The following is a 56,878-nucleotide window of genomic DNA, read 5'->3' as shown; positions in this document are numbered from 1 at the left end:
AAGCCGTTGTACATGCCCCACAGGCCCGAGAGCGTCGTCGCCAGTGCGGCGCGGATCAGGTGGCCGGCCCGGCCGCTGGTCTGCAGGAAGACCGGGTTGATGTCCGGCGTGTTGACGAAGAAGTGCGGCCGGTAGAAGTCGCGCGGCGCGCCCTGCGGCAGGTCCCGCGACGCCGTCAGCTCCTCCAGGTACTCGCGCATCTCGGCCTTGGTGTTGCGCCAGGTGAAGTAGGTGTAGCTCTGGCCGTAGCCCACCTTGCCCAGCCGGTACATCATCTTCGGCTTGGTGAAGGCCTCGGCCAGGAAGATCGAATCCGGGTAGGCGGCCCGCACCTCGCCGATCATCCACTCCCAGAAGGGCAGCGGCTTGGTGTGGGGATTGTCCACCCTGAAGCAGCGCACGCCCTGCCCGGCCCAGAACAGCACCACGTCGCGCAGCGCCTCCCACAGCGAGGGCACGGCGCCCTTCGCGTAGAAATCGACGTTGACGATGTCCTGGTACTTCTTGGGCGGGTTCTCGGCGTACTTGATGGTGCCGTCCGGGCGCCAGTCGAACCAGTCCGGGTGTTCCCTCAGCCAGGGATGCTCCGGCGAGCACTGGATGGCGAAGTCGATCGCCAGTTCCATCCCGTGCGCCGCCGCCGCGTCGCGCAGCGCCAGGAAATCCTCCAGCGTGCCGAGCTCGGGGTGCAGCGCATCGTGCCCACCATCGGCCGAGCCGATCGCGTAGGGGCTGCCGGGATCGGTCTCGCTCGGCGTCAGCGAGTTGTTGCGCCCCTTGCGGTTCTTCTTCCCGATCGGGTGGATCGGCGGGAAGTAGAGCACGTCGAAGCCCATCGCCTGGATGCGCGGCAGGTGGGCGATCACGTCGCGGAAGGTGCCGTGCCGGTTCGGGTCGCCGCTCATCGAGCGCGGGAACAGCTCGTACCAGCTCGCGAATTCCGCGGCCGTCCGCTCCGCCTCCACCGGCATCTCCGGCGAGCGGTCGCGGAAGGGCCGGTCGTCCGCGGCCGCCATGATCGCCATGGTCTCCGGCGCCAGCAGCAGGGAGAGCTTCTCCGCCTCCTCCGCCCGGTCGAGCCGCGCCGAGAGCGCCGCCGCCTCGCCGCCCGCGCGCTTCCCGGCCGCCTCCACCAGGCGGCGGCCCTCCTCGATCTCCAGCGTCAGGTTCAGCCCGGCCGCGTGCTTGACCTCGATCTCGTGGTGGTAGGAGGCGAAGGCGTCGCGCCACGCCTCCACGGCGAAGACGTAGCGGCCCATCCGCTCCAGCGGGAAGCTCGCCGTCCAGCGGTCGTTGGCGACCAGCGTCATGCGCGCCTCGCGCCATTCCGCCTCGTCCGCCGCGCGCCAGAGCAGCGCGGCGCCCAGCACGTCGTGCCCGTCGCAGATCAGGTCCGCCTCGACCGTCACGGTCTGGCCGAGCCGCCGCTTCACCGGGAAGCGGCCGTTCTCGATCGCCGGCGTCACCGCCTCGATGGCGACGCGCGGCCAGGTCGCGGCCTCGGCGGCGCTCGCCACGGCGGCGGGGCGCACCGCCGGCGCGGGCTCGGCGCGTAGCACGCGCACCTCGCCCGGGGCGAGGTCCAGGCTGTCGCCCGCCCCGAACGCCTCGCCGGAGGCCGGCAGCAGCGGCCGGAAGGCGGTGAAGTGCCCGCCCGTCCCCGGCAGCAGCGCGGCGGCGCTCACCGTCGCCGGCCGCGTCAGGTCGGCATTGGCCAGCACCAGCGTCGCCGCCCGCGCCCGGCGCAGGTCGCCGCCATCGGCGCGCAGCACCGCCGAGACCGGCGCGCCCGGCCCGCTCAGCGGCCGCTCCTCGCCCGCCGCCCCCTTGCGCGCCACCAGGGCGGCGTTGGCGAGCCGGATCTCCTCGCCGATGTCGTAGGCGCGGTTCTCCTCCAGCCAGGCCCAGTCGCCGGGACGGCTGCGCGCGGGGTCGAGCGGCACGCGCGCGCCGTACTCGAAGCCCATCGGCACCAGAAGGCCGGCGCCCCGCCCGGCCGCGTAGCGCAGCCGGCGCACCGCGTCGCGCGCGGCGAGGCGCGGATCGTCCTGCCCGGCGGCGATGCGCGGCCCGAAGGGCGCCTCCACCACGGCGAGCGGCGGCGCCACCGCGGCGAGGCGCAGCGCCTCCTCGGCCAGCCAGCCCTGGCGGAAATCCCACCAGGCGAGGGAGTCGCAGCTCGCGGCGAAGCCGGCCCCGGCCAGCGCCCGCAACGCCTCGGGCGCCAGCCCCGGCGTCCAGGCGACGAAGCCGCATTCCGGCGCGGCGCCGATCAGGCGCCGCCAGATCGCCGCCGGCACGCGCTCCGGGTCGAGGCAGCGGAAGCCCGCGACGCCCGCCGCCGCCCAGTCGCGCAGCCGCCGCTCCCACCAGTCGGCCAGCGCGTCGGCGATGCCGGGATCGTCCAGGCGCGCGGCCGTGGTGCCGTGCTCCAGCGGCGGCCGACGCGGGTCGGGCAGCGCCGCCCCGGCGTCGCGGAACCAGTCGCCGTGCATCGCCGCCAGCGCGCCGTCCGCCGCCACCCGGTCCGGCGTCAGGTCGAGCATCAGCGACAGGCCGCGCGAGCGCGCCTTGCCGGCCAGCCCGGACAGCACCGACGCGGCGTCCCCCGGAGCCTCCAGGATCGGGTGCGGCCGGTCGTGATCAGCGACGTGGTAGAGGTTGCCGCTGCGCCCGGTCGCGAAGACCGGCGGCAGCAGGACCGAATCGAATCCGAGCGCCGCGGTGCGGTCCAGCACCGCGTCCCACGCCGGCAGCGCGCCGATCAGCAGCGGGTGCAGGAAGCGGATGCGCGGCCCGGGCGGCACGTCCGGTCCGGCCTCGATCAGCGTTCCGCCGCCGATGCCGGCGGCCCCCATCGGGCCGGCGGCCGGCAGGCTCGTCGTCTCGTCCATCATGCTGTCGGTCGCCATCCGTCTCGCCGTGCTGGCGCGCGCCGGCCGCGCCACGCGCCGCGCCATCTCGCCCTCGCCATCCCCGGCCGCCGCGCGCCGGGCCGACCCGTCGGCCGTCACGCCGTCCGCCTCGGCGGCCGCTGCCGCGCTCCCCGTCCCCGATGCCGTCCCGGCGCGAGGACGTGCGTCGTCCCGGCCCGGCATGCTCGCGCGTCGTGCCATACAAGAACCCCCGGTTGGGCCACGTTCGGCGGCCTGCTCCCGTTTCGCAACGCAGGATGCGGAAGAGGGTCGGCCCAGGTCCACTTCACCAATCCGAGAGCCGGGCCCGTGGGCCGGGCCGTCCTGCCGGCGCCCCGTCCCGCCGGCCGGAGCCGCGAATCCGGCGCCCGGCACCGGCCCGTGCATCGGCCGCCCCCCGCCCCGACGCAAGGGTTGCCCCGCCGCCGCGTCTGCCCGACAACCGTCGCGGGGCGCGGGGAGCGGGCATGGAGACGGGGCGGATCGGCGGCAAGTACGAGGTGCGACGCACGCTCGGACAGGGCGCCTCCGGCATCGTCTACGAGGCGTTCGACACGGTGATCGAGCGCCCGGTCGCGATCAAGGTCGTGAACCTGCCGGCCCCCGGCGACGCGGAGGGCGAGGAGGCCGCGGCGCGCTTCCGGCGCGAGGCGCGCGCCGCCGGCCGCCTCTCGCACCCCAACATCGTCGCCGTGTACGACTACGGCGAGGACGGCAAGGCCGCCTGGATCGTGATGGAGCTGGTGGCGGGCGGCTCGCTGAAGGCGCCGATCGACCGCGGCGAGCGCTTCCCGCTGGCCGAGGTGGTGCGTCTGATGACGCAGGTGCTCGCCGGCCTCGCCTACTCGCATGCGCGCGGCATCGTCCACCGCGACATCAAGCCGGCCAACATCATGCTGGCGCAGGAGACGCTGCCGGACGGCCGTCCGGCCGGACCGGCGCAGGTCAAGATCGCCGACTTCGGCATCGCCCGCATCGAGAGTTCCTCGCTCACCCAGCTCGGCCAGGTGATGGGCACGCCGGCCTACATGTCGCCCGAGCAGTTCCGCGGCGAGACCGTGGACCTGCGCGCCGACATCTGGGCCGCCGGCGTGATGCTCTACCAGCTCCTCACCGGCGAGCGGCCCTTCGAGGGCGGCTACAATTCGGTGATGCACAAGGCGCTGCACACCGAGCCGACGGCGCCCTCCGTGCTCTCCGTCACCACGCCGCGCGGCTTCGACGCGGTGCTGGCGCGGGCCCTCGCCAAGCGGCCCGAGGACCGCTTCCCGGACGCCAACGCCTTCGCCGCCGCGATCCAGGAAGCCGCGGCGGCACGGTCGCCGGCACCGCTGCCGGGGCTCGGCGGGGCGGAGGACGGCGACGCCACCCAGGTCCGGCGCCCCCGCGACCCGCCCGGCGGGCAGCGCCCTGCCGACGACCGGACCGGTGGCGACCGGATCGGTGGCACGGGACGCGATCGGACCGGCCCGCCCCTGCCGGCGCTGCTGCTCGGCGGATTGCTGCTGCTCGCGGGTCTCGGCGGCGGCGCGTGGTGGTGGTTCCGCCCCGGCCCCGCCGTCGAAGGCCCCGTCGGACCGGCCGACCCGGCGCGGGAAGCCGCCGCGCGGGAGGCCGCCGCACGAGAGGCAGCCGCGCGGGAGGCAGCCGCACGAGAGGCAGCCGCGCGCGAGGCCGCCGCGCGGGAGGAAGCGGCACGCGACGCGGCGGCACGCGATGCGGCGGCACGCGATGCGGCGGCACGGGAAGCCGCCGAACGCGACGCGGCGGCACGCGACGCGGCGGCACGGGAGGCCGCGGCGCGCGACGCGGCGGCGGCGCGGGAAGCCGCCGCGCGTGACGAGCTGGTCCGCCGGCAGGCCGCCGAGGAGGATGCCCGCCGGCTCGCCGAGGCACAGCAGCGCGCCGCCGACGAGGCGGCCCGGCAGCGCGCCGCCCAGGCGGAGGCGGAGCAGCAGGCCCGGGAGGCGGCCCGGCGCAACGCCCTGCCCGACGCCGCCGCCGCGATGACCGCCGCGGCCCGCTGCGGCGTGCTCACCTCGCGCATCGGGAACGACACGCTGACCGTCGCGGGCGTCGTCCAGCGCAGCGAGGAGGCGGCGGTGCGCGGTGCCCTGGCCGCCCGCCAATTGCCGCCCGGCACGGCGCAGCTGCGCCTGGAAAGCTTCGTCGGCCCCTACTGCGACCTGCTCGACGCGATCCGGCCGCAGGTGCCGGCGCCCGATACCGGCCTGCGCTTCGCCCTGATCGGCAAGTCGCCCATCGCCGACGAGCAGGAATTCGGCTTCGGCATCACCATGCCGGACTGGCCGGCGCAACTCACCGTCGCCTATGTCGCCAGCGACGGCTCGGTGACCCATCTCTTCGCGCCGAGGGCCTACGGCGCCGGGGCGCAGGAACGCCTCACCGGCTTCAAGGGCGGGCCGCCCTTCGGCACCGACCTCGTGCTCGCCATCGCCGCCGAGCAGCCCCTGTTCACCCAGCCGCGCCCGCAGACCGAAACCCTGGCCGGCTTCACCGCGGCCCTGCAGAACGCGCTGCGCGCGGCGGCGCAGCGGCGGCAGCGCGTCGCCATCCGGCCGATCGTGGTGGAGTCGGTGCCGCGCCGCTGAGCGGCGGCGGGCAGGGCGGCACGCCACGCCGCCCCGTCACGCGGCATGGCCCCCTCGGGCGCGTTCCGCCACGCCCGGAACGACCCCGGCTCAGCGCGGCGTCGTGCCCTCCAGCATCAGGCGGCGCAGCCGCTCGACCCGCTCCGCCCCCACGCCGAGCGCCTCGGCCGAGAACATGCGCGGGTCCGGGGTGTGCAGCAGGTAGGCCTGCGCCTCGTTCAGCATCAGCTCCTCGTCGTCGGGATCGTAGCCCTCGCCCGCGAGGAAGCGACGGAACAGCGCGCGGTCGTCGGCGGTGAAGCGCTCGTGCCAGACCCGGCGCACGCGCCCGGCATAGTCGGGATCGGTGAAGAAGCGGCCGTGGCTCATCTCGTGGCGCAGGATCGACTCGCGGGCCGGCGCGTCCACCGCCGGGCCGGTCTGCGGCACCGAGATCAGCGCCACCTCCCCGTCCGGCACCTCCCGCCGCGCCGCGGCCAGCGCCTCGCGCACCCACAGCTCCGGCGGGTGCAGCGCCACGCCGTCGCGCGCCGCCAGGGCGAAGAAGCGCTCCAGGTCGGTGCCCCGGTAGTCGTGGCCGAAATAGTAGGTGGCGGGCGTGCTGCCGCTGCGCGCGATCGCCTCGGCCAGCTCCGCGTCGGTCAGCACCCGGTCGCGCGGCAGGCCCAGCTTCTCCACCAGCGCCGCCACCCGGTTCAGCGCGGCACCCTGGCTTTCCAGGTCGGGGAAGTCGAGCACGAAGACGCGCGGCTCGGCCTCGGCGCGCAGCAGGGTCGGGCGCGCCGCCCGGTGCAGCCGCAGCGCCGCCTCGCCCAGCAGCGGCACGGCCCCGGCCGGGCGCGGCGGCCGGGCGATGGCGGCCGGCCGTGCCGCCGGCCGGTCCAGACCGCCGGGCGGCCCGGGGTTCAGCCCGGCGAAGGGATCGCCGACCGCGCCGGGCGGCGGCAGGGCGCCGGGCGCGGGCGGCGCGGCAACGGCCGCGGCCTCCGTCGGACCCGGCGCGGAAAGTCCCGGCTTGGCGACCGGCGCCGCCGGCACCGGACCCGGCTCCCCGGCAGGCCGCCCCTCGTTCCGCGCGATGCCGCCGACAGGCGCGGCGACCGGCGGCGCGACCCGGGGCGGCGCGACCCGGGGCGGCGCGGCGTCGGCCCGGGTGTCGGGCACGGCGGGGACGGACGGCGCCGCGCCCAACGGCGCTCCGACCGGCGGCGCTCCGACCGGCGGCGATCCGACCGGCGGCGACACGGCGGCGGGCGGCCCGGCGGCCGGGGCCGGCGCGTCCGCCACGGCGACGCGCTGCGTCGCCCGGTCCGCCCCCGGGCCTGCGCCCGCACCCGGATCGGGGCCGCTCCACAGCCAGCCCGCCAGCGCCACCGCCCCGAGGCCGAGCCCGATCGTGGCACCGCCCATGGCGAGCCGCTGCCGCCGGTGCGACGCGACCGCCCGCGCCAGCGCCGACGAGTCCGTGCCGCCCGCCGCCGGCCCGGCCGCCGCCCGGCGCGCGCCGGCAGGCGCCGCCCCGGCCGGCGCACCGATGGGCGCACCGGTGGGCGCACTGGTGGGCGCACTGGCAGGCGCACTGGCGGTCGACGCGACGCCCGGCGGCGCCCCCGCCATGCCGGCAGGGGCGCCCGTGAGGCGCACCGTCTCGTCATCCGCCGGCGGCGTGCCGCCCGATGGCGGGCCGGCCCGGCCGTCCCGCGGGTCCCGGCGGCTCAACTGCCGAGGTTCAGGATCTGCACGCGGCGGTTCCGCACCTCGGGCCACTGGTCGGGCGTCGGCACGGCGAGCTGGCTGGAGCCCATGCCCACCGGCACCATCCGCGCCGGGCTGATGCCGTAGCGCCAGACGAGGTAGTCGCGCACCGCCATGGCGCGCCGTTCGGAGAGGAGCTGGTTCTGGTCGGGCCAGCCCACCGTGTCCGTGTGGCCCTCGATCCGGAAGCGGAAGGGCGCCAGCTGCGGCGAGGTGAGCGCCATGCCGAGCGGCGCCAGCATCTTCTCCGCCGCCGGGGTGATCAGCCAGGAGCCGGTCGGGAAGACGATGGTGAGCGAGATCGCCGGCACCGCCCGCGGCTGCATGCCGCCGGGGTCGACCACCGGCTGCACCTGCGGCTGCCCGAAGGGCTGCCCCGGCGCCTGCTGGGGCGCGCCGCCGCCGACCCGCACGCCGCGGGTCTGCGGCCCCTCGCCGTCCTCGCCGTCCGCCTCGTCCCCCGCCGCATCGGCCGAGGAGGCCGGCGGCGCGTTGGCGATCGGCGCCCCGGAGGGCGGCAGCGGGGCGCCAGAGGGCGTGCCAGAAGGCGTGCCGGACCCGGCCGGCGCGTTGCCCGTCGGTACGCCGCGGGTCAGGGCGCGGATGTATTCCTGCGCGATGTCGGCATCGGAGGCGAGGGCCGTGCCGCCGAACCCGAGCGGGCGCGCGAGCGGCCCCGTCAGCGAGCCGGCCAGGACCAGCGCGGACGCCCCGAGGGCGGCACGGCCGAGGACACGACGGGAAGGCATGGTGGCAGATCCTCCTGCAGATCCGGCGATCCCCTCGATCATAGCAGAGCCGGCGCGGACGATGGACGGTCCCGCCCCGGCCCGGCTCAGAGGATGCCGAGGTTGCGATAGACCGGCAGCTTCTCCGCCAGCAGCCGGGCCATGGTCGCCTCCGCCGCCTCGCGGTCGTTCGCCTCGGCGTCGGGCGGCAGGATGCTGTCGGTCAGGGCGGCGGGGCTGGGCGGGAGGCCGGCCAGCAGGCGCGCCACCACCTCCATCTCCAGCGCGGCGCAGGGCAGCGCGGCGCCGGTGGCCGGGGCGGCCAGCGCGAAGCGGGAGGCGGAGAGCCCGCCCTGGGCGTAGCGGCGCGCCGCCACGGCGTTGAAGGCGCTCGCAGTCGGCACCGGGCCGCGCGGCGCGCCCGGCCAGAGCGGCACGGCGACGCCGCTGTCGACCAGGATCATCAGCAGCTCGGCGATGTTGGTGCGGCGCGCCTCGGGCAGCGCCAGAAGCTCGGCCACCGAGTGCGGCCGCTCCTGCAGGGCGCGCAGCACCGCGTCGGCGAGGTCGCGCGGCAGCTCCACCTCGCCCGCCGGCACCACCAGCTTGGGGCGGTTGTCGTCGCGGTGGACGGTGAGGGCGAGGCCGACCCGGCCCAGCGCCTGCTCGCGGCTGCCCGGCACGGCGCCGCGCACGAACACGTCCTTGCGGAAGCCGCGCTGGAGGCAGAGATCCTTCACCAGCTCCCGCCCCGGCCCGGGCGGCAGCCGCTCCTGCACCGCGCGCTGCTCGGGCGTCAGCATCAGCTCGTTGAAGTTCTCGACCAGCGAGGCGCTGCCGACGAAGTCGAGCTTGGCCTCGCCCATGGCGGCGGCGAGGTCGGCGAAGAAGGCCGGGCGCCAGTGGTCGGTGAGGAATTCATGGGTGATGTAGGCCGGGTTCTGCCCCTGGCCGAAATCGTCCATGCGCGTCGCCCAGGGGTTGCCGGCGAGGTAGTGCGCCTCCGCCTTCGTCAGGTCGCGCACCACGTCGATCGCGGCCAGCGCCCGCTGGTGGCTGCCGCCCATCGCGGTCGCCGCCGCCGCCTGCACCAGCCGCTGCACGCCGAAGCCGGTGGCGAAGCCCGGCAGCGAGTTGTAGCTGACCATGGCGATGCCGCCCGGCTTCAGGCGCCGGCGCAGCAGCCGCACCACGCCCTCGCGCACCGGGTCGGCGACCCAGGTCCAGAGGCCGTGCAGCGTCACGCAGTCGAATTCCGGCAGCCGGTCCAGCTCGGCCGCGTCCATCTCGGCGAGGTCGGCCTCCAGGAAGCGGGCATTGGTCAGGCCGCACTCGGCGGCGACCGAGCGCGCCTCGGCGATGTGGGCGGGGTTGTAGTCGAGCCCGATCACGGTGCAGCGCGGGTTGGCGGCGGCGATGGCGAGCGCGGTGTAGCCGCGGCCGCAGCCCAGCTCGCCGATCACCATGTCCCCGGGCGGCTCCCAGGCCACGCCCATCAGCCCGCACACCAGGGCGAGATGCGAGGGCGCCTGCACCGGCTGATAGCCCACGATGTAGGGCGCATCCGCCACGTAGCCGCGCGACCAACCCATGACCTCGACCCCCATCCGCCGGGCCCCGTCCACCGGGACCGTTCTGGCGGCAGAATGCCGGATGGCGCGCCGGGCGGCTGTGAAATCCTTCACCGCGGAACGCCGCCACGGGGTCCGGCCGCGCGGGATCCCCGGGCGCCGGCGCGGCGGGCCGGTCGCGGCGGCGGGCCGCGCCCCGTCCGGTCCTGCGGCCCGCCCTCCTCCCGACGCCCCCTGCCACCGCCCCCTGCCACCGCCCCCTGCCACCGCCCCCTGCCACCCCCCGCCCCGTGGCGGGGCGCCGGCCAGCCCGGCCGCGGCGGTCAGCCCGCCCGCGCCATCGCCTCGGCGTCCGGCGCCTCGACCACGAAGGACGGGTCGGGCGCGAAGGCCTCGCTGTGGCGGCGCGCGGCCGGCACGCCCAGCGTGTCGAGCGCCTGCTCGATCGCCGCCATGAAGCCGACCGGGCCGCAGTAGTAGAACTCCGCCTCGCCGGCCGGCAGGTGCTGGCGGATCAGCTCGGCGTCGAGCCGGCCGAGGGCGTCGCAATACCCGTCCAGCCGGTCCGACGCGTCCGCCACCTCGTACCAGGTGACGCTGCGCACCCCCGTCCGCAGCCCCGCCAGCGCGCGCACGCGGTCGGCGAAGGCGTGCTGGTCGCGGCCGCGCAGGGCGCGCAGCAGCACCACCTCGCGCGTGGAGGCGGTGGCCAGGCGCTCCAGCATCGGCAGCAGCGCCGTGATGCCGGCGCCGCCGCCGATCAGCACCACCGGCCGCCCGCTCGCCTCGTCCAGCACGAAGTCGCCGACCGGGGCGTGCACCGGCAGGATGTCACCCTCCGCCACGTGGTCGTGCAGGAAGTTGGAGATCAGGCCCGGCGCGACATCCGGCAGGCCCGCCGGCGCGCCCTCGCGCTTGACGGTGATGCGGTACTGCCGCCCGTCCGGCGCGGCGGAAAGGCTGTACTGGCGCACCTGCGCATGCGCGGAGCCCGGCGGCTGCAGCCGCACCGAGACGTACTGGCCGGGCCGGAAGTCGGCGAGCGGCCCGCCATCGGCGGGAACGAGGTGGAAGGAGGTCATCGACCCGCTCTCGGCCACCTTGCGCGCCACGCGGAAGGGCCGGAAGCCCGCCCAGCCGCCCGGCTGCGTGCTCGTCTCGTCGTAGAGCGCCCGCTCGCGCCCGATCATCACCTCGGCGAGCTGGCCGTAGGCGGCGCCCCAGGCCTCCAGGATCTCGGGCGTCGCCGCCTCGCCCAGCACCTCGGCGATGGCGCCGAGCAGGTGGCGGCCGACGATCGGGTAGTGCTCGGGCAGGATCTCCAGGCTGACATGCTTGGTGGCGATCCGCTCCACCAGCCCGCCCAGCCGGTCCAGATGGTCGATGTTGGCGGCGTAGGCCAGCACCGAGGCGGCGAGGCTGCGCGCCTGCCCGCCCTCGGCGCGCTGGTTGGCCGGGTTGAAGTAGTCGAGCAGTTCCGGATGCGCCGAGAGCATGGCGCCGTAGAAGGTGCGGGTGATGGTCTCGCCATGCGCCCGCAGGGCGGGAACGGTGGCCGTGATGATGGCGCGCTGCTGGGCGGACAACATGGCTGGATCTCCTCGAAGGGATGGCGCGGCATCGCTGCCGGCCGGTCCGTAAGGTGTATATGAGATACACCTTAATCACGCCGCCTCCAGAACACGTATCTGCCATGCACCTTCAGACGGCGCCGGCCCGGACGGCCCGCGATACGATGGCACCGCCCCCCCTGCCATCGTCCCTCTGCCATCGTCCCTCTGCCATCGTCCCTCTGCCATCCCCCCTTGGGCCAGGCGGCGTGCGCCCCCGCCCGGCCTCGCGCCGGGGCCGGACCGGAGCCCCGCCATGCGCCTGACCGTGTACACGGACTACTCGTTGCGGATGCTGATCCATCTCGCCGCGAAGGAGGGCGAGCTCGCCACCATCGGCGAGGTGGCGGCGGCCTACGGCATCTCGCAGCATCACCTGACCAAGGTCGCGCACCGGCTCGGCGTCGCCGGCTTCGTCACGACGGTGCGCGGCAAGGGCGGCGGGCTGCGGCTGGGCCGCCCGGCCGCCGCGATCCGCCTCGGCGAGGTGGTGCGGCACACCGAGCCGGACATGGCGCTGGTGCCCTGCCTGGAGATCGCCCGGCACCATGCCGCTGCCGGTCATGCCGGCACGGCCGGACCCGGCCCGGATGGCCCGGACACGGACGCCGCCGGCATGGGTGGCACGGCGACGGACGACGCGGAGGCCGGCCTTGCCGCTCCCGGGCATGGCGTCTGCCGCATCGCGCCGGCCTGCCGGCTGCGCGGCGTGCTGGTGGAGGCGCGGCAGGCCTTCCTGGCGGTGCTGGACCGCTACACCCTGGCCGACCTGGCCTGCCAGCCGGCCGTGCTGCGCGCCCTGCTGGATCTGCCGGAGCCCGCCGCGCGCGGCGCCGTCGCCTGAACGCCGGCGCCGGGCCGGCCACGCCCGCGCCTCCCGGCCCGACACCGCCCCGGAACGGCGGGTCCCGTCGACCCGCCCCGCGGCGCCGCCCCGCACCCCGCGAGGGAGCGCAGCCCCTTGAGCCCCCCGATCCTCCAGGACGGCCCGAACGATCCCGCCCCGCATATCAGGTGTTGTCGCCGAGCGCCCGCCGGCGCAGGTCGCGCCGGCGGGCCTCGCCGCCCGGCAGCTTCGGGCTGATCGCCAGCGCCGCCTCCAGGCTGCGCAGCGCCCCGGTCAGGTCGCCGGTGCTCTCCTGCAGCGATGCCAGGGCCAGCAGGGCACCGAAATGGCGCGGCTCCAGCCGCAGCGCCTCGCGCAGGTCGCGCGCCGCGCCGGGAACGTCGCCCAGCGCCGCCCGCGCCTGCGCGTGCGCCACCCAGCCATCGGCGTAGTCGGGCGCCAGCACCAGCGCGTCGCCGAAGCCTTCCAGCGCCTCGTCGGCCTCGTTGGCGCGCAGATCGCGCTGGCCGCGGCTCATCAGCAGCAGCACCGCCGGGGAGGCGGCGCGGCTCCAGGCGGCGCGGATCTGCATCTCCACCAGCGCCGCCGACGCCTCGTCGGGCGCGGTGCGCAGCGCGTCGAACAGCCGGTCCAGCTCGGCGCGCCGGGCCTCGGCGCCGCGCGGCGCCGCCGCGGCGGCGCCCGGGGAAACGGGAGCGGGAGAGCCAGGAGCGGCCCCGCGAGGGGGCGCGGCATCGGGCCGGGCCGGGCCGGCGGGCTGGGCCAGGGCGGCGGCGGGCAGCAACAGCAGCAGGGCGAGGCGGCGCATGCCGCATGCTCCGGCAGGCCGCCCCCCGATCGCAAGGCCCTTCGCGCCCGCGCGCCCGATCGCCCCGGCCCCGGCGGCTCCGCTCAGCGGCTCAGCCGCAGCCCGGACTCGGCGACGATGCCGCGGAACTTCGCCAGCTCCGCCGTCAGGAAGGCGCGCGTCGCGGCGGGGCTGCCGGGGTCGGCCGGCTCCACCCCGGCGGTGTTCAGGCGCTCGCGCACGGCGGGATCGGCCAGCACGGCGTTGGCGGTGCGGCTCAGCAGCTCCGCGACGGCCGGCGGCAGGCCGCGCGGCCCGAGCAGCACGTTCCAGGTGGTGATGTCGAAGCCGCGCAGCCCGCTCTCGTCCAGCGTCGGCACGGCCGGGAAGAGCGGCGTGCGGCGCAGCGAGGAGACGGCCAGCGCGCGCGAGAGCCCGTCGCGCAGGTGCGGCGCGGTGGTGGCCAGCACCTCCAGCGAGAATTCCACCTCGCCCTTGGCCAGCGCCTCCATCACCGCGCTGCCGCCGCGATAGGGCACGTGCTCGGCGCCCGCGATGCCGGCGCGGTGCAGCATCAGCTCGCCGGTCAGGTGGCCGATGCCGCCGGCGCCGGAGGTGGCCCAGCTCGCATGCGCGCCCGGCCGGCGCAGCGCGGCGAACAGCGCGGCCACGTCGCGGTAGGGCGAGTCGTTGGGCACCACCAGCACCATCGGCCCGCCGCCGATCACCGAGATGGCGGTGAAATCCTCCACCGGGTCGTAGGGCGTGGTCTGCGGCAGCGCGGCCGGGTTGGAGCCGTGCGAGGAGGCGGTGGCGACCAGCAGCGTGTAGCCGTCCGGCGCCGCGCGGCGCACGTATTCGGAGCCCACCGAGCCGCCCGCGCCGGCGCGGTTCTCCACGATCAGCCTGGCATTGGCGAAGCCCTCGCCGGCCAGGCGCTGGCCCATGCGCTCGGCCAGCACGCGCGCGGCGATGTCGGTGGAGCCGCCGGGCGTGAAGGGCACGACGAGGCTGATCGGGCGGTCCGGATAGCCTGGCGGCGGGGCGGCGATGCCCTGGGCGCGCGCGGCGGGCGGCAGGGCCGCGAGGCCCGCGAGCAGCGTGCGGCGTTGCATGGACGTGTCCCCTCGTCATCGTGGCGGCCGGCGGCGAGGCCGGCCGGCCCGGATCCCGTTGCGGAATCCCTTTGTGCCGATGATAGGGCGGATCAGCCCGCCGGGCCCACTACCCGCACCGCCGGCGCCCGCGCCTCGATCACCTCGGCGGCCTCCAGGGCCAGCGCCTCCCGGTAGCGCGCGGTGACGAGCTGCACCCCGACCGGCACGCCCGACTCCGCGCCGGTCGGCACCGAGAGCCCCGGCAGGCCGAGGATCGCCGTGGCCATCAGCGGCGAGAGCGCCGCCATCTCCCAGCGCACCCGCTCCAGGCCGCGCTGGTCGCCGTCCACCGGCAGCGGCGGCTGCCAGCTCGTCGGCAGCAGCAGCACCGGGTAGCGCTCCAGGAACACCTGCCATTCGCGCAGGATGGTCGCGCGGCGCGCCGAGGCGGCCATGAACTCGCCGAAGCCGAGCGGCGGCTCGGCCGCCGCCACCTCGCCCCAGAGCTTGCGCAGCTTGGCGTCGCCGTACCTCTCCACCATCGGCAGCAGGCCGAACTGCCCTTCCGTCAGGATCAGGGCGTTCCACAGCGCCGCGGCCTCGTCGAAGCGCGGCGGCGCCGCCTCCTCCACCGCGTGCCCGGCCTCCTCCAGCCAGCGTGCCGCCCGGCGCAGCGCCGCCGCCACCGCCGGATCGACCTCGATGCCGGGGGCCGCGGCGAACAGCGCGACGCGCGGCGGGCGGACGCTGCGCGGCCCGGCCGAGACCGGCGGCGCCGGCACCCACCACGGGTCGCGCGCGTCGCGCCCGGCCATGGCGTCGAGGCCGAGGCGGATGTCGCGCACCGAGCGCGCCAGCGGCCCCTGCACCGAGGTGATCTGCGAGATCAGCAGCCGCTCGGCCGGCTGGCTCGGGTTGTAGGCCGGCACGCGGCCGATGGTCGGCCGCAGCCCCAGCACGCCGCAGCAATAGGCCGGGTAGCGGACCGAGCCGCCGATGTCGTTGCCATGCGCCAGCGGCCCGATCCCCGCCGCCACCGCCGCCCCGGCGCCGCCCGAGGAGCCGCCCGGCGTGCGCGACGCGTCCCACGGGTTCAGCGTGCGCCCGTGCAGCTCGTTGTCGGTGTACCAGCGCATGGAGAGGGCCGGCGTGTTGGTGCGGCCGAGGAACACCGCGCCCGCGCGCCGCCAGTTCGCCACCACCGGGCTGTCCTCGGCCGCGATCGCGTCGCGCAGCGCCGCCGCGCCGTTGGTGGTGGCGCAGCCCTGCTGATCGACGTTGACCTTGATCGTCACCGGCACGCCGTGCAGCGGCCCCAGGGGCTCGCCCGCGCGCACCGCTGCGTCGGCGGCATCGGCTTGGGCCAGCGCCGCGTCGGCCAGGGTCTCCACCACCGCGTTGAGCGCGGGATTCACCCGCTCCAGCCGGCCGAGGCAGGCCGCCGTCGCCTCGCGGCTGGAGATGCGCCGCGTGCGGATGCCCCGGGCGAGCGCCGTGGCGTCCCAGCACCACAGCGCGTCCTGCCCGCCTGGATTCCCGCCGTGCCGGCCGGGATCATTCTGGGTCATTGGCCCTCGCCTCGCTCTTTCCGGGCGCGAGGCTGCGACCGGGCGTTGGCGGGGGTCAATCGGTCCGACGGCGACAGCTCACCGATTTCAGGCTGCAAATCAGAAGACGACAAAGACCGCAAGGAGATTGGAATTAATTCTTTGCAACCATTGCGCGTAAATGGTAAGCATTGCTTACACAACATCGCAGGGTATCGTCATGAACAACCAGGGTCTGCCCATCCTCCCGCTCCTGACCCTTTGCGACTCCGATGGGCGAATCCTGCAACCGGGCCGGCTGGTCGCCGGCGGCGCGCTGGGCCGGCCGCAGGCCGGGCCGTTGCGTGGCGGCGGGCCGATCGGCATCGGCGGGCAGCGGCAGATGGTCGACACCGCGCTCGCCGCAGCGCCTCAGGCCGCCGAGCGCTAGAGCCGATCCAGCCTGACTGTATCAGGCCGGAACGGCTCTAGCCTTCTGATTTTTCCGCATTTTCCGAGCCGCTGAGCGAGGACGCTCAGCTTGAAAATGCTCCAGCGTGCCTCCCGTCCGGCACCGGGCGGCACCGGGCAGGACGGGAGTGGGGCGGACGGCCGGAGGGCGGATGCGCCCCGAGGGCGCGACGCCCCGCCCTACTCCTCCGCGAACGGGTTCGCCGTGCCGCGCGCGTGCAGGCGGATCGGCACGCCGGGCATGTCGAAGGCCTCGCGGAAGGTGTTGACGAGGTAGCGGCGGTACTCCTCGGGTAGCTGCTCGGCGCGGGTGCCGAACACCAGCAGCGTCGGCGGCCGCGCCTTGGCCTGCGTCGCGTAGCGCAGCTTGATCCGCCGTCCGTCCACCAGCGGCGGCGGGTGCCTGGCCAGCACCGCCTCGAACCAGCGGTTCAGCGCGCCGGTCGGCACGCGCGTGTTCCACAGCGCCTCGACGCGCCGCACCGCCGGCATCAGCTTGTCCACGCCCTGCCCGGTCGCGGCCGAGATCGGCACCACCGGCACGCCTTTGCTCTGCGCCAGGCTGGTCTGCAGCACGTCCTCGACTCGCCGGCGGGCCGCCGCGCGGTCCTCCACCGCGTCCCACTTGTTCAGGGCGATCACCACGGCCCGTCCCTCGCGCTCGGCAAGGCGGGCGATGCGCAGGTCCTGCTCGTCCATGCCGAGCAGCGCGTCGAGCACGAGGATCGCCACCTCGCACTCCTTCAGCGCGCCGATGGTGGCCCCCACCGACATCTTCTCCAGCGCCGCCTCGATGCGCGCGCGCTTGCGCAGCCCGGCCGTGTCCACGAGGCGCACGCGCCCCGCGGCGTCGGACCATTCCACCTGCACCGCGTCGCGCGTCAGCCCGGGCTCCGGCCCGGTAATCATCCGCTCCTCGCCGAGCAGCGTGTTGAGCAGGGTGGACTTGCCCGCGTTCGGCCGCCCGACGATGGCCAGGCGCAGCGGCCGCCCCTCGCCGCCCGCCTCCTCCTCCGGCGCCTCCGGCAGCAGGTTCAGGATGTCGGCCTGCAGGGCCGAGATGCCCTCGCCGTGCTCGGCCGAGACCGGCAGCGGGTCGCCGAGGCCCAGCTCGTAGCCCTCCATCGCGGCGAGGCCGCCCTGCCGTCCCTCGGTCTTGTTCGCGACCAGCAGCACCGGCACGCTCTGCCGGCGCAGCCAGGCGGCGAAGGCGCGGTCCGGCGGGGTGATGCCGGCGCGCGCGTCGATCACGAACACCACGAGGTCAGCCTGCCGGATCGCCGCCTCGGAGGAGGCGTGCATGCGCCCGGCCAGGCTCTCGGGCGGCGCCTCCTCCAGCCCGGCCGTGTCGATGAAGCGCAAGGGTCGGCCGCCGATCGTGGCCTCCGCCTCCTTGCGGTCGCGCGTCACGCCGGGCGTGTCGTCCACGATGGCGAGGCGGCGGCCGACCAGGCGGTTGAACAGCGAGGACTTGCCGACATTGGGCCGGCCGATGATGGCGATGGTGGGCAGCATGCGGGGTCCGTAGCGCGCCGGGCGCCGCGCGGCCAACGCAAAAGGCGCGCCCCGGCTGCGCTTCCGGGGCCGCGCCGGGCGGCTGGGTCCCGGGGGCCGCGCCGGGCGGCTGGGACCCGGGGGCCGCGCTTGGCGGCCGCCCCGGCCGCAGGACGCGTCGCTCAGCGCGTCACTCAGGCGGCCTGCCGGCGCTCCGACTGCCGGTCGCGCAGCAGGGCCTGCTTGACCGCCGCCAGCACCCCGTCGCGGCTGTCCACCACGTCGCGGCTGGCGGGCGGCTCGATCCACCAGCGCGCCCGCAGCGTCACCCCGTCGCCGGAAAGCCCGACCAGCCGCACCTCCGGCGCCGGCTCGCGCAGCACCCCGGGCACCGTCTCGGCCGCCCGCAGGATCACCCGCCGCTTGCGCTCGAAGTCCTCGCCGTCGCCGATCGCGAAGTCGTATTCCAGGCGCCGCCGGCCGAAGGCCGTGTTCACCGTCACGCTGTCGGTGAAGAGGGTGGAATTCGGGATCACCACCCGCCGCCCGTCATAGGTGCGGATGAAGGTGGCGCGCGTCTCGATGTCCTCCACCGTGCCCTCGTAGGCGCCGATCACGATCTGGTCGCCGATGCGGAACGGCTCGGTCAGCAGGATCAGGATGCCGGCCAGGAAGTTCTGCAGGATGTCGCGGAAGGCGAAGCCGATCGCGACGCCGCCGATGCCGAGCACCTGGATGAGCTGCCCGGGCTGGAAGGACGGGATCGCCACCATCAGCGCCACCATCGCGCCGAGCAGCATGATGCCGCCCTCGGCGAGCCGCCCGAGCACCAGCCCGGCGTTGCGGTGCCGCGTGCGCCGGTCCGTCAGCCGGTGCACCAGGGAGCGCACCCCGCGCGCGGCCATGTGGAACGCCGCGTAGATGACGACGGCGATGACGATGTAGGGCAGGCGGGCGACGACGCCCATGGCCATGCCGTGCAGCGACTGGAGCGCCACGCTGAGATCGAGGTCCATGGCCGGAAGACGCGTCAGCCGGGCGTTGGATGCGCCGGATTCCGCAGTGGCAACGGCGCGCCTGCGCAACGGCGCCGCCGCGGCCCCGGCGGTTGGCGGCGGCACGGGCCTGCCGCCGGGATGGCGGTGGAGGCGCCGGCGGCGGGGAGCGGCGGCCCGCCGCCGGACCGCCACGCGCCGCGCTCGACAGGCCGGGCGGCATCTGTTGCAGTGCCGCAGGCGATCCCCCGCCCTCCCCCGCCGCCCCACCCCTGCCGGGAGCCCGCCGATGCGCCGACGCCAACTGCTCGCCGCCGGGATCGGCGCCACGCTCGCCGCGCCGCGCATCGGGCGCGCCCAGGGGAGCACCCCGGCCGCGCGGACGCTGCGCTTCATCCCGCAGGCCGACCTCTCGACGCTCGACCCGCACTGGAACACCGCCTACGTCACCCGCAACCACGGCTTCATGGTGTTCGACACGCTCTACGGCCAGGATGCGGGCTACGCGCCGCACCCGCAGATGGTGGCCGGGCACGTGGTGGAGGATGACGGCCGCCGCTGGACGCTGACGCTGCGCGAGGGGCTGCGCTGGCACGACGGCACGCCGGTGCTGGCGCGCGACTGCGTCGCCTCGATCCGCCGCTGGGCCAGCCGCGACGGCTTCGGCGGCACGCTCATGGCCGCCACCGACGAGCTGGCCGCCGCCGACGACCGCCGCCTCGTCTTCCGCCTGCGGCGGCCCTTCCCGCTGCTGCCCGTCGCGCTCGGCAAGTCGGGCGTGTACATGCCGGCGATGATGCCCGAGCGGCTGGCCCTGACCCCCGCCACCACCCAGGTGACGGAGATGGTGGGCAGCGGCCCGTTCCGCTTCGTGGCGGCCGAGCGCGTGCCCGGCGCCCGCGCCGTCTATGCCCGCAACCCCGACTACGTGCCGCTCGCCGCCGGCACGCCGAGCGGCACCGCCGGCCCCAAGGTGGTGCATCTCGACCGGGTGGAATGGCTCACCACCCCCGACCCCGCCACCGCCGCCGCCGCCCTGGCGGCGGGCGAGGTGGACTGGTGGGACTTCGTGCTGCCCGACCTCGTGCCGCAGCTGCGCCGCAACGCCCGGCTGCGCGTCGAGGTGCAGGACCCGGCCGGCTACTGCGGCGGCTTCCGCATGAACCACCTGCACCCGCCCTTCGACAACCCGGGCGTCCGCCGCGCCGTGCTCGGCGCCATCCCGCAGCAGGACTGCATGATCGCCGCCGCCGGCGACGACCCGGCCATGTGGCGCGTCCCCGCCGGCGTGTTCACCCCGGGCAGCCCCTACGCCTCGGAGGCCGGCATGGCGGTGCTGACCGCCCCGCGCGACCTCGGCCGCTCCCGCCGCGCGCTGGCCGAGGCCGGCTACGCGGGCGAGCCGGTGGTGCTGCTGGTGGCGACGGACTTCCCGCACCTGCGCGCGATGAGCGAGGTGGTGGCCGACCTGCTGCGGCGCCTCGGCATGGTGGTGGACTACCAGGCGATCGACTGGGGCTCGGTGCTCACCCGGCGCGGCAGCCGCGCCCCGGCCTCGCAGGGCGGCTGGAGCGCCTTCGTCACCTTCAGCGCCGGCGCCGACAACGCGACGCCGGCCGGCAACACCATGCTGCGCGCCAACGGCCAGGCCGGCTGGTTCGGCTGGCCCGACGACCCCGAGCTGGAGGCGCTGCGCGCCCGCTGGTTCGACGCGCCCGACCTGCCCGCCCGGCAGGCCGCGGCGGCCGCGATGCAGGCCCGCGCCTTCGAGACGGTGCCCTTCGTGCCGCTCGGCCAGTACTTCCAGGCCACCGCCTACCGGCGCGGCCTCTCCGGCGTGCTGCCGGGCTTCGCCACCTTCTGGAACCTGCGCAAGGAGGGCTGATCCCGCCCCCTGCCCGCACGGGCCGGCGGCCGCGCCGCGCGGGCAACCTCGGGCCGAGCGCACGCGCCCGGCGGCTCGGAAGATGCGCCGGATCGAAAGGCTGGAGCCGTTCCAGCCCGATACGGCCGGGCAGGGACGGCTCTCGCGGGCGCGGCGCCGGGCGGCTTCCGGCCATGCGACCGGCCCAGGCCCTGGTCAGCTCGGAGACGGTTCGAGCGGCGCGCGGACCGGTCCGGCGGGACCTTTCCGCGCCCAGGGATTCGCGCCCAGGAGTCCGTGTCCAGGGATCCGGGCCCAAGGGATCCGGGCCCACGGAACGGGGGGAGAGCCTCGGGGCAGCCGGCGGCCCCCGCTTCCCGGCACGGGGCGGCCCTCGCCATCCCGCCGCCGGCCGCTCGAACCGGCGCTCAGGCGCCGTCGCGCGGCGGCGGCTCGATCGGGCCGTGCCGCGCCATGATCCGCTCGGCCATGGCGATGGCGGCCGGGTCCGGGGCGCGCAGCGTCACCAGCGTGCCGCCGCGCCGGACTCCCTCGGCATGGTCGCGCGCGCTCTCCTCCTCCACGCCGGCCTCGGTGAGCGCGCCGAGCAGCCCGCCCGCCGCCGCCCCGGCCGCCGCGCCGGCGAGCGCCGAGACCAGCCAGCCGGCCGCGACCACCGGCCCGAGCCCCGGCACCGCCAGCAGCCCGAGCCCGGCCAGCAGGCCGGTGCCGCCACCCAGCACGGAACCGATCGAGGCGCCGGTGCCGGCCCCGCCGGCGGTGTCGCCGTGGTCGGTCAGCGGGTCCTCGGGCGCATCGAGGATGGGTGCCGCCGCCGATTCCGCGTCGCCTCCGACCAGGGCGATGTCCTCGCGCGGGAAACCCGCCGCCTCCAGCGCCGCCACCGTCCGCGCGGCGGCGTCCTGGCTGCCGTAGAGGCGGATGACGGTGCTGCCTGCCATGCGGATCTCCTGCCTGCGCCTGTGCCCGCGAGCCCTGGCAGGGCGATCGCCCCGCCGGGGCTCGTCTACAGCGAACCGCAGTTCGGTTGGGACTGCGGTTCGCTGTAGCTCGTTGTTCTCGGCGCGGATTCACGCCGCCGTCGCGGCAGGGCCCGACACCACCGGGCGCCGACCGCCCTTCGGTGGTCCACCCTGGCGCTGGCCCGCCCTGGCCACGATGCCTGTCCCATCCTAGCCTCGGCCCCGATCCGGCGCAGTCGGAAAGGGGCCGGCCCGGCGGCGCCGGCAGGCGGCCCGGTTCGGCGGCGCCGGAACCCAGGGAGGCAACGACGACGACGCACGCCCGGCCGGGAACCCCTTCCGACGCGCCCCCGGCAGCCCGCTCCCCGGATGACGCCCCTCCCGCAGGCGCCTCCCCTGGCGCTTCCCCTGGCGCTTCCCACAGCGTCCCCCCTGGTACCTCGCCTGGGGACCTGCCGGGCGCCGCCCGGCCCCCGACCGTCGGTGCCGCGGGGGCGCGCCCCGGTGGCGATCCCGCGGGCGACGCCGCGTCCGGCGCCGCCCCGCCCGCCTCGCTCGCCCCCGCGCTGGCCGGGCTGTGCGGGCTGCTGGCCGGGATCGGCCTCGCCCGCTTCAGCTACACGCCCCTGCTGCCGGCGCTGATCCAGGCCGGCTGGTTCACCGCGCCGCAGGCCGCCTTCCTCGGCGCCAGCAACCTGCTCGGCTACCTCGCCGGGGCGCTGCTGGCGGGGCGGGCGGCGGCGCGGCTGCCGCTGCGGCCGCTGCTGCGCGGCGCCATGCTGCTCGCCGCCCTGTCCTGCCTCGCCAGCGCCTGGCGTGGGCCGGGGCACGGGCCGGGGGGATCGTCGGGGGGATGGGGCGAAGGGACCTGGGGGCCGCTGCTCTGGACCGGCGGCTGGCGCGTCGCGGCGGGCATCGCGGGCGGGGTGCTGATGGTGGTCGGCGCCAATGCCGCGCTGGCCCGCATGCCGCCGGCCCGGCGCGGCCTCGCCGCCGGGCTGATCTTCACGGGCGTCGGGCTCGGCATCGCGCTGTCGGGCACGCTGGTGCCGCTGCTGCTGCGGGGCGGGCCGGGCGGCGCGTGGCTCGGGCTCGGGGCGCTCTGCCTCGCGCTCACCGCGCTGGCCTGGAACCGCTGGCCCGAGACGGCGGCCCCCCTGCCCTCCGCCGTCGCGCCAGCGCCCTCGACCCGCGCGGCCGTCCCGGCGGCCGAGGCCGGGGGGACGGGCCGGGACGGCACGGCCCGCCGGGCGCTGCGCGGGCTGGTCGCGGCCTACGCGCTGAACGCGGTCGGGCTGGTGCCGCACATGGTGTTCCTGGTGGACTTCATCGCCCGCGGCCGCGGCGCCGGGCTGGCGGCAGGCGCCTGGCACTGGGTGCTGTTCGGCCTCGGCGCGCTGGCCGGGCCGCTGCTGGGCGGGCGGCTGGCGGACCGCATCGGCTTCCGCGCCGCGCTGCGCCTCTGCTACGCCGTGCAGTGCGCCTGCATCGCGCTGCCGGCGCTGCCGCTCGGCCCGGGGGACGAGATGGGGGGCGTGGCGGCGGCGCTGCTGGCGCTCTCCTGCGTGGTGACGGGGGCCTGCACGCCGTCCGTCTCCTCGCTGGCCCTCGGCCGGGTGCAGGAGCTGGCGCCCGACGCCGAGGCGCGCCGCGCCGCCTGGGCCACCGCGACCGTGGCCTGGGCCGTGGGGCAGGCGGCGGGCGCCTACGCCATGTCGGCGCTGTTCGCCGCGACCGGGCGGCACGCGCCGCTGTTCGCGGCCGGGGCCGTGGCGCTGGCCCTGGCGCTCGCGATCGAGCTGCGGGCGGGCCGGCGGCCCTGAGCGCGGGCATCGCGCATCGCCCGCGCCCGGCCGGCCCGGAGCCGTTCCAGCCCGTCCGTATCGGCCCGGAACGGCTCCAGCCTTCTGGTTTCTCGCATTTTCCGAGTTGCCGGGTGAGTACACCGAGCTTGAAAATGCTCTACGGCGAACCGCAGTCCGGTTGGGACTGCGGTTCGCCGTAGCTCGTTGTTCTCAGCGCGGATTCACGCCTCCGGGCGTAGCTGCCCTCCGGCGATCCGCTCTAGAGCCGCTTCGCCTCCTGCCGCAGCACCGCCTTCTGGATCTTGCCGGTCGAGGTGCGCGGCAGCGGCGCGAAGACGATGCTGCGCGGCGCCTTGTAGTGCGCGATCTGGCCGCGGACATGCGCGATCAGCTCCGCCTCGGTGGCGGCGGCGCCGGGCTTCAGTTCGACGAAGGCGCAGGGCGTCTCGCCCCACTTCTCGTCGGGGCGCGCCACCACGGCGGCCATGGCGACGGCGGGGTGGCGGTAGAGCGCGTCCTCCACCTCGATCGAGGAGATGTTCTCGCCGCCGGAGATGATGATGTCCTTGGCGCGGTCCCTGAGCTGGATGTAGCCGTCCGGGTAGCGCACGGCGAGGTCGCCGGTGTGGAACCAGCCGCCGCGGAAGGCGGCCGCGGTCGCCTCCGGGTCCTTCAGGTAGCCCTTCATCACCGCGTTGCCGCGCAGCATCACCTCGCCCATGGTCTGCCCGTCGCGCGGGACCGGGCGCATGGTCTCGGGGTCCATCACCTCCAGCCCCTCGAGGGCGAGGTAGCGCACGCCCTGGCGCGCCATCAGCGCGGCCTGCTCGGCGGAGGGCAGCGCGTCCCATTCCGCGTGCCAGGCGTTGACGACGACGGGGCCGTACACCTCGGTCAGCCCGTAGATGTGGGTGACGCGGATGCCGGCCTCGCGCATCGCGGCGAGCACGGCCTCGGGCGGCGGCGCGCCGGCGGTGAGGAAGTGCAGCGGCCCGGCGAGCGCCGGGCGCTGCGCCGCCGGCAGCGAGAGCAGCGTCTGCATCACGATCGGCGCGCCGCACATGTGCGTCACGCCGAACTCGCCGATCGCCTCCCACAGCACGTCGGCGCGCACCTGGCGCAGGCAGACATGGGTGCCGGCCATCGCCGTGACGGTCCAGGGGAAGCACCAGCCGTTGCAGTGGAACATGGGCAGCGTCCAGAGATAGACCGGATGCTGCACCATGCCCGCCGAGAGCACGTTGCCGGTGGAGAGCACCGAGGCGCCGCGGTGGTGGTACACCACGCCCTTCGGCCGGCCGGTGGTGCCGGAGGTGTAGTTGAGCGTGATCGCGTCCCACTCGTCGGCGGGCATGGGCCAGGCGAAGGCGGGGTCGCCCTGCGCCAGGAATTCCTCGTAGCCGAGGCCGACCAGCGTATGGGCGCGGGCGGCGGCGGGGGCCTCGGGGTCGTCCACCTCGACGATCTCGGGGCGGTGCTCGGCGAGGGCGAGCGCGTCGCGCAGCAGGGGGACGAATTCGCGGTCCACGATGACGAGCCGCGCCTCGCCGTGGTCGAGGATGTAGGCGATGGTGCCGGCGTCGAGGCGCGTGTTCAGCGCGTTCAGCACGGCGCCGGCCATCGGCACGCCGTAGTGGCATTCCAGCATGGCGGGCGTGTTGGGCAGCAGCGCCGCGACGGTGTGGCCGCGCCCGATGCCGCGCTGCGACAGCGCGTGGGCGAGGCGGACGCAGCGTTCGCGCAGCTCGCGGTAGGGACGGCGCAGCGCGCCGTGGACGATGGCGGTGTGGTCCGGGAACACCTCCGCGGCGCGTTCGAGGAAGAGCAGCGGCGTCAGCGGCTGGTGGTTGGCCGGGCAGCGTTCGAGGCCGGTGTCGTAGAGGCCGGGGGCGGCGCCGGGGGGCGTGCCAAGGGGCGTGCCGGGGGACGCTTCAGAGGGCGCGCCAGGGGTCGCATTCGTGTCCATCAGCGGTCCTCCCAGACCGGGCGCCGCTTGCCGAGGAAGGCCCCGATGCCTTCGGCGGCGTCGCGCGCGAGCAGGTTCTCCACCATCACCCCGGCGGCGTGGGCGTAGGCCTCGGCCACCTCCATGCCCGACTGGGCGTAGAAGCCCTGCTTGCCGAGACGGATGGTGAGCGCCGAGCGGGCGGCGATGCGGCGGGCGAGGTCCTGCGCCGCCGCCAGCGCCCCGCCGGCGGGGACGACGCGGTTGACGAGGCCGATGCGGTGCGCCTCCCCGGCCGGGATCATCTCGCCCAGCAGCAGCATCTCCATCGCCGCCTTGCGCGGCACGGCGCGCGAGAGGGCGACGGCGGGGGTGGAGCAGAACAGGCCGATATCGACGCCGGGGGTGCAGAAGCGCGCCCCCTCCCCCGCCACGGCGAGGTCGCAGGTGGCGACGAGCTGGCAGCCGGCGGCGGTGGCGACGCCCTCGACGGCGGCGATGACGGGCTGCGGCAGGGACTGCACGCGCAGCATCACCGCGGCGCAGCGTTCCATCAGGTCGGCGAAGACGGCGCGGCCGGCATCGGGGGCGTCGCGCGCGGCGGTGATCTCCCTGAGGTCGTGGCCGGCGGAGAAGACGGTGCCCCGCGCGGCCAGCACCACGGCGCGGACCGAGCGGTCGGCGGCGAGGCGGGCGAGCGTGCCGTCCAGCGCCTCCAGCATGGCGCGCGAGAGGCTGTTGCGCGTCTCCGGGCGGTTCAGGGTGAGGGTGACGATGCCGTCGGCCTCCTCCCGGAGCAGGGGCGACGCCGGGGATGGCGCCAGGGATGGCGCCAGGGATGGCGCGGTGGCGGTCTCGGCGACGGTCATGCGGCGCTCCTCCCGGCCGCGCATGGGCGGCCTGCCGGTGTTCGGCCCCGATGTGGAGGCAGGCGTGGCGGTTGCGTCAAGCGCGGCGCCGGCCGGATGGCGGGTTTCGTGGCGGGCGGGGGTCGGGGCGGTTCCGGACGGAGGCCAGGCGTGGCCGGGCGGGGCGGCTTCGGACGGATGCCGCATGGCGGGCGGCGCGGCGATCCCGGGCACGCGGCGCATTATCATGGAAGCAACGCGCGGCCCGTCGGGAAAGGCGGATCGCGGCCGGGATGCGCCGCCGGCATGCGACGCCCCGGCATGCGACGCCATCGAAATCTTTTGTCCGCCCGCGCGGCCCGGCGGAACGGGGGCGGCCTTCCCACCCGGGGGCGCGGGCATGCAGCATCCCGCCCGTCGGGCCCGCCCGGCCTTCCCGAATCCAGGGCCCCGGAATCCGGGGCCCTGGCGCCGCGGGCACGACCAACAGATCAGCCAACAGATCAGGATGTGCCGCATGCCGCAGCCGAGCCGTTCGCCCCCGCGTTCCGCCCTCGGTTCCCTGGTGCTGATCGCCGCCCTGGTCGGCGTCGTCGGCGCCGCCTTCGCCTATACCGCCGGCTGGCTCGCGCCCGGCCGGCTGACGCCCGACCGGCTGGTGGACTCGCTGGCGCCGCCGGGCGGCCCGGCGCTCGGCTTCCGGCGCAACCACGCCAAGGGCATCTGCGTCACCGGCCGCTTCGAGGCGAACGGCGCCGGGGCGGCGCTGTCGCGGGCGCCGATGCTGGCGCAGGGAAGCTTCCCGGTGCTGGGGCGGCTCAACATCGCCGGGCCGAACCCGGCCTCGCCCGACGCCTCGGTGCCGGTGCGCGGCTTCGGGTGGCGCATCGCGGCGCCGGACGGGCAGGAATGGCGCAGCGCCATGATCGACCCGCCGGTCTTCCCGGTGGCGACGCCCGAGGATTTCTACGCGCTGCAGCAGGCGGCGGGCAGCGGCCGGCCGGAGCGGATGCAGGAATTCGCCGCCGCGCACCCCTCCTTCGGCGCCTTCGTCAACTGGATCCGCACCGCGCCGAAGACGGCGAGCTGGGCGGAGACGCGCTTCAACGGCCTCAACAGCTTCACCTTCACCGATGCCGGCGGCACGGCGCGGGTGGTGCGCTGGTCGCTGATCCCGGCGGCGGCGCCGGTGCCGGTGACGGCCGAGCAGCTCGGCCAGCGCGGGCCGGACTTCCTGCGCCAGGACATCGTGGAGCGGCTGCGCACCGGGCCGGTGCGCTGGACCCTGGCGGTGACCGTCGCCGAGCCCGGCGACCCGACCGCCGATCCGACGAAGCCCTGGCCGGCGGAGCGGCGCACGGTGGAGGTCGGCACGCTGGTGATCGACGCGGCGCAGCCCGAGCCCGAGGGCGCGTGCCGCGACCTCAACTTCGACCCCGCCGTGCTGCCGGACGGGATGGGCACCTCGGACGATCCGTTCCCGGCGGCGCGCTCCTCGGCCTACGCCAAGTCCTACGACCGGCGCACGGCGGAGGTGGAGGAATACCGGCGGGCGACGGGAGGCGGGCGATGAGCGGGACGACGATCGCGGGCGCGGCCCGCTTCACGCCGGCGCAGCGCGCGCTGCACTGGGCGATGGCGCTGTGCATCCTGGCGATGCTGTTCATCGGCGTCGGCATGGTCTCCACCATCCGCCCGATCTACCTGGTAATGGTGGCGATCCACCGGCCGCTCGGCATCGCCATCCTGGTGCTGGCGCTGGTGCGGCTGCTGCTGCGCTGGCGCCACGGCGCGCCGCCGCTGCCGGCCGGCATGCCGGAGGCGATGAAGCTGGCGGCGCGCCTTTCGCACTACGCCTTCTACGCGCTGATGCTCGCCCTGCCGCTGCTGGGCTGGGCGATGCTCTCGGCGGCGGGCTATCCGGCGACGATGGTCGGCGGCTGGGCGCTGCCGCCGATCATGCCGCGCAGCGCGACGCTGCATTCGGTGCTGTGGGGCGCGCACCACTACCTCGCCCTCGCCTTCTTCGCGCTGATCCTGCTGCACTTCGCGGCGGCGCTGTACCACGCGCTGGTGCGGCGGGACGGGGTGTTCGAGGCGATGGCACCCGGGGGGCTGCCGGGGCACGCGCCGGGACGGGTGGCGGCGGAGTAGTCCCCATCCGCCCCCCGGGGAAGGCGTCGCCTTCCCCAAGGGCCCCTGGGGACCCCATCCACCAGGAGGGCGAGGCCCTCCCGGACCTCCGTCCGTCTGGTTCCCGGGTGCCGATGCCACCGGGCCGTCTCTCCAGAGCGGGGTTTCCGAAGGGGCTTCGCCCTTTGGTGGGAGGGGGCGCGGGGGAGGGCAACGCCCTCCCCCGCTCGGCGCCCCGGGGCCTCAGCGCGCCGAGACCGGCACGGGACGCGGGCGCGCCTCGCCCGGCGCCCGTTCCAGGTGGGCGTCGTGGCGCAGCAGCAGCACGATCGCCATGCCGACGAGGCCGGCGGCGGCGAGGCAGAGCAGGCCGAGGTCGAAGCTGCCGGTGCGGTCCTTGATCCAGCCCATCGCGTAGGGGCCGGCGAAGCCCGCGAGGTTGCCGATGGAGTTGATCGCGGCGATGCCGCCCGCCGCGGCCGGGCCGGCGAGGAAGGCGGTGGGCAGCGTCCAGATCACCGGCAGGCAGGCGAAGATGCCGAAGCCCGCGATGGAGAGGGCGAGCATCTTCGCGCCCGGGTCCGTGAAGGCGGTGGAGGCGGCGATGCCGGCGGCCGCGATCAGCAGCGGCAGGGCGACGTGCAGCTTGCGCTCGCCGGTGCGGTCCGACTGGCGGCCCCACCAGACCATGCCGATGGTGCCGACGAGGTAGGGCAGCGCGGTGACGAAGCCGGTCTGCGCGTTGGTCAGGCCGAAATCCTTGACGATGGTGGGCAGGAAGAAGCTGAGCCCGTAATTCGTCGAGACGGCGCCGAAGTAGATCAGGCCGATGGCGAGGACGCGCGGGTTGAGCAGCGCCTCGACGACGCCGAAGTGGCGCGCCGCCTCGCGCTGGCGCCGCTCCTGCGCGAGGCGCGTGGCGAGCCAGTCTCGGGCGGCGGGGTCGAGCCAGGCGGCCTGGGCGGGCTGGTCGGTCAGGTAGAGCAGCACGCAGACGGAGAGGATCAGGGCCGGGATCGCCTCCAGCACGAACATCCACTGCCAGCCGTTGAAGCCCCAGGCGCCGTGCAGGCCGAGCAGCAGGCCCGAGACGGGCGCGCCGATCACCGTGGAGAGCGGGATGGCGGCCATGAAGTAGCCGACCATGCGGGCGCGGTAGGCCGAGGGGAACCAGAGCGTGAGGTAGAAGATGATGCCGGGGAAGAAGCCGGCCTCGGCGGCGCCGAGCAGCACGCGGATGGTGTAGAACACCGCCTCGTTCGAGAGGCCGGTGCCGCGCGCGATGGCGGGGATGAAGGCCATGGCGCCCGAGAGCAGGCCCCAGGTGAACATGATGCGCGCGATCCAGACGCGGGCGCCGAAGCGTTCCAGCAGCAGGTTCGAGGGCACCTCGAAGAAGAAGTAGGCGATGAAGAAGATGCCGGCGCCGAAGCCGTAGGCGGCGGCCGAGAGGCCGAGGTCGGCGTTCATCTGCAGCGCGGCGAAGCCGACGTTCACGCGGTCGAGATAGGCGACGAAGTAGCAGACGATCAGGAACGGGATCAGCCGCTTCGTGACGCGCGCGATGGTGCGCGTTTCGAGTTCCATCCGGATTTCCTCCCCCGGCATCCCGGCGCCGTCGCGGCTGCGGCGGCTGGGGGCCGGCCCGTGTTTCACGTCCGTGTTTCGCGGTGGCCGTTCCGTGCGGCCCCGCCCGAGGAGGCCGCGCCGGCAGGCCGAATGCAAGCGCGATCCGGGATGGTGCGGGTTAAGGAAAGTCCATCGGCGGGCGTGGCGCCGGCGGGCGCCGGCCGGCGCGGCGCGTCAGCGCGCCGCCTCCCGCCGCGGCACGGACTGCAGGAACTCGCCCAGCGCCGCGGCCCAGAAGCGCGCCTGGCCGGTGGTGCCGTGGCCGCGCGTCTCGGTGCTGGCGGGGATGAGCAGCAGGCGGCCGTTCGGCAGCCGCGCCATGGCGCGCTCGGTGGCGCCGGTCTCGGGCGGGTTGCGCTCGTCGTCGGCGGAATTGATGGCGAGCACCGGGGCGCGGATGCGCCCGAGATGGGGCGTCGGGTCGTAGTCGGCCGAGGCGGCCCACTGGAAGATGAAGTCGTTGGCGTCGCGCGGCGCGGGCAGGGCGAGGCGCTCCTCGACGTAGCGGTCGGCGCCCTCGCGGGTGGCGCCGCGCGCCGAGAGGTTCAGCGTGCCGCCGTTGGTGGCCACGTCGAAGAAGGTGCTGGCCCAGCGCAGCGAGGGCGGCTGGGCGGCGTAGTTGCCGTTGGCGTAGGCCGGGTCGTTGCGGATCGTCTCGACCAGCAGGCGGCGCAGCATCCAGTTGCGGCCGGCCATCGGCGTGGGCTGCGAGGCCATCGGCACCAGCGCGTCCATGAAGTCGGGGAAGGTGTAGCCCCAGACCCAGGCTTCCATCCCGCCCATGGAATTGCCGAGCACCAGGCGCAGGTGGCGCACGCCCAGCCCCTCGGTGAGCAGGCGGTGCTGCGCGCGCACCATGTCCTCGTAGTCGTAGCGCGGGAAGCCGGCGCGCAGCCCGTCGGAGGGCCTGGACGAGCCGCCGGTGCCGATCGCGTCGGGCAGGATGACGAAGTGGCGCGTGGCGTCGAGCGGCTGGCCGGGGCCGAACAGCTCGCCGGCGAAGGCGGGGCTCAGCAGGCCGGTGCCGCTGCCGCCGGTGCCGTGCAGGACCAGCACCGGCTCGCCGGTCGGCTCGCCGACCGTGGCGTAGTGCAGGCGCAGCTCGGGCAGCACGGTGCCGTCGTGGAAGCGGAAGTCGCGGGCGATCCAGTCGGCCTCGCGCGGGGCGGGATACTCGGCGGCCCGCGGCGCGGGCGGGGTGGCCGAGAGCAGCCCGAATGCCAGCGCCGCGCGCAGGAAGGCCTTTCCGGCCTGCATGGCGATCCTCCCCTTTCCGTCTTCCGGCGCCGGAGAATGCGGAGAGGAGCGCGACGGGGTCAACGGGCGAGGCGGCGCGCGGTTGGGCGGCGCCCCTTCCGTCCTCCCCCCTTCCCGTCCCCGACCTTCCAGCGCCGGGGGTGCCCGCCGGGAGACGGGCCGTTCCCCCGCCTATTCCCCGCCTATTCCCCCGCTGGGAAGCTCACCACGATGGCCGTGCCCCGCGACCGCTCCTGCGCCTCCACCCGGCCGCCGAGGCTGCCGGCCAGCGCCTCCACCACGCGCCGCCCGAGGCCGGTGCCGCGCGTGGGGCCGGCGCCGCCGCTGCCGATGCCGTCATCCTCCACCGTCAGCGTCGCGTCGCCCGCCCTGCTCGCCGGTTCGCCCCCTGGCGCGCTTCCCCGGGGGGCGCGCAGGCGGATGCGGATCGGGCCGCCGCCCTCGGGGTAGGCGTACTTCACCGCGTTGGTCACCAGTTCCGCCACGATCACGCCGAGCGAGACGGCCTTGTCCGTCGGCACGCTCAGCGGCTCGGCGTCGAGCGAGATGCCGCAGCCCTGCGGGGTCAGGGCCATGGAGCGTTCCAGCTCGCCCACCAGGCCGGCCAGGTAGTCGTCGAGGGCGACGTTGTTGACGTCGTCCGAGGTGTAGAGGCGCCGGTGGACCTGCGCCACGGCGGCGACGCGGCTGCGCATCTCGGCCAGCGCGCCGCGCGCGGCGGGGTCGGTCAGCGTGTTCTCCTGCAGCCGGGTGAGCGAGGCGATGAGCTGGAGGCTGTTGGCGACGCGGTGGTTCACCTCGCGCAGCAGCATGGCGCGCTGGCGGGCCAGCTCCTCGGCGCGGTCGCGCGCCTCGCGCACCTCGCGCTCGGCCGCCTCCTTGGCGCGGCGCAGCGCCTCGCGCTCGATCGCGTCGGCGACGGCGGCGCGCAGCAGCATCAGGAAGTCGCCGCCCGCCTCCTTGATGACGTAGTCGGCCGAGCCCGCGCGCAGCGCCGAGACGGCGATGCGCCCCTCCTCGGAGCCGGTGACGTAGATCACCGGCGGCGGCTCGGGCAGGGCGCGCAGCGCGGCCAGCGTCTCCAGCCCGTCCTGGCCGGGCATGAAGTGGTCGAGGCAGATCGCGTCGAACGGCTCGGCGGCGGCGAGGCGCAGCCCTTCGGTGCCGTCGGCGGCCGGGGTGACGGCGTAGCCGTGGCGCTCGAAGTCGCGCTGCACGAGGCGCCGGATGCCCGCGTCGTCGTCGATGTAGAGCACGCGGCGCGGGGCGTCGGTCATGGGGGGGCGGCGCCCGGCGGCACGGAACGGCCGGGCGCGGAACGGCCGGGCGCGGGGCGCGTGCCGCGGCGCGCGGCCGGGCTCACGGGGCTTCCGGCACCTGGATCACCGCCAGGAACAGGCCGAGCTGGCGGATCGCCTGGGCGAAGGTCTCGTAGTTCACCGGCTTCGTGATGTAGACGTTGCAGCCGAGCTCGTAGCCGCGGCGGATCTCGCGCTCGTCGTCGGTGGTGGTGAGCACGATCACCGGCGCGAAGCGCAGCTTCGGGTCCTCCTTCAGCTTCGCCAGGATGTCGAAGCCGCTCATGTCGGGCAGGTTGAGGTCGAGCAGCACCAGCACGGGGCGGCCGTTCGGGCCGTCGGGGCCGAACAGGTGCTCGATGGCCGCGGTGCCGCTCGCGAAATGCCGCACCTCGTTGAAGACGCCGGCGCGCTTGAGGTTGCGCTCGATCAGGCGGGCATGACCCTCGTCGTCCTCGACCATCACGATGGTCACGGCCTGGGCGGCGGTGTTCATGGCTGATCGTCCCCTGTCGTCGCGACTGTAACCCTGGGCAGCACGATCCGGAACACCGAGCCGCGTCCGGGCTCCGAGTCGCAGCCTATGGAGCCGCCGAGGCGGCGGACCAGGGCGCGGACATGGGCGAGGCCGATGCCCTCGCCCGGCCGGTCCTGGGCGCCGGAGCGGCGGAACAGCTCGAAGATGCGCTCGTGGTCGCGGGCCGGGATGCCGCGGCCGTTGTCCTCGACCTCGTAGACCGCCTGCCCCCCGGCCGGGCCGCCCACGGGGCCGCGGTCGAGGCGGCCGCGCACCTCGATGCGGCCGGGGCGGGCGGGGTCGAGGTACTTCACGGCGTTGTCGAGCAGGTTGCCGAAGATCTGCTCCAGCGCGATTCGGTCCGAGGTGAGGTCGGGCAGGTCCGGCGCCACCTCGATGACGGCGCCGCGCTCCTCGAGCTGGTGCCGCACGGTCTTGGCGAGGCCGCCGACCAGCTCGGCCATGCGCAGCCGCTCCGGCACCAGGCGCCGCCGGCCCTCGCGCGAGAGCCTGAGGATGGCGTTGATCAGCCCGTCCATGCGCTGCGTCGAGGAGCGGATGAAGGAGACGGCCTCGGGCAGGTCCTCGCGCGCGGCGGTGCGGGCCTCGGCGGTGAGCAGCGCCGGGGCCTCGGCCTCGACGCGGTCCACCAGGGCGCGCAGGGATTCGACGCCGATCTCGAACTCGGCGGTGAAGCCCATGACGTTGACCAGCGGCGCGCGCAGGTCGTGGCTGACGATGTAGGCGAAGCGCTGGATCTCGGCGTTGGCGGCCTCGAGGTCGGCGGTGCGCTCGTGCACGCGCCGCTCCAGCGCGGCGTTGGCCGCCTGCACCTCCCGGCCCGCCTGCTCCAGCTCGGCGGCGTAGCGGCGGAACAGCCAGAGCGAGAAGCCGGCGACCAGGACGATGACGGCGATGGCGGCGAGGGTGACCCAGAGCAGCCAGCGCGCATTCGCGACGAGCCGGCCGGTGGCGTCGGTGAGCCGCGTGGTGGTGGTGCCGATCAGCCGGTCGATGTCGAGGCGCGCCTCGTCCATCAGGCGCCTGCCGCGGTCGGTGCGCACCACGGCGACGGCGCCGGGCAGGTTGCCGGCATCGACCAGGGCGATGGTCTCGGCCAGCTCGGCGAGCTTCTCGTCGGCGAGGCGGCCGAGCTCGCCGGTCATCTGCCGGCCGGTGGCGGTGACGGTGACGGCGGCGAGCCGCGCCAGCAGGTCGGGCAGGCGGGCGCGCGCCTCCTCGTAGGGGGCGAGGTAGGCGCGGTCCTGGGTGAGCAGGTAGCCGCGCTGGCCGGTCTCCAGGTTCTGGAGCTGCGCCAGGGCCTGGTAGGCGAGGCTGCGCACCAGCTGGGTCTGCTCGACGCGGGCGGTGAAGCCGCGCGTCTGCTCCACCAGCCAGAGCGTGGCGCCGCCGAGGCCGAGCAGGCAGAGGAAGCCGACCAGCAGCAGGGCGAGGGTGGCGCGGCCGAGGGCGGTGCGGGTGAACGGCATCGCGGTGGTGGAAGCAGGAAGTCGGGGCGGTGACAAGGTGGGCGGGGCGAATCAGCCTCGGCGGGTCGCCGGCAGCCCGTTGCGGGGCGCCGCGAAGCCGCGCAAGGTCGCGCCCGAAAAGCCCCCACGCAGGGGCGGGACGGAGGGGACTTCCATGCTGAACCAGACAGGGGGGCTGAACCAGACCGGGGGTCTGAGCCAGACGGAGGGGCTGAGCCAGACCGAGGGCCGGTTCCTGACCCTGCACGAGCTGGTGCGGGCGGCGCGCGCGGCGCTGCACCCGAATGTCTGGGACTATCTGGTGGGCGGGACGGAGACCGAGACGACGGTGCGGCGCAACCGCGCGGCGCTGGATGGCTGGGCGTTCCGGCCGCGCGTGCTGCGCGACGTGTCGCGCATCGACTGCACGGGGCGGTTCCCATGGGGGCGGTTCCAGGGGCGGTCGATCCGGCTGCCGGTGATCCTGGCGCCGGTGGGCGGGCTCGAATCGCTCGATTTCGAGAAGCAGGGCGGGACGACGGTGGCGCGCGGGGCGGCGGCGTTCGGGGTGCCGTTCATGGCCAGCTCCGTGACGCAGCCGGGGCTGGAGCCGATCGCGGCGGCGGCGGACGGGCCCAAGGTGTTCCAGCTCTACGTGCGCGGCGACGATGCGTGGGTGGACGACGTCGTCGCGCGCGCCGTGGCGGCGGGGTACGACATGTTCTGCCTGACGGTGGACACGGCGGTCTATTCGCGGCGCGAGCGCGACATCGCGCGGCGCTTCGCCAAGCCCTGGCGCGCCACGGTGCAGGGCAGCGAGCAGAGGCACCAGGCGGCGCTGAGCTGGCGCGAGGTGGCGCGGTTCAAGGAGCGGCACGCGATCCCGCTGATCCTGAAGGGCATCGGCACGGGCGAGGACGCGGCGCTCGCCTGCGAGCACGGGGTGGACGTGGTCTACGTCTCGAACCATGGCGGGCGGCAGCTCGACCACGGCCGCGGCTCGCTGGACGTGCTGCCGGAGGTGGTCGAGGCGGTGGCGGGGCGGGCGCAGGTCTGGATGGATGGCGGGGTGTACCGCGGCACCGACCTGGTGAAGGCGGTGGCGCTCGGGGCCGATCTCGTCGGGCTCGGGCGGCTCTATTGCTACGGGCTGGCGGCAGCCGGGGCCGAGGGGGTGGTGCGGGCGCTGGAGCTGCTGGAGGTGGAGGCGGCGGAGTGCCTGGGGCTGCTCGGGGCGACGGGGTTCGGGCAGCTCGACCGCGCCTGCCTCGCGCCGGCGCGGCCGGTGGCGGAGCCGCACGTGCACAGCGCCTTCCCGCTGCTCGACACCGAGTACCCGCCCGGCTGAGGCCGGCGCGCGGGACCGGCCCGCCTGCGCCGGGACCCGCGCGGGCCGGAAGCAGCCCTGCGCCGGAGGCGCGATCAGTCCTGCGCCGGGGGCGTGATCAGTCCTGCGCCGGGGGCGCGGCGTCGACGGCGAAGCGGCCGGGGGCGATGGCGAGCACGCAGCGCAGCCCCTCCGCCTCCCAGTGCCAGGCGGGCATGGCGCCGAGCTGCGCCCGGGCGGTGGCCTCGATCAGGCGCACGCCGAAGCCGCGCGACGGGTGGGCGGCCACGGCCGGGCCGCCGCGCTCGCGCCACTCGACCCGCAATTCCCCGCCCCTTCCGCCGACGGACCAGCACAGCGACACCGATCCTTCCGGGCGCGACAGCGCGCCGTGCCTGGCGGCGTTGGTCGCCAGCTCGTGCAGCGCCATGGACAGGGCCTGCGCCGCCTGCGGCTCCAGGTGCACGGAGGGACCGTCGAGCCGCACGCGGGGCGGCCGGCCGGGGCCGGCGGCATAGGGGCGCAGCTCGCCCTCGGCGATGGCGCGCAGGGCGGTGCCGCTCCAGCCGCCATCGGCCAGCAGGGCGTGCACGCGGGCCATGGCGCCGATCCGCGCCTCCACCGTCGCGGCGAAGGCCGCCGCGTCGTGGCGCGGCGCGAGGCGCAGCAGCGAGATCACCACGGCCAGGGCGTTCTTGGCGCGGTGGTCCACCTCCTGCACCAGCAGGGCGCGCCGCTCCTCGGCCTCGCGCCGCTCGGTGATGTCGAGCAGGATGCCGGCGGCACGGCGCGACGGGGCGGCGCGCCCCGGTCCGGCCGCCGGGGGCGCGATCCGCCGGCCGGCGACCGCCAGCCAGCGCCAGCCATCCTGGCGCCGCAGGCGGAACTCGTCCTGCAGCTCGGCGCCGTCGCCCGCCCGCAGGCGGCGCAGCAGCGCGTGCAGGCGCGGCCGGTCCTCGCGATGCACGCGGCGGTACAATTGCCGCACCGTGGCGTCGGCCGGCAGGCCGCAGAGCGCGGCGGCGCGGGCGGACCAGGTGAGGCCGCCAGCGGGGCCGGCACCCGCCTGCCCCGCCCCCCCTGCCCCGTCGAGATCGATCTCCCAGGTGCCGAGGCGCGCGGCCTCCAGCACCAGATGCAGCCTGGCCTGGCTGGTGCGCAGCGCCTCGCCCGCCGTGCGGCGCGCGGCCGCCTCGCGCAGCGCCGCCTGCGCCTCGGCCGCGCTGCGGCTGCGCTGCAGCGCCAGGTAGGACAGGGCCAGCAGCGCCAGCAGCGCCGGCAGGCCGATGGCGAGCTGCGGCAGCAGCACCTCCCGCCAGCGCTCGCGGATGCCGCCGGCGGGCCGGGTGACGACGACCCGCAGGCCGTAGTCCGGCAGGGGTCGGGTGGCCGTCACGCCGTCGCTCCGCCCCGGGCCGGCCTCCGACGGACCGGGGTCCGCGGCGGCGCCGGACGCGGGGGGACGAGGTGCGTCGGGATGGCGCGCCAGCATCTGGCCGTCCTCGCGCACCAGGGCCACCACGTCGCCGGGACTGGCGAGGCGGCCGAAGCCCTCGGCGATCACCGGCGGACGCAGCAGCACCACCACCACGCCGTCGAAGCCGTCGACGCCCGCCGCCTTGTTGCCGGTGTCCTGCCGCCGCAGCGCGACGGCGAAGGGAACGCCGGCGACGTGGCCCTCCCCCGGCTCCTGCCGCTCCGTGGCGATCCGCACCTCCGGCGCGCCGGGGCGGCGCAGGGCGGCGTGGTAGTCCCGGTCGCGCAGCGACACGTCGCGCGGCACGGGGTCGAGGTCGGCGCTGACCAGCGGGTAGCCGTCGCGGTCGAGGACGAGCAGCGTCGCCACGGCGGGGGCGCGGCCCGTCATGCGGCGCAGGGCGAGATGCAGGCTCGGCTCGTTGAGGCGCACCGTGGCGTCGTCGAGGCCGCGCAGCAGGTCGTTCACCCCGCGCGCGAGCAGCACCTGGCTGTCGAAGGTGCGCGCCGCGTACTCGGCCACGGCATCGGCGGTGTGCTTGACCTCGTGGCGCGCCTCTCCCCAGGCGCCGCGCCAGGTGACCCAGGCGCCGGCCGCCATCAGCCCGATCGGCGCCAGGATGGCCATGAGCAGCAGCAGGTAGAGGGCGGGCGACAGCGGCGCCGCGCGGCCGTTCAGGGCGTCCCAATGGGCGGTCCAGCGGGCGGTCCAGCGGGCGGCCCAACGGATGGCCCAGCGGATGGCGGAGCGGCGGGCGAAGGCGGCGGCCCGGCGGCCCGGCCGCGACGCGCGGGCCAGGAGCCGGCCGGGCCGCCACGCCGTGCCGGGCCTGTGGCCGGGCGGGCCGGCACCCTGGCCGTCGGGGGCCGCCGGCCGGTGCCAGGTGGGCGCGCCTTCCCCGGCGCCAGCCTGCCGGCCCGGACGACGGGTGGTGCCGGCGGCCTCGATCGCGCCGTGTTCGTAGGAGGTCCCGGCGCTCAAGGTCGGCTCGGATGCTCGGAGAAAAGGGAATGCCCGCTTCTATCGCTGATTGCATACCAGGAGCAATAATTCCTGTTCCAAGTCGATCAGATCCACGAAATGAAACCTTCTGGTTGTTTTTTCATAAGAAATTCTCCATTTTCGCGAAATCCCGTCGGCGGCGAGGGCGCCGTTCTCCTGCCGGCGACCGTTCCGGCCCCTTCCCAGCGGCGCCGGATCCGTCCAGGCTGGCGACGGCCCGTGCCGACATCGCCGGCCGGGGCGGAGGGAGCGCATGGAACACCCGGCCATGCCGGCGGATCCCGCCGCGATCGCCAGCTACCACGCGCACATCTATTTCGACGCGGCGACACGGCCGGCGGCGGAGCGGCTGCGCGGCTGGATCGGGGCGCGCTTCGCGGTGCAGCTCGGCCGCTGGCACGAGAAGACGGTGGGGCCGCACGCCGCGCCGATGTACCAGGTGGCGTTCGACAAGGCGCTGTTCGCGGAATTCGTGCTCTGGCTGATGCTCAACCGGCTCGGCCTGACGGTGTTCGTGCATCCCAACACCGACGATCCCTGGGCCGACCATCTGGTCCACGCGCTGTGGCTGGGGGCGGTGCTGCCGCTCTCGGCCGAGGGGCTGCCGCGCTCGCTGGCGGCGCGTGGCGAGGCGCCCGCGCCGGTGGTGCCGAACACCGCGCCGGGCGGGTGAGTCGAGGCCGGCGCCCCTTCCGTCCGGCATCGTGGCCTCGGGGAAGGCGCCGCCTTCCCCGAACCCCATCCGGCAGGAGGGCGGAGCCCGCCCAGGCCTCTTCCCGTTCGCCGATCGGGCATCGGCGACAGCCGGAGCCCCCGCCGATGGCCGACCGTCCGGCTCGTCGTCATCCGGTGGCCGCCGCTGCCGGCGGGCCTCGCCCCCTGATAGGATCGCCGCACGGAACAGGGGAGGCGACGCGGTGAGCGGTCCGGGAGAGAGCGACGCGGCGGCGCGATGGGCGCGTCACCGGGCGGATTTCCGCTGGTCGGTGCCGGCCCGGTTCAACATCGGCCTCGACATCTGCCGCCATGCCGCCGGCCCGGACAGGCCGGCCGTCATCGCCGCGGAGGCGGACGGCACGACGCGGGTGACGGGCTTCCACGCGCTCGACCGGCAGAGCAGCCGCTTCAGCAACCTGCTGCGGGTGGAGGGCTTCCTGCCCGGCGACCGGCTGGCGATCCTGCTGCCGCAATCGGCCGAGGTGGCGATCGGGCATCTCGGCGCGTTCAAGGCGGGCGTGGTGAGCGTGCCGCTCTTCGTGCTGTTCGGCGCGGAGGCGCTGCTCTACCGGCTCGCCGACAGCGGCGCGCGCGGCGTGCTGACCGACATGGAGGGCCTGGCGCGGCTGCTGCCGCTGCTCGGGCAGCTGCCGGCGCTGGAGCGGATCTGGGTGACGGGCGCGGGCTTCGTGCCGGCGCCCGGCATCGCGTGGGAGGCGGCGCTGGCCCAGGCCTCGCCGCATGGCGAGCACGTGCCGACGGGCGCGGACGACCCGGCGCTGATGATCTACACCTCCGGCACCACCGGCAACCCGAAGGGGGCGCTGCACGCGCACCGCGTGCTGCTCGGGCACCTGCCGGGCGTGGAGCTGCCGCACGACTTCTTCCCGCAGCCGGGCGACCTGATGTGGAGCCCGGCGGACTGGGCCTGGATCGGCGGTCTGCTCGACGTGCTGCTGCCCTCGCTGCACCACGGCGTGCCGGTGCTGGCGCACCGGGCGCGCAAGTTCGACCCCGAGGCGGCCTATGCGCTGATGGCGCGGCACGCGGTGCGCAACGTGTTCATGCCGCCCACCGCGCTGCGCCTGCTGCGCGCGGCCGGTCCGCCGCCGGCGGGCGTCGCGCTGCGCAGCATCGCCAGCGGCGGCGAGACCCTGGGCGCGGAGCTGCTGGAGTGGGCGAAGGCGGGCTTCGGGCTGACGCTGCACGAATTCTACGGCCAGACCGAATGCAACCTGGTCGCGGGGAATGCGAGCCGGCTCTACCCGGTGCGGCCGGGATCGCTGGGGAAGCCCTATCCGGGGCACCGCGTGGCGATCGTGGACGCCGAGGGGAACGAGCTGCCGGTGGGCGAGGCCGGGCAGGTCGGCGTGGCGCGGCCCGATCCGGTGATGTTCCTCGGCTACTGGAACAACAGCCGGGCGACGGCGGCGAAATTCGCCAATGGCTGGCTGCTGACCGGCGACACGGCCCGGCAGGACGAGGACGGCTACCTCTGGTTCGTCGGGCGCGACGACGACGTGATCACCAGCGCCGGCTACCGCATCGGGCCGGGCGAGGTGGAGGACTGCCTGGCTCGCCACCCGGCGGTGGCGGTCGCGGCGGTGATCGGCGTGCCGGACCCGGTGCGCACCGAGCTGGTGAAGGCGTGGGTGGTGCTGCGGGACGGGTTCGCGCCCTCGGCGGCGCTGGCGGCGGAATTGCAGGGCTTCGTGCGCGAGCGGCTGGCCGCGCACGAGTATCCGCGCGCCGTGGAGTTCGTGGACGCGCTGCCGGTGACGGCGACGGGGAAGATCCAGCGCGGCGTGCTGCGGCGGATGGAGCGGGAGCGGGCGGCCGGAGCGGCAGCGCGGGGGCACGATCCGGCGACGTGACCGCCAAGCCGGGCCACGCGCGGGGTGGGGGGATGCACGCTCCCCGGCCTGCCGGCGACGCCCGGGAATGGCGGGGACGCCGCGGATCGACAGGAAGAACCGAACACAGAGACCGGAAAGATCGATTTCTCGCCCGCCTGCCGGGTCGCTAGCGTCCGGTTCGACGGGGACGTTCCCGCGGGACGAGGCGGCGCGGCGACCGGTTCGCCCGACCGGTGCGCGCAGCCGCCGGAGGATGTCCGATGCCGCCGAGGCCGCCGCGGAGGCGGGGCGCGGCGTTCGCCGGGAAGGGCGGGCGGGCATTGCCCGTCGTCGGGTTTTGCCTCTTGCTAGACGGGATCGGGCCACTCCTTACTAGGCCCGCTCGGCGAGAGGGGATGCGGGTGCCGGCCCGCGGGGGTGGCGACGCGGCAGGGGCCGCACGGCCACGAGGCCCCCGGTGGTGCCGTCATTTTCTCACAGCAGGCAGAAGAACAGAGCCAGTGGAGAAGCGGTCATGAACGTCGAAGCCAAGTGCCCGATGGGCGGTGGTACGGTGCAGGGCAGAGCCGTCCTGTTCGAGATGACCAACCGCCTCTGGTGGCCGAACCAGCTCGATCTCTCGGTGCTGCACCAGAACTCCCCGCTGATCGACCCGATGGGCAAGGGCTTCGACTACGCCGAGGAATTCCGGTCCCTCGACCTCGCGGCGGTGAAGGCCGACATCTTCGCGCTGATGACGGATTCGCAGCCCTGGTGGCCCGCCGATTTCGGCCATTACGGCCCGCTCTTCATCCGCATGGCCTGGCACAGCGCCGGCACCTACCGCATCGGCGACGGGCGCGGCGGCGGCGGCTCCGGCCAGCAGCGCTTCGCGCCGCTCAACTCCTGGCCCGACAACGCCAACCTCGACAAGGCGCGCTTCCTGCTCTGGCCGATCAAGGAGAAGTACGGCCGCAAGCTCTCCTGGGCCGACCTGCTGATCCTCACCGGCAACTGCGCGCTGGAATCGATGGGTCTGAAGACCGCCGGCTTCGGCGGCGGCCGCGTCGACGTCTGGGAGCCGGACGTCACCGTCGACTGGGGGCCGGAGCGCGAGTGGCTGGGCGACAAGCGCTACAGCGGCGACCGCGACCTCTCCCACCCGCTCGCCGCCGTGCAGATGGGCCTGATCTACGTCAACCCCGAGGGACCGAACGGCAACCCGGACCCGGTGGCCGCCGCCCGCGACATCCGCGAGACCTTCGCGCGCATGGCGATGGGCGACGAGGAGACCGTCGCGCTGGTCGCCGGCGGCCACACCTTCGGCAAGACCCACGGCGCCGCCGACCCCTCGCAGTACGTGGGCCCGGAGCCCGAGGGCGCGGGCCTCGAGATGCAGGGCCTCGGCTGGGCCAACAGCTTCGGCAGCGGCAATGCCGGCAGCACCATCACCAGCGGCCTGGAGGTGACCTGGAGCTCGACGCCGACGAAGTGGAGCAACAACTTCTTCGACAACCTGTTCGGCTACGAGTGGGAGCTGACCAAGAGCCCCGCCGGCGCCCACCAGTGGACGCCGAAGAACCCCGACCCCGCGCATTTCGTGCCCGACGCGCACGACCCGTCGAAGAAGCATCCGCCCTCGATGCTGACCACCGACCTCGCGCTGCGCTTCGACCCGGCCTACGAGAAGATCTCGCGCCGCTTCCACCAGAACCCGGACGAGTTCGCGAAGGTCTTCGCCGAGGCCTGGTACAAGCTGACCCATCGCGACATGGGGCCGCACATCCGCCTGCTCGGGCCCGAAGTGCCGGCCGAGCCGCGCATCTGGCAGGACCCGCTGCCGCCCGCCGACCACGCGCCGATCGACGAGGCGGACGTCGCGGCCCTCAAGGCGAAGCTGCTCGACTGCGGCCTGTCGATCCCGCGACTCGTCGCCACCGCCTGGGCCTCGGCCTCGACCTTCCGCGGCTCCGACAAGCGCGGCGGGGCGAACGGGGCGCGCATCCGCCTCGCGCCGCAGAAGGACTGGGAGGTGAACGAGCCGGCGGCGCTGGCCGACGCGCTGGCGAGGATCGAGGCGGTGCAGCGCGAATTCAACGGCGCCGCCACGGGCGGCAAGCAGGTGTCGCTGGCCGACCTGATCGTGCTCGGCGGCTGCGCCGCGGTGGAGGCGGCGGCGAGGAAGGGCGGACACGACGTCACCGTGCCCTTCACCCCGGGCCGCACCGACGCGACGGACGAGCAGACGGACGCCGAATCCTTCGCGCCGCTGGAGCCGAAGGTGGACGGGTTCCGCAACTTCGTCAGCGGCCCGCAGACCTACTCCCCCGAGGAGATGCTGATCGACCGCTCGCACCTGCTGACGCTGACCGCGCCGGAGATGACGGTGCTGATCGCCGGGCTGCGCGTGCTGGGCGCCAATGTCGGCGGCTCGAAGCACGGCGTCCTCACCGACCGGCCGGGGACGCTGAGCAACGACTTCCTGCGCAACCTGCTGCGCACCAGCACCACGATGAAGTGGACCGCCGTTGGGGACAACCTGTTCGAGGCGAGCGACCGCGCCACCGGCGAGAAGAAGTGGTCCGGCACCCGCGTCGACCTCGTCTTCGGCTCGAACTCGCAGCTCCGCGCGCTCGCCGAGGCCTATGCGACGGACGATGCCGAGGCGGCGTTCGTGGACTCCTTCGTGGCGGCGTGGACCAAGGTGATGAACCTCGACCGGTTCGACCTGCGCTGATCCGGCCGGGCCCGTCGCGCGCGGCGGGCCGGAAGGGGAACGGGCCTCCGGCGGCGACGCCGGGGGCCCGTGCCGTGCCGGGGGCCGGGAGACGCGCGGACGGCGCGCCGCCATGGCCGCGAGCCGGGCCTGGACGACGGCGGGCGGGACGTCTGTTATTCACCGCGCGACGGGACGGGGTGCCGGGGATGTCGGAGAAGAGCTGGGACCGGGTGCCGATCGACGCCCAGAGCATCGACGCGCCGCTGTCGCGCGCCGCCGTCTTCCTCGTCCTCACCGTCCCGGAGGGGGACGCGGCGCTCGGCAAGGTCTGCGCGACGCTCGACGGGCTGGCGGACCTGGTCAAGACGGTCGGGTTCCGCGACCTCGGTGCGCGGCTCTCCTGCATCGTCGGCATCGGCAGCGCGCTGTGGGACAGGCTGCGGCTCGGCCGGCGGCCGCTGGAGCTGAAGCCCTTCGCGCCGATCAGGGGCGCCCGGCACGACGCGCCGGCGACGCCGGGCGACCTGCTCTTCCACATCCGCGCCGAGCGGGCGGATTTCTGCTTCGAGTTCGAACGGCTGCTGCTCGACGGGCTGGGCGACGCGGCGACCGTCGCGGACGAGGTGTGCGGCTTCCGCTACTTCGACGCGCGCGACCTGCTGGGCTTCGTGGACGGCACCGCCAACCCGACCGGCCCCGACCTGCCGGCCTCGGCGCTGGTGGGCGGGGAGGACGAGGAATTCCGGGGCGGCAGCTACGTCGTCGTGCAGAAGTACCTGCACGACCTCGGCGCCTGGGGGCGGGTGCCGGCGCCGGAGCAGGAGGCGATCATCGGCCGCACCAAGCTCGACAACGTCGAGCTGGACGACGACGACGCGCCGCGCAAGTCGCACAAGACGCTCGCCACCATCGTCGACGAGCAGGGCGCGGAGCACGACATATTGCGCGACAACATGCCCTTCGGCCGGCCGGGGCGGCGGGAGTTCGGCACCTACTTCATCGGCTATTCGCGCCGGCTGTGGGTGATCGAGAAGATGCTGCAACGGATGTATGTCGGCGAGCCGGCGGGCGCCTACGACCGGCTGCTGGACTTCTCGACGCCGGAGACGGGGACCACCTTTTTCGCACCGTCCCGGCCGACTCTGGAGGCGCTGGTCGAGGCGGCGCAGGCCAGGATCAAGGGAGGGGGCTGAGCGGGGCCGGCGACCCGGCGCGTACGGCACGCCCCGGACCCGGGCCGCATCCGGTCTCCCCGTCCATCCTGTCCCGCCGCCGGCCCCCTCGCCCGCCGCCCGCGCTACGCTGCCACCCGACGAGAGCCGGAGCGATGCCGTGACCCGAGACCTGCTGCTGCGCGACGTCCGCCCGATGGGCGGGCCGCCCGTCGACCTGCTGATCCGCGACGGGCGCATCGCCGCGCCCGGCACGCCGCCGGCGCCGGACGCGGCGGTGGAGCAGGGCGGCGGCGCGCTGCTGCTGCCGGGGCTCGTGGAGGGGCATACGCATCTCGACAAGACCCTGCTGGGCATGGGCTGGCGGCCGCACCAGGCGGGGCCGGCGATCATCGACAAGATCGAGACCGAGCGCCGGCTGAAGCGCGAGTGGGGGATCGACCCGGCACGGCAGTCGGCGCGGCAGGTGGCGCAGTCGGTCGCCTTCGGCACCACGGCGATCCGCAGCCACGTGGACGTGGACGACGTGATGGGGCTGGAGGCGGTCGAGGGGGTGATGGAGACGCGGGCGGCCTGGGCCGACCACGTGTCGATCGAGGTGGTGGCCTTCCCGCAATCGGGCATCGTCGCGCGGCCGGGCGTCGCGGCGCTGCTGGAAGGGGCGCTGCGGCTCGGCGCGGACATCGTGGGCGGGCTCGATCCCTGCGCCATCGACCGCGATCCGAAGGGGCATCTCGACGTGGTGTTCGGGCTGGCCGAGCGGTTCGGGCGGCCGGTGGACATCCACCTGCACGAGCCCGGCGCGCTGGGCGCCTTCAGCCTGGAGCTGATCCTGGAGCGCGCCGAGGCGTTGGGCATGCAGGGGCGGGTGACGGTGAGCCACGCCTTCTGCCTGGGCGATGCGGAGCCGGCCACGGTGTCGGCGCTGCTGGAGCGGCTCGCGCGGCTGGACGTCGCCATCGCCACCACGGCGCCGGCGAGCCGGCCGGTGCCGCCGGTGCCGAGGCTGCGCGAGCTCGGCATCCGCGTCTGCGCCGGCAACGACGGCATCCGCGACACCTGGAACCCCTACGGCAACGGCGACATGCTGGAGCGGGCGATGCTGACCGGGCTGCGCTGGAACTGCCGGCGCGACGAGGAGATCGCCATGGCGCTCGACCTCTGCACCACGGGCGGCGCGGCGGTGCTGGGGCTGGCGGATTACGGGCTGGCGCCGGGCTGCTGGGCCGACCTCGTGCTGGTGGCGGCGGAGTCGCCGGCCGAGGCGGTGGTGGCGCGGCCGCCGCGCCGGCTGGTGCTGCGGCGCGGCCGGGCGGTGGCGCGAGACGGCGTGGCGGCCGGGCCGGGCGGCGAGGCGGCGCAGCCGACCGGATGACGGCGGGAAGTCCGGTGGCGGGGAGCCCGGCGGCGAGCGGGCCGGCAGCGGGTGGACCGGCGGCGGGTGGACCGGCGGCGGTCAAGGCTGCGCGCGCCGGTGGCGGCGAGGCTTCCGGCGCGGTCCCTTTCCCCCCTACCCTCCCCGCCTGACGGGACGGGGACGGGACGGGTGGCGGAAGCCGAGGACCGGGACTGGCAGCGCGTGGACAAGTGGCTGTGGTGCGCGCGCGTGGCCAAGACCCGCGCCGCCTGCGCCCGGCTGGTCGAGACGGGCGGGGTGCGGATCAACCGCCAGCCCACCGACAAGCCGCACGCCAGGCTGCGGCCGGGCGACGTGCTGACCTTCGCGCCGGGGCGCGCCGCGGTGCGCGTGTGGCGAATCCGGGCGCTGGGCGACCGGCGCGGGCCGGCGGCCGAGGCGCGCGGCCTGTACGAGGAGTTGCCGCCCGCCGAGCCGGGGCCGCCCGGCGGCGTGTCGCAGGACGGCGCCCGGGGCTGATGCCGGTCGGGCGAGGACGACGCGGACCGGTCGGCGCAGGGCGGTCGGCGCGGGGGCGAAGGGGCGGGGGCGAAGGGGCGGCCGCGCCATGGGGATGGCGGCTTCGCGCCCGCGGGCACGCCGCCTGCCGGCGATCCGCGCCGACGCACCGGCGCCTTCCGACGGACGCAGCGCCGCCATGTCGCCGACACGCTTGCCAGTCGGGCATCCCCGCGCCATGTGTCGCGGCGGTGCGCGGCGGCCATGCCCTGCGGTCCGTCCCGGCGCGCCCCGTCTGCCCGACATGTCGCGGGGCAGGGTCCGGCCGGAGCCGGCCCGGCCAGGCGCCGGGGCCGGCGCGGGCACCGGCTCCGGGCCGCATCGGGCCCGCCGCGACCGGCCGACCCCGAACCCCGACCCGCTCGCCCGGGCGGCCAGCCGGGCGGTCCGCGATCCTGCCCTGGAGCCGTGCATGACCTACGTCGTCACCGAGAACTGCATCAAGTGCAAGTACATGGACTGCGTCGAGGTCTGCCCGGTGGACTGCTTCTATGTGGGCGAGAACTTCCTAGTGATCCATCCCGACGAGTGCATCGACTGCGGCGTGTGCGAGCCGGAATGCCCCGCCGAGGCGATCGTGCCCGACAGCGACGACCGTGCGGCGGAATGGGCCGAGCTGAACCGCACCTATGCCGGGAGCTGGCCCAACATCACCCGCAAGGGCGACACCCCGGCCGATGCCGACGAGTGGAAGGACAAGCCGGACAAGAAGGCGCTGTTCAGCCCCGAGCCGGGCAAGCCCTGATCCGCCTCCCGGCGCTGGGGCCGGCAGGCCGGAGCAGCCGGGCGGGGCGGGCGGGATGTTGCACCGCCCGCGACAGGGGCTCCTGCCGGGAGCCATGATGACAGGGGATGACGCGGTAAGTCATTTCTGGTACATTTCCACCCCTGGGCCGTCGGTCGCCGGAGCGCGTCGGCGGCTCTCCCGTTTCAGATCGGCGCCGCCATGCGGGGCGGCATCGGTGCCGTGGCCAGGGCTCGTGTCGCGGCCAGCATGGCCGGCACGGCCATTCGTGGCACAGGCAGCAGGAAGGACATAGTTCGGGCATGAAGGCGCAAAGCCGCAAACAGTCCGCCCCGGAAGCCGTCGCCTCCGACATCCCGCCCGCTGCCAACCCGGAGCAGGCCCGCGCCGCCGGCGCCGGCAAGGCCGCGGTGGCGGCGAAGGTCGCGAGTCCGGCCAGGACCGCGCCGGGCAAGCCGGCGCCGGCCAAGGGCGTACCGGCGCGCGCGACGCCACCGGGCCTCGCCGAGACGCAGGCCATGGCGCCGCTGCCGCCCGACTTCGACCTCATCGAGGAGGACGAGGACGAGGACGATGCCCCGCCGCCGCCGCCCAAGCCGGTGCGGGTGGTCAAGCCCGAGGAGTTCAGGGCGGGCGACCACGTCGTCTACCCGACCCACGGCGTCGGCACGGTGCAGGGCATCGAGACCATGCAGGCGGCCGGGCTCTCGCTCAAGGTGATCGTGGTCACCTTCGAGGAGAACCGCATGACGCTGCGGGTGCCGATCAACAAGGCCGCCTCCTCCGGCCTGCGCAAGCTCGCCACCACCGAGGGCATCGAGGAGGCGCTGCAGACGCTGCGCGGCCGTGCCCGCATCAAGCGCACCATGTGGTCGCGCCGGGCGCAGGAATACGAGGCGAAGATCAACTCCGGCGACCCGGTGGCGATCGCCGAGGTGGTGCGCGACCTGCACCGCAACGCCGGCCAGCCCGACCAGTCCTTCTCGGAGCGGCAGATCTACGAGCAGGCGCTCGACCGCCTCGCCGCCGAGGTCGCGGCGATCGACCGCACCGACAAGGCGGCGGCGTCGGACAAGATCCAGGCCTACATGAAGGGCGCCTGAGCGCCGGTCCCGGAGGGCGGAGCCGCGCCGGGCCCCGTGGCGTTCTCGTGACGCCGGAGCCGTTCCGGCCTTTCGATCCGGGGCATCTTCCGGCCGCTGGGCGCGTGCGCCCAGCCCGGAAACGCCCCAGGCGGCACGCAACGGGAACCGCGGCGCCACCGCGGCGCCGTGCGGGCCATGGCGGGAAAGCGAAAGCAGGAAAGCGAAAGGGCCCCGGGGATCGCTCCCCGGGTCCCTTTTCCGGTCGGCCCGCGCGGCGGGTGCCGCGCGGGTCGTGTCCGGCGCCAGTCGTTCTGGCAACAGTCGTTCTGACGTCAGTCGTTCTGGCGCACGCCCATGAACTGCAGCATGAACTGGAACAGGTTCACGAAGTTCAGGTAGAGGCCCAGCGCGTCCATCACGCTGCGCTTGCCCGCCAGCTCCGTGCCCTCCGCGTAGGCGTACTCGATGTAGTCGGACTTGATCCGCTGCGTGTCGTAGGCGGTGAGGCCCACGAAGATCACGACGCCGAGCACGCTGATCGCGAACTGCAGCGCCGAGGACTGCATGAACATGTTCACGAGGCCGGCGATGATGATGCCGATCAGGCCCATCATCATGAAGCTGCCCATCCGCGTCAGGTCGGCGTTCGTGGTGTAGCCGTAGAGGCTGACGGCCGCGAACATGCCGGCGGTGACGAAGAAGGTGCTGGCGATCGAGGCGCCGGTGAACATCAGGAAGATCTGCGACATGCTCGCGCCCATCGCGGCGCAGAATGCCCAGAACAGCGCCTGCGCGGTGCCCTTGCTCAGCTTGTTGATGCCGAAGCTCAGCACCAGCACGAAGGCGAGCGGCGCGAAGATCGCGGCGTAGCCGAGCAGCGTCGGGTTCGCCGCGACGCCGCGCGGCGTCACCACCCGCTCCCAGAACAGCGCCGTGATGGCGGGCTGGCTGGCGATCAGGTAGGCGACGATGCCGGTGAGGGCGAGCCCCGAGGCCATCCAGTTGTAGACCCGGAGCATGTACGCCCGCAGGCCGACATCGATGGCGGCGGCGTCGGCGGCAGCAGGGCGGCCCCAGCCAGCCGGCGTCCCCTGCGTGTACCGATAGTCGGGAAGGGCCATGGGTCGGAAAGCTCCTCGTCTCGGGCGGAATGCCCGGTCGCGCGAATATATGGAGAATGTGTAATCTGAGATCAATGGTTTGCCGACGGCCGGCGGCGGGTGATGCGTTGCCCGGGCCGGACCCGTCGGACGGCGAGCTTGCGGCCGGGAGCCTTACATCCGGCCTACGGCCACCCGAACAGCTCCCCGGCCGAGCCGCCGGAGATTCGCGGCCGGGCGGCTGGCCGAGCGGGCCCGCCCAGCCTGCCGCGGTCCGGCCGGGACCGCAATTCGCCATGGGCTCCGTACCGGAGCGGCTTCAAGCCGCCGGGCCTGTCCGCCGGCCGGCGAGCCGCTCCGCGGATCCCGTTCGCCATGGCTTACGGCGCCGCTCCGGCGCCTTGTTTTCCGGGCAGCCTCACCCGATCGGGTCATCCGCCTCCGGCAGCGGCCCGGCCAGCGCGCCGACCGTGACCGGCCTGTAGGGGGCGCGCGGCCGCAGCACGCCGGCCGCCGGGACGGGAATGCCGCGCGCCCCTGCCACCAGCGCGGCGACGGTGGTGCCGCAGAGCCGCCCCTGGCACGGCCCCATGCCGGCCCGCAGGAAGGCCTTCACCTGGTTGGGGCCGGTGGCGCCGAGGCGGGCGGCGGCCCGCACCTGCCCGGCCGTCACCTCCTCGCAGCGGCAGACGACCGTGGCGTCGTCGGGCGGGGCGAGCACGGCGGGCGACGGGGCGTAGAGGCGGTCGAGGAAGGGACGCAGGGCGAGCGCCCGGCGCAGCGCGGCGCGCGGGGGCGCGGCGCGGGCGTCGCGCGCGGCGGCGTCCAGCCGGCCGAGCCGGTACGCGGCGTCGAGGGCCGCGAGCCGGCCGGCCGCCACCGCCGCCTCCCAGCCACCGATGCCGCCGCCATCGCCCGCCACGGCGATGGCCGGGTGGCTGGTGGCGCCCCAGGCGTCGAGGCGGGGCCGCCAGCAGAACTGGCCGGCATCCCATTCGTGCGCCAGCCCGAGGGCGCGGGTGACGTGGGTGGACGGGATCACCCCCTCGTGCAGCAGCAGCGTGCCGCATTCCAGCGTGCCGCCTTCCCAGGCGACGCGGCGCAGGCGGGAATCGCCCCCGGCGCGCAGGCCGCGCACGCCCGGGACGACGCGAAGGCCGCGGGCGCGTGCCTCGCGCATCAGCGACACGCCCTTGCGCAGCGCGGCGCGGCCGGACCACAGCCCGCCCGCGCGCAGCGCCCGCGGCAGCGCGCCGCCGGACGAGGTCTCCAGCAGGGTCAGCGGGCCGGCGCCCGCGCGCAGGAGCTGCACCGCCAGCAGCCAGCAGAGCGGCCCCTGGCCGGCGATCGCCGCCGCGCCCTCCGGCACGGCGCCCGCGGTCTTGAGCAGGATCTGCGCGGCGCCGGCGGTGAGCACGCCGGGCAGGGTCCAGCCGGGGATCGGCACCGGCCGCTCCTGCGCGCCGGTGGCGAGCAGGACGCGGCGCGCGGCGACCTCGCCGGCCGCGCCGTCCGTCACGGTGGAGAGGAGGCCGGCATCGGCGTCGAGGTGCCAGAGGGCGGTGCGGGGGCGGTAGTCGAGGCGCGCGGAGGCCCCGATGGCGGCGCGCAGGCCGGCGACGAGCCGGGCGCCGGAGTCCCGGTCCTCGCCGGCCAGGGCAGGATCGCCAGCGGAATCACCGGCGGGATCGCCAGCGGGATCGCCTGCCCCGGCCTCGACGGCGCGGAAGACCTGGCCGCCGGGGGTCGGCTGCTCGTCGATCAGGACGACCGAGAGGCCGAGCGCGTCGGCCTCGACGGCGGCCGCCATGCCGGCGGGGCCGGCGCCGACGATCGCCAGGTCGCGGGGAGCGGGGCCGGGGGTCATGCGGCGCGGCGCGGGGGCGACGCGTCCGCGCCGCCGGGAAGGGCGGCGCCCGCCCCGGCGGGCGGGGCGCGGAGGCGGCGCGCGTGCGGGGGCGGCCCGCTCATGCCGCCCGCACGCCTCGCTGCGGCGCGATCCGCATGCCCGGCGCCACCGTCACCATGCAGGCCTGCCGGTTCGGCACGCCGTCGATCTCGGCGAGGCAGTCGAAGCAGACGCCCATCATGCAGTAGGGCAGGCGCGGCGCGCCGGAGACGGGCGTGGTCCGGATGGCGGGCAGGTCCGAGAGCAGCACGGCGGCGGCGGCCGAGGCGCCCGCGGGCACCAGCACCGGCCGGTCCCCGACCAGCACCTCCACCACGGACGGGCGGGCCTCAGGCCGCGTTCTGAACATCGAAGCGGCCCGCGCCGAAGGGGGACATGGCGGTGGTGAGGGCGCCGGCGGCGATCATCGGCGCCAGCAGCCGGGCATGCGCCGCGGCGAGGGTGACGCCCGAGTGGCAGGTGGCGAGGAAGGCGCCGGGGAAGCGCTCGGACTGGTCGTAGATCGGCCGCCCGTCGGGCGACATGACGCGCAGCGCCGACCACGCGCGGACGACGTTCAGCCCGGCGATCCAGGGGAAGCACAGCACGGCGCGGCGGGCCATGTCGCGCAGGACGGGCGGGGACTGGGTGAGCGTGTCGAAGCCGGCCTCCTCGGCGCTGTTGCCGATCAGCAGCGAGCCCTCCCCGGTCTGGCGGATGTTGACCAGCGGCATGGGCAGGACCGGCGCGGCGCGCTCGGTGACGATGATCTGGCCGCGCTCGGGCCGCAGCGGCGCCGAGAGGCCGACCAGCGGCGCGAGGGCGGCGTTGCCGAGCCCGGCGGCGAGGACGAGGCGCGGGGCGCGCAGCGTGGTGCCGGCCGCCTCCACCGCGAAGTCGTGCGGGGCGGGGCGCAGGGTGGCGACCGTGGTGTTCGGGTGGTAGGCGCCGCCCGCGTCGCGGAAGGCGGTGTGCAGGGCGCGCAGGAGATGCAGCGGGGAGGCATGGCCGTCATAGGGCGTGTAGCTGCCGCCGACCACGCGCGGGCCCAGCCCCGGCAGCATCTCGCGCAGCGCGGCGGGATCGAGGAGCCGGTACTCGTAGCCGGCATTGCCGGATTCGCGGCGAAGCCGCGCGAGGGATTCGGCGCGCTCGGCCAGCTCGGCCTCCGAGAGGCAGAGCGTGACGCCGCCGGGCTGGTGCAGGGCGGGGTCGATGCCGGTGGCCTCGCGCAGCGTGGCGGCCAGGGCGGGCCATTCGGCGGCCGAGTCGCGGGTCCAGCGCTGGTAGTGCGGCGCGCCGATGCCCTTGGACTGCACCCAGACCAGCCCGAAATTGCCGCGGCTGGCGCGATGCGCGACGTCGCCCTCGTCGAGCAGCGCGACGGCGAGCCCCTGGCGCTGGAGCCCGTGCGCGATGGCGACGCCGACCAGCCCGCCGCCGACGACGATGGCGTCGGTGGCGCTCATGCCGGCGGGGCGTGGCGCGGATCGCGGCGCGGGCGGCGTGGCGGCGGATGGGGCATCGGCGGCGGCAGTGTCCTGGTGGCGCGCCCTCGGAACGCGCGGTGTGCCGGCGGCGGCGGCGGCGCTACCCTGGCGCCGCCCTGACACCACCTGGGGCCGATCATCCGACATGGCGGGTGGGTCGTGAAGGGCCGCGCCACCCGCGAAGGGGCGGATCGGGGAACGGATCGGCCGCCGTGTGATCCGGGTGGCCATGCGGGATGGAAACGATGGAGCAGGCGGCGGCATGACCGGCCTCGACCTCACCGACCCGGCCATCCGGCCGGCCTGGCACCTGGCGCAGCGCCTGCACGCCGGGCAGATCGACAAGGGCGGCGTGCCCTATCTCGGCCACCTGGAGCGCGTGGCGCGGCGGCTGGTGGCGCTGTTTCCCGATGCCGGCCCGGCCGAGATCCAGGCGGCGCTGCTGCACGACGCGATCGAGGACACGGCGGCCACGGCCGAGATGCTGCGCGCCGCCGGCATCGCGCCCGAGGCGGTGGCGATGGTGGAGCGGCTGACGCGCGACCGCGCCGTGCCCTATCTCGACTGGATCCGGGCGCTGGCGGCGAGCGGCGACCGTGGGGCGCTGCGGGTGAAGCTGGCCGACAACCTCGACAACAGCGACCCGGCGCGGCCGGCGATCCCGGGCGGGGCGGCGATGCTGCGGGACCGCTACCTGCCGGCGCGGGCGATCCTGGAGCGGGCGCTGGGGCGGGCGGCGGACAGGGGCGGGGCGGCGGGCTGAACCGTGCCGCCACGCCCCGTGGCGCGGACGCCTTGAGCATTTTCAGGCTGGGTGTACTCACCCGACGGCTCGGAAAATGCGAGAAACCAAAAGGCTGGAGCCGTTCCGGCCTGACTATATCAGGCCGGAACGGCTCCAGGCAGCGGACGCCCGGGCGCGCCGCCGGACGGCGTGTCGGCCGGCGGGGCGGTGTCAGGCGGCCGCGGACAGGCCGTGCAGCACCGCGGCCACGCGGTCGGTGTCGGCCGGCGAGAGGGGCAGGATCGGGCGCGGCGGCGCGGCGCGGCAAAGGCCGAGCAGGTTGGCGGCGGCGTAGACGACGCGCAGGCTGCTCAGTTCCCGGAAGAGTTGCCAGAGGGGCGCGAGTTGCGCGTCGAGGCGGGCGGCCAGCGCCGCGTCGCCGGAACGCGCCGCGCGGCAGAGGGCGAGACAGGGGGCGGGCAGCAGGCCGCCGGCCACGCTGTACCAGGCGGCGCCGCCGGCCAGCAGCGCGCCCGCCGCGTGCCAGTCCACGCTGTAGCCGAGGGCGAAGCCGTCCGGGACCGTGGCGCGCAGCGCGGCGTGGCGGGCGGCGGCCTCCGGCGCGGGCGGGGCCGGGTTCTTCACGGCGACGATGCGCGGCACCCCGGCGAGGCGGGCGAGCAGGGCGTCGCCGACGTCGAAATGCGTGGTGCCGGGGTTGTTGTAGACGCAGAGCGGCAGGTCGGTGGCGGCGGCGACGGCGGCGAAGTGCCGGAACACCTCCTCGTCCTTCAGCGGCGTGTAGGAGACGGGGGCGAGCAGCAGGCCGTCGGCGCCGGCCTCGGCCGCGTCGCGGGCGAGGTCCTCGGCGTCGTCGGTGCGCAGCGCGCCGATGCCGACGATGAGCGGGGTACGCCTCCCCGAGGGGCCGGCGAGCGTGCGCGCGGCGGCCTCGATGGCGCGGCGGCGCTCGGCGCGGGCGAGATAGGCGTAGGTGCCGGTGCTGCCGAGCAGGCCGATGGAGTCGACGCCGGCGGCGGCGAGTCGCTCGACCAGGCCGGACAGCGCCTCCGTGTCCACGCGGCCCTTCGGGTCGGCGGGGGTGATCGGGAAGGCGGAAAGGCCGTGGAACGGGTTCGGGGCGGCGGGCATGGCGGGGCTCCTTCGCATCCGTCGATGCGCCGGGAGCGGCGCCGGGGAAAGGGCCGGGTGCGGCGGAACGGGGGAGTCCACCACCGCATGGCGCGGGCGGAAAACACGAAGCCGCCCGGGGCGCAGGCCCCGGGCGGCTTCGTGTCCGGAGGCCGCAGCCTCCCGGGCCGTGCCGGCCCGTTCACCTCACTGGTAGCGGCGGACGGATTTGAACCGCCGACCAAGGGATTATGATTCCCCTGCTCTACCGCTGAGCTACGCCGCCATCGGTGAGGGCGCGGGAGTTAAGCCGCCGCTCCCGCGCTGTCAACCTTCCCCGCCGCCTCCACCCGCGCGGCCGGGGCCGGGCGGCGCAGGAAGCCGCCGCCCAGCACACGGTCGCCGTCGTAGAGCACGCAGCCCTGGCCGGGGGCGACGATGCCGGGCTCGTCGAGGTCCAGGCGAAGCAGGCCGGCGCCCCCCTCCGCATCGGCATCCCAGCGCGCCGTGGCCGGACGCGGCGCCTCGCGGGCGCGCAGCTTGACGGCGCAGCGCAGCGGGGCGGCGGGCGGCGGGACCAGCCAGTTCACCTCGCCGGCCTCGACCGAGGCGCGCGGCAGCGCGGGGGCCGGGCCGACCACCACGCGGCGGCGCGGCGCATCCAGCGCGGCGACGTAGAGCGGCGTCTCCCCGTCGCGCGAGGCGTCGCCGAGTCCCCTGCCCTGCCCCACCGTGTAGCGCGCGATGCCGGCGTGGCGGCCGAGCACGCGGCCGTCGAGATGGACGATCTCGCCGGGCTCGGCGGCGTCGGGGCGCAGCCCGGCCACCACCTCGTGGTAGCGGCCGCTGGGGACGAAGCAGATGTCCTGGCTGTCGGGCTTCGCCGCCACGGCGAGGCCGAGCCGCGCCGCCTCGGCGCGCACGGCGGCCTTGTCGGGGAAGTCGCCCACCGGGAAGCGGCAGAATTCGAGCTGCGCGCGGGTGGTGGCGAACAGGAAGTAGCTCTGGTCGCGCGCCGGGTCGGCGGCGCGCAGCAGGGCGGGGCCGTCGGGCAGGTCCACGCGGCGGGCGTAGTGGCCGGTGGCCAGCGCCTCGCAGCCGAGGTCGCGGGCCAGCGTGACGAGGTCGGTGAACTTCACGGTCTGGTTGCAGCGGACGCAGGGGATCGGCGTCTCGCCGCGCGCGTAGCTCCCGGCGAAGTCGTCGATCACCGCCTCGCGGAATCGGCGCTCGCGGTCCAGCACGTAGTGCGGGATGCCGAGCCGGTCGGCCACGTCGCGCGCGTCGTGGATGTCCTCGCCGGCGCAGCAGGCGCCCTTGCGGCCGGTCGCCGTGCCGTGGTCGTAGAGCTGCAGCGTAGCGCCGATCACCTCGTGCCCCTGCTCGCGCAGCAGGCCGGCGGCGACGGCGCTGTCCACGCCGCCGGACATGGCGGCCAGGATGCGCATGGCGCCCCGCCTCAGGCCGGACGGCCGGGGGTGCCGGCCATCTGGATCCAGCCGGTGCGGTCGCGCCGGTAGCCGGGGCGCCAGCCGGGTTCGGCCGCGTCCAGCCCCATCTGCCAGAAGCGCGCCTCCAGCCGCGTCGCCTCGGTGAAGGTGGCGGCGAGGGCGGCGAAGCGGATCTCGCCGCCATGGCTCTCCCCAAGCGCGTCGATGCGCGCGGCGGCGGCCTTGGCCAGCGCCTGGTAGCCGGGGGCGGCGTAGGCGTCGATCCAGCTCTGGTAGGGATTGCCCGCCTCCAGCCGCCCGGGGTCGCGCAGGATGCGGCGGGCGATCTCGCCGTAGCCGACCGTGCAGGGCACCAGCGCCACCTCCAGGTCGAGGATGTCGCCGGCGAAGCCGCGGTCGAGCACGTAGCGGGTGTAGGCGACGGTCTCGGCGGCTTCCGGCGTGCGCCGCAGCTCGGCCTCCGGGATGCCCCAGCCGGCGCAGTAGCCGACGTGCAGCCGCATCTCGTCGAGCAGGGCGCCGATGGTCGCGGTCTTGTCGCGCATCGCGTCCAGGCTCTCGGCCTTGAACACGGCGAGCGCCTTGGCGCGGGCGAACTGGATCAGGAACAGGTAGTCCTGCACCAGGTAGCGGCGGAACGCGTCCTCGGGCAGCGTGCCGTCCGAGAGGCCGCGCACGAAGGGGTGCCAGGCGTAGTGCTCCCATTCCGCCGCGCAATTGTCGCGCAGGCGGCGGAACAGGCCGCCGGGGGCGCCGAAATCGGCGGGGTCTGGGTGCTGCATGGAGCGGATATAGGGCGGATCGGCGGGCGACGGAACGCGCGCGCGGCGGCGTGACGCGCGGGCCGTCCCCGGGGCTGGCCCTGGGGCTGGCCCCGGGGACGGCCGGCCGGGAGCCGGTCGGCGGGGGGGCGGGCCCGGCCAACCCGGGCGCCCCGCCCGGCG

43 protein-coding genes and 1 tRNA gene (1 of these 44 cut by a window edge) are annotated in these 56,878 nt (G+C 75.6%); 17 read left to right on the top strand and 27 right to left on the bottom strand.

The annotated features are described in order from the left end of the window. A protein-coding gene (locus M0638_RS06595) for a maltotransferase domain-containing protein (RefSeq protein WP_248666172.1) crosses the window boundary here: on the bottom strand, nt 1-3,014 show its 5' portion. It extends 457 nt beyond the left edge of the window; only the first 3,014 of its 3,471 coding nucleotides appear in the window; the start codon lies at nt 3,012-3,014; the stop codon falls past the left edge of the window. A gap of 368 nt (nt 3,015-3,382) precedes the next feature. On the opposite strand from M0638_RS06595, the gene M0638_RS06590 reads away from it, so the two are divergent. After that, nucleotides 3,383-5,527 carry a serine/threonine-protein kinase gene (locus M0638_RS06590; RefSeq protein ID WP_248666171.1) on the top strand — a complete coding sequence of 715 codons (2,145 nt, stop codon included), beginning with the start codon at nt 3,383-3,385 and terminating at the stop codon, nt 5,525-5,527. Between the two features lie 90 nt (nt 5,528-5,617). Here M0638_RS06590 and M0638_RS28770 read toward each other — a convergent pair whose 3' ends face one another. From M0638_RS28770 to hmpA, 4 genes are all read right to left on the bottom strand, one after another. Continuing rightward, nucleotides 5,618-6,937, bottom strand: a complete 1,320-nt coding sequence (locus M0638_RS28770) for a hypothetical protein (protein ID WP_282571882.1) — start codon at nt 6,935-6,937, stop codon at nt 5,618-5,620. Nucleotides 6,938-7,242: 305 nt separating this feature from the next. After that, nucleotides 7,243-8,031, bottom strand: coding sequence for an OmpA family protein (locus M0638_RS06575; protein ID WP_248666170.1), 789 nt, complete (start codon nt 8,029-8,031; stop codon nt 7,243-7,245). A gap of 86 nt (nt 8,032-8,117) precedes the next feature. Then, entirely contained in the window at nt 8,118-9,617 is a 1,500-nt protein-coding gene (locus tag M0638_RS06570; protein ID WP_248666169.1) for a class I SAM-dependent methyltransferase, read from the bottom strand. 287 nt (nt 9,618-9,904) lie between these two features. Continuing rightward, the gene (hmpA, locus tag M0638_RS06565) at nt 9,905-11,170 is read right to left on the bottom strand and encodes an NO-inducible flavohemoprotein (protein ID WP_248666168.1); all 1,266 of its coding nucleotides are present in this window, start codon (nt 11,168-11,170) and stop codon (nt 9,905-9,907) included. Between the two features lie 277 nt (nt 11,171-11,447). On the opposite strand from hmpA, the gene M0638_RS06560 reads away from it, so the two are divergent. Then, nucleotides 11,448-12,035: an Rrf2 family transcriptional regulator gene (locus M0638_RS06560; protein ID WP_248666167.1), complete on the top strand. Its 588-nt coding sequence runs from the start codon at nt 11,448-11,450 to the stop codon at nt 12,033-12,035. 166 nt (nt 12,036-12,201) lie between these two features. On the opposite strand, the gene M0638_RS06555 is transcribed toward M0638_RS06560, so the two are convergent. The 3 genes from M0638_RS06555 to M0638_RS06545 form a co-directional block, all read right to left on the bottom strand. Further along, nucleotides 12,202-12,846, bottom strand: a complete 645-nt coding sequence (locus tag M0638_RS06555; RefSeq protein ID WP_248666166.1) for a tetratricopeptide repeat protein — start codon at nt 12,844-12,846, stop codon at nt 12,202-12,204. 83 nt (nt 12,847-12,929) lie between these two features. Next, on the bottom strand, nt 12,930-13,940 hold the full coding sequence (locus M0638_RS06550; RefSeq protein WP_248666165.1) for a Bug family tripartite tricarboxylate transporter substrate binding protein: 1,011 nt from the start codon (nt 13,938-13,940) through the stop codon (nt 12,930-12,932). Nucleotides 13,941-14,032: 92 nt separating this feature from the next. Continuing rightward, nucleotides 14,033-15,490: an amidase gene (locus M0638_RS06545; protein ID WP_248666164.1), complete on the bottom strand. Its 1,458-nt coding sequence runs from the start codon at nt 15,488-15,490 to the stop codon at nt 14,033-14,035. A 160-nt stretch (nt 15,491-15,650) separates the two neighbouring features. Between M0638_RS06545 and M0638_RS06540 the strand changes: the two genes are divergently transcribed. Beyond that, nucleotides 15,651-15,899, top strand: a complete 249-nt coding sequence (locus tag M0638_RS06540) for a hypothetical protein (RefSeq protein ID WP_248666163.1) — start codon at nt 15,651-15,653, stop codon at nt 15,897-15,899. 200 nt (nt 15,900-16,099) lie between these two features. Here M0638_RS06540 and der read toward each other — a convergent pair whose 3' ends face one another. Then, the gene (der, locus tag M0638_RS06535) at nt 16,100-17,434 is read right to left on the bottom strand and encodes a ribosome biogenesis GTPase Der (protein ID WP_248666162.1); all 1,335 of its coding nucleotides are present in this window, start codon (nt 17,432-17,434) and stop codon (nt 16,100-16,102) included. 173 nt (nt 17,435-17,607) lie between these two features. Then, nucleotides 17,608-18,429, bottom strand: coding sequence for a mechanosensitive ion channel family protein (locus M0638_RS06530; protein WP_248666161.1), 822 nt, complete (start codon nt 18,427-18,429; stop codon nt 17,608-17,610). 268 nt (nt 18,430-18,697) lie between these two features. Here M0638_RS06530 and M0638_RS06525 point away from each other — a divergent pair, with 268 nt between their 5' ends. After that, the gene (locus tag M0638_RS06525) at nt 18,698-20,293 is read left to right on the top strand and encodes an ABC transporter substrate-binding protein (protein ID WP_248666160.1); all 1,596 of its coding nucleotides are present in this window, start codon (nt 18,698-18,700) and stop codon (nt 20,291-20,293) included. Nucleotides 20,294-20,700: 407 nt separating this feature from the next. Here the strand turns inward: M0638_RS06525 and M0638_RS06520 are convergent, their stop codons facing one another. Next, nucleotides 20,701-21,234, bottom strand: a complete 534-nt coding sequence (locus M0638_RS06520) for a hypothetical protein (RefSeq protein WP_248666159.1) — start codon at nt 21,232-21,234, stop codon at nt 20,701-20,703. A gap of 182 nt (nt 21,235-21,416) precedes the next feature. Between M0638_RS06520 and M0638_RS06515 the strand changes: the two genes are divergently transcribed. Then, the gene (locus tag M0638_RS06515) at nt 21,417-23,078 is read left to right on the top strand and encodes a YbfB/YjiJ family MFS transporter (protein ID WP_248666158.1); all 1,662 of its coding nucleotides are present in this window, start codon (nt 21,417-21,419) and stop codon (nt 23,076-23,078) included. A gap of 241 nt (nt 23,079-23,319) precedes the next feature. On the opposite strand, the gene M0638_RS06510 is transcribed toward M0638_RS06515, so the two are convergent. Then, nucleotides 23,320-25,026, bottom strand: a complete 1,707-nt coding sequence (locus M0638_RS06510) for an acyl-CoA synthetase (RefSeq protein WP_248666157.1) — start codon at nt 25,024-25,026, stop codon at nt 23,320-23,322. Beyond that, a complete protein-coding gene (locus M0638_RS06505; RefSeq protein ID WP_248666156.1) occupies nt 25,026-25,874 on the bottom strand; it encodes an enoyl-CoA hydratase in 849 nt (282 codons plus the stop codon). The genes M0638_RS06510 and M0638_RS06505 overlap by 1 nt, the downstream gene beginning before the upstream one ends. Nucleotides 25,875-26,370: 496 nt before the next feature. On the opposite strand from M0638_RS06505, the gene M0638_RS06500 reads away from it, so the two are divergent. Both M0638_RS06500 and M0638_RS06495 read left to right on the top strand, forming a co-directional pair. Next, nucleotides 26,371-27,426: a catalase family peroxidase gene (locus M0638_RS06500; protein WP_248666155.1), complete on the top strand. Its 1,056-nt coding sequence runs from the start codon at nt 26,371-26,373 to the stop codon at nt 27,424-27,426. Beyond that, complete coding sequence (locus M0638_RS06495; protein ID WP_248666154.1) at nt 27,423-28,007, top strand: cytochrome b; 585 nt, start codon at nt 27,423-27,425, stop codon at nt 28,005-28,007. Before M0638_RS06500 ends, M0638_RS06495 begins: the two co-directional genes overlap by 4 nt. Nucleotides 28,008-28,229: 222 nt before the next feature. Here M0638_RS06495 and M0638_RS06490 read toward each other — a convergent pair whose 3' ends face one another. The 5 genes from M0638_RS06490 to M0638_RS06470 form a co-directional block, all read right to left on the bottom strand. Beyond that, complete coding sequence (locus tag M0638_RS06490) at nt 28,230-29,573, bottom strand: MFS transporter (protein WP_248666153.1); 1,344 nt, start codon at nt 29,571-29,573, stop codon at nt 28,230-28,232. Between the two features lie 216 nt (nt 29,574-29,789). Then, the gene (locus M0638_RS06485; protein ID WP_248666152.1) at nt 29,790-30,872 is read right to left on the bottom strand and encodes an alpha/beta fold hydrolase; all 1,083 of its coding nucleotides are present in this window, start codon (nt 30,870-30,872) and stop codon (nt 29,790-29,792) included. Between the two features lie 182 nt (nt 30,873-31,054). Then, nucleotides 31,055-32,149, bottom strand: a complete 1,095-nt coding sequence (locus M0638_RS06480; RefSeq protein ID WP_248666151.1) for a sensor histidine kinase — start codon at nt 32,147-32,149, stop codon at nt 31,055-31,057. Between the two features lie 82 nt (nt 32,150-32,231). Then, complete coding sequence (locus M0638_RS06475) at nt 32,232-32,666, bottom strand: response regulator (protein WP_248666150.1); 435 nt, start codon at nt 32,664-32,666, stop codon at nt 32,232-32,234. After that, nucleotides 32,663-34,177: a sensor histidine kinase gene (locus M0638_RS06470; RefSeq protein WP_248666149.1), complete on the bottom strand. Its 1,515-nt coding sequence runs from the start codon at nt 34,175-34,177 to the stop codon at nt 32,663-32,665. Before M0638_RS06470 ends, M0638_RS06475 begins: the two co-directional genes overlap by 4 nt. Before the next feature lie 154 nt (nt 34,178-34,331). Between M0638_RS06470 and M0638_RS06465 the strand changes: the two genes are divergently transcribed. Beyond that, on the top strand, nt 34,332-35,504 hold the full coding sequence (locus M0638_RS06465; RefSeq protein ID WP_248666148.1) for an alpha-hydroxy acid oxidase: 1,173 nt from the start codon (nt 34,332-34,334) through the stop codon (nt 35,502-35,504). Between the two features lie 97 nt (nt 35,505-35,601). Here the strand turns inward: M0638_RS06465 and M0638_RS06460 are convergent, their stop codons facing one another. After that, nucleotides 35,602-37,941 carry a sensor histidine kinase gene (locus tag M0638_RS06460; protein ID WP_248666147.1) on the bottom strand — a complete coding sequence of 780 codons (2,340 nt, stop codon included), beginning with the start codon at nt 37,939-37,941 and terminating at the stop codon, nt 35,602-35,604. 274 nt (nt 37,942-38,215) lie between these two features. Here M0638_RS06460 and M0638_RS06455 point away from each other — a divergent pair, with 274 nt between their 5' ends. The 8 genes from M0638_RS06455 (at nt 38,216) to M0638_RS06420 (ending at nt 48,168) form a co-directional block, all read left to right on the top strand. Continuing rightward, a complete protein-coding gene (locus tag M0638_RS06455) occupies nt 38,216-38,635 on the top strand; it encodes a DOPA 4,5-dioxygenase family protein (RefSeq protein WP_248666146.1) in 420 nt (139 codons plus the stop codon). A 244-nt stretch (nt 38,636-38,879) separates the two neighbouring features. After that, nucleotides 38,880-40,553: an acyl-CoA synthetase gene (locus tag M0638_RS06450; protein WP_248666145.1), complete on the top strand. Its 1,674-nt coding sequence runs from the start codon at nt 38,880-38,882 to the stop codon at nt 40,551-40,553. 496 nt (nt 40,554-41,049) lie between these two features. Then, complete coding sequence (katG, locus tag M0638_RS06445; RefSeq protein ID WP_248666144.1) at nt 41,050-43,251, top strand: catalase/peroxidase HPI; 2,202 nt, start codon at nt 41,050-41,052, stop codon at nt 43,249-43,251. Nucleotides 43,252-43,439: 188 nt separating this feature from the next. Then, the gene (locus M0638_RS06440; protein ID WP_248666143.1) at nt 43,440-44,426 is read left to right on the top strand and encodes a Dyp-type peroxidase; all 987 of its coding nucleotides are present in this window, start codon (nt 43,440-43,442) and stop codon (nt 44,424-44,426) included. A 139-nt stretch (nt 44,427-44,565) separates the two neighbouring features. Continuing rightward, complete coding sequence (locus M0638_RS06435) at nt 44,566-45,780, top strand: amidohydrolase family protein (protein ID WP_248666142.1); 1,215 nt, start codon at nt 44,566-44,568, stop codon at nt 45,778-45,780. Nucleotides 45,781-45,951: 171 nt separating this feature from the next. Further along, a complete protein-coding gene (locus tag M0638_RS06430) occupies nt 45,952-46,281 on the top strand; it encodes an RNA-binding S4 domain-containing protein (protein ID WP_248666141.1) in 330 nt (109 codons plus the stop codon). A 451-nt stretch (nt 46,282-46,732) separates the two neighbouring features. Continuing rightward, nucleotides 46,733-47,065, top strand: coding sequence for a ferredoxin FdxA (fdxA, locus tag M0638_RS06425; RefSeq protein ID WP_248666140.1), 333 nt, complete (start codon nt 46,733-46,735; stop codon nt 47,063-47,065). A 302-nt stretch (nt 47,066-47,367) separates the two neighbouring features. Beyond that, nucleotides 47,368-48,168 (top strand): CarD family transcriptional regulator, encoded by an 801-nt coding sequence (locus tag M0638_RS06420; protein WP_248666139.1) that lies wholly within the window; start codon nt 47,368-47,370, stop codon nt 48,166-48,168. A 314-nt stretch (nt 48,169-48,482) separates the two neighbouring features. Here the strand turns inward: M0638_RS06420 and M0638_RS06415 are convergent, their stop codons facing one another. The 4 genes from M0638_RS06415 to M0638_RS06400 form a co-directional block, all read right to left on the bottom strand. Next, a complete protein-coding gene (locus M0638_RS06415; protein ID WP_248666138.1) occupies nt 48,483-49,271 on the bottom strand; it encodes a Bax inhibitor-1/YccA family protein in 789 nt (262 codons plus the stop codon). Nucleotides 49,272-49,668: 397 nt separating this feature from the next. Then, entirely contained in the window at nt 49,669-51,117 is a 1,449-nt protein-coding gene (locus M0638_RS06410) for an FAD/NAD(P)-dependent oxidoreductase (protein ID WP_248666137.1), read from the bottom strand. Nucleotides 51,118-51,217: 100 nt separating this feature from the next. Next, nucleotides 51,218-51,475 (bottom strand): (2Fe-2S)-binding protein, encoded by a 258-nt coding sequence (locus M0638_RS06405; protein ID WP_456316027.1) that lies wholly within the window; start codon nt 51,473-51,475, stop codon nt 51,218-51,220. Nucleotides 51,476-51,488: 13 nt separating this feature from the next. Further along, nucleotides 51,489-52,607, bottom strand: a complete 1,119-nt coding sequence (locus M0638_RS06400; protein WP_248666135.1) for an NAD(P)/FAD-dependent oxidoreductase — start codon at nt 52,605-52,607, stop codon at nt 51,489-51,491. 283 nt (nt 52,608-52,890) lie between these two features. Here M0638_RS06400 and M0638_RS06395 point away from each other — a divergent pair, with 283 nt between their 5' ends. Further along, on the top strand, nt 52,891-53,391 hold the full coding sequence (locus M0638_RS06395) for an HD domain-containing protein (RefSeq protein WP_248666134.1): 501 nt from the start codon (nt 52,891-52,893) through the stop codon (nt 53,389-53,391). 192 nt (nt 53,392-53,583) lie between these two features. On the opposite strand, the gene M0638_RS06390 is transcribed toward M0638_RS06395, so the two are convergent. The 4 genes from M0638_RS06390 to tenA all read right to left on the bottom strand — a co-directional run bounded on the left by M0638_RS06390 (nt 53,584) and on the right by tenA (nt 56,716). Then, complete coding sequence (locus M0638_RS06390) at nt 53,584-54,504, bottom strand: dihydrodipicolinate synthase family protein (RefSeq protein ID WP_248666133.1); 921 nt, start codon at nt 54,502-54,504, stop codon at nt 53,584-53,586. A gap of 190 nt (nt 54,505-54,694) precedes the next feature. Next, nucleotides 54,695-54,769, bottom strand: a tRNA-Met gene (locus M0638_RS06385). Nucleotides 54,770-54,788: 19 nt separating this feature from the next. Next, nucleotides 54,789-55,931, bottom strand: coding sequence for a tRNA 2-thiouridine(34) synthase MnmA (mnmA, locus tag M0638_RS06380; RefSeq protein ID WP_248666132.1), 1,143 nt, complete (start codon nt 55,929-55,931; stop codon nt 54,789-54,791). Nucleotides 55,932-55,942: 11 nt separating this feature from the next. Then, nucleotides 55,943-56,716, bottom strand: coding sequence for a thiaminase II (gene tenA, locus M0638_RS06375; protein ID WP_248666131.1), 774 nt, complete (start codon nt 56,714-56,716; stop codon nt 55,943-55,945). Nucleotides 56,717-56,878: the final 162 nt, after the last annotated feature.

Origin of the sequence: Roseomonas acroporae (assembly GCF_023223525.1) — a bacterium.
In the GTDB taxonomy this organism is placed as follows: domain Bacteria; phylum Pseudomonadota; class Alphaproteobacteria; order Acetobacterales; family Acetobacteraceae; genus Roseomonas_E; species Roseomonas_E acroporae.
Note: the sequence above shows the minus strand (reverse complement) of the source record. Positions and strands in the feature narration are given on the sequence as shown.

Coding starts and splice junctions, on each gene's coding strand:
- M0638_RS06590 (WP_248666171.1), top strand. CDS start 3,383: ATGGAGACGGGGCGGATCGGCGGCAAGTACGAGGTGCGACGCACGCTC.
- M0638_RS28770 (WP_282571882.1), bottom strand. CDS start 6,937: ATGGGCGGTGCCACGATCGGGCTCGGCCTCGGGGCGGTGGCGCTGGCG.
- M0638_RS06575 (WP_248666170.1), bottom strand. CDS start 8,031: ATGCCTTCCCGTCGTGTCCTCGGCCGTGCCGCCCTCGGGGCGTCCGCG.
- M0638_RS06570 (WP_248666169.1), bottom strand. CDS start 9,617: ATGGGGGTCGAGGTCATGGGTTGGTCGCGCGGCTACGTGGCGGATGCG.
- hmpA (WP_248666168.1), bottom strand. CDS start 11,170: ATGTTGTCCGCCCAGCAGCGCGCCATCATCACGGCCACCGTTCCCGCC.
- M0638_RS06560 (WP_248666167.1), top strand. CDS start 11,448: ATGCGCCTGACCGTGTACACGGACTACTCGTTGCGGATGCTGATCCAT.
- M0638_RS06555 (WP_248666166.1), bottom strand. CDS start 12,846: ATGCGCCGCCTCGCCCTGCTGCTGTTGCTGCCCGCCGCCGCCCTGGCC.
- M0638_RS06550 (WP_248666165.1), bottom strand. CDS start 13,940: ATGCAACGCCGCACGCTGCTCGCGGGCCTCGCGGCCCTGCCGCCCGCC.
- M0638_RS06545 (WP_248666164.1), bottom strand. CDS start 15,490: ATGACCCAGAATGATCCCGGCCGGCACGGCGGGAATCCAGGCGGGCAG.
- M0638_RS06540 (WP_248666163.1), top strand. CDS start 15,651: ATGGTAAGCATTGCTTACACAACATCGCAGGGTATCGTCATGAACAAC.
- der (WP_248666162.1), bottom strand. CDS start 17,434: ATGCTGCCCACCATCGCCATCATCGGCCGGCCCAATGTCGGCAAGTCC.
- M0638_RS06530 (WP_248666161.1), bottom strand. CDS start 18,429: ATGGACCTCGATCTCAGCGTGGCGCTCCAGTCGCTGCACGGCATGGCC.
- M0638_RS06525 (WP_248666160.1), top strand. CDS start 18,698: ATGCGCCGACGCCAACTGCTCGCCGCCGGGATCGGCGCCACGCTCGCC.
- M0638_RS06520 (WP_248666159.1), bottom strand. CDS start 21,234: ATGGCAGGCAGCACCGTCATCCGCCTCTACGGCAGCCAGGACGCCGCC.
- M0638_RS06510 (WP_248666157.1), bottom strand. CDS start 25,026: ATGGACACGAATGCGACCCCTGGCGCGCCCTCTGAAGCGTCCCCCGGC.
- M0638_RS06505 (WP_248666156.1), bottom strand. CDS start 25,874: ATGACCGTCGCCGAGACCGCCACCGCGCCATCCCTGGCGCCATCCCTG.
- M0638_RS06500 (WP_248666155.1), top strand. CDS start 26,371: ATGCCGCAGCCGAGCCGTTCGCCCCCGCGTTCCGCCCTCGGTTCCCTG.
- M0638_RS06495 (WP_248666154.1), top strand. CDS start 27,423: ATGAGCGGGACGACGATCGCGGGCGCGGCCCGCTTCACGCCGGCGCAG.
- M0638_RS06490 (WP_248666153.1), bottom strand. CDS start 29,573: ATGGAACTCGAAACGCGCACCATCGCGCGCGTCACGAAGCGGCTGATC.
- M0638_RS06485 (WP_248666152.1), bottom strand. CDS start 30,872: ATGCAGGCCGGAAAGGCCTTCCTGCGCGCGGCGCTGGCATTCGGGCTG.
- M0638_RS06480 (WP_248666151.1), bottom strand. CDS start 32,149: ATGACCGACGCCCCGCGCCGCGTGCTCTACATCGACGACGACGCGGGC.
- M0638_RS06475 (WP_248666150.1), bottom strand. CDS start 32,666: ATGAACACCGCCGCCCAGGCCGTGACCATCGTGATGGTCGAGGACGAC.
- M0638_RS06470 (WP_248666149.1), bottom strand. CDS start 34,177: ATGCCGTTCACCCGCACCGCCCTCGGCCGCGCCACCCTCGCCCTGCTG.
- M0638_RS06465 (WP_248666148.1), top strand. CDS start 34,332: ATGCTGAACCAGACAGGGGGGCTGAACCAGACCGGGGGTCTGAGCCAG.
- M0638_RS06455 (WP_248666146.1), top strand. CDS start 38,216: ATGGAACACCCGGCCATGCCGGCGGATCCCGCCGCGATCGCCAGCTAC.
- katG (WP_248666144.1), top strand. CDS start 41,050: ATGAACGTCGAAGCCAAGTGCCCGATGGGCGGTGGTACGGTGCAGGGC.
- M0638_RS06440 (WP_248666143.1), top strand. CDS start 43,440: ATGTCGGAGAAGAGCTGGGACCGGGTGCCGATCGACGCCCAGAGCATC.
- fdxA (WP_248666140.1), top strand. CDS start 46,733: ATGACCTACGTCGTCACCGAGAACTGCATCAAGTGCAAGTACATGGAC.
- M0638_RS06420 (WP_248666139.1), top strand. CDS start 47,368: ATGAAGGCGCAAAGCCGCAAACAGTCCGCCCCGGAAGCCGTCGCCTCC.
- M0638_RS06415 (WP_248666138.1), bottom strand. CDS start 49,271: ATGGCCCTTCCCGACTATCGGTACACGCAGGGGACGCCGGCTGGCTGG.
- M0638_RS06410 (WP_248666137.1), bottom strand. CDS start 51,117: ATGACCCCCGGCCCCGCTCCCCGCGACCTGGCGATCGTCGGCGCCGGC.
- M0638_RS06400 (WP_248666135.1), bottom strand. CDS start 52,607: ATGAGCGCCACCGACGCCATCGTCGTCGGCGGCGGGCTGGTCGGCGTC.
- M0638_RS06395 (WP_248666134.1), top strand. CDS start 52,891: ATGACCGGCCTCGACCTCACCGACCCGGCCATCCGGCCGGCCTGGCAC.
- M0638_RS06390 (WP_248666133.1), bottom strand. CDS start 54,504: ATGCCCGCCGCCCCGAACCCGTTCCACGGCCTTTCCGCCTTCCCGATC.
- mnmA (WP_248666132.1), bottom strand. CDS start 55,931: ATGCGCATCCTGGCCGCCATGTCCGGCGGCGTGGACAGCGCCGTCGCC.
- tenA (WP_248666131.1), bottom strand. CDS start 56,716: ATGCAGCACCCAGACCCCGCCGATTTCGGCGCCCCCGGCGGCCTGTTC.